Raw genomic sequence first — 53,978 nt, forward strand, 5'->3', positions numbered from 1 at the left:
GGCACAAGATCATCCGACACGTGGAGCACTCTGCCGCCCGAACACATCAACTGCCAAGCCCCTGAGCTGAACTCATTTTGAAACGATCAGTAAGGAGAGTCGACGCTCTATGAGAATCCGCCGAATGGCCACCGCAGCGGCCACCGTAGCTGTGCTGGCGCCCCTGCTGGTCCTGACCGCCGGGACCCAGGCGAACGCCGCGCCGACGGCCGTCGTCCACACGTCGCTCGAACCCGGGGTTGATCAGCCGTCGAAGACCGACCAGTGCCTGGCGGCCTACAACGTCAACTACTGGGCGGGGGGCGCCTCCTTCGCTCTCGGCCAGCTGCACGCCTGCCTGGGCGACTGACCACCCCCGCGGGGCGTCAGCCGTTCAGCTGCCGCAGCACCAGGTCGCGGTACGGGATCGCGACCGTCGGGTTCCCGATGATGCCGAGAGCCTTCTCGGTCTCCTCGATGAGCTCGGCGGCCCCGGCAGCCGTGGCCCGGTTCACTTCGGTCTCGATGAAGGTGCCGACCCCGGCCACCGTGTCGATGCTGACTGTCACACCGGCGGTATCCGGATGCCGGTAGCTGGTGCGTGTCTTCTCGACCCTGACCAGCTCCCGCATTCCGATGCAGTCGGGCAGCCGTTCCGCCGTGGAGGCCTGCCCGCCGTCGCGGAGAACGACGTTCGTCTCGACCTTGGACACCACGTCGTCACTCCCGTGCGTCGTCGGGTTGGACGCGGGCTTGTACGTGATTTCTGCGAAGTCGCCCCGGTGCCGCACCCGTAGGCACTCCACGGTCGCCAGGTAGTCCACATCGGGGCGGCTGTAGTACGTGTCGATCTCGGTCACCGGCGCGCTGCCCACACAACCGAGTTCGGCAAGCAGGGGCCGAACGCCCGCACCGCCGTCCGGAAGCTCCCGCTTCCGCTCCACCTCGATCGTGCCGTCTTCCATGTCACCCTCCCGTGTTGACCGCCGAGTACACGCGGGCCGGATTGCTGAATGGAAATGCACGGCCGACCCCAGGGCGGCCCGACGATCCTCCGTATGGGAGGGAGTTCGGGGCTCTTGGGTCAGTGCGGGCGACCGTGGACGTGCCCGAGGCCGGCCGTGGAGCAAGGCCCGGCCTCGGTGGGGTGGGCTGAGGTGGAGTCAGCAGTTGGGGGTGGGGAATTCGTTGGCGCGGATGGCGTCGACGAAGGACTGCCAGGAGTTGGGGGAGAAGGTGAGGACGGGGCCTTCGGGGTCCTTGGAGTCGCGGACCAGCTGGCCGGGGTGGCCGTCGGCCACCTCGACGCAGAGACCGCCGTTGTTGTCGCTGTAGCTCGACTTGCGCCATGGAGCCTTGGAGGCATTGGCCTTGATGGGTGCCATGTTGAGAAGTCCTTCCCTCACACTGCGGATCAGGGCGGCGCTTTCTCGGGGAGACAGCGCGTTCGCCTGGAGGAGATCATAAGTCCGCTGCGTGCGTTGGACCTCCCTTGGATCCTCGATGAAGTGTCCATAATCCAGGCTTTCGGAGTAGATCCGCGTCTTGCCGTCAGGCGACGTGATCAGCGACATGGGAGTGCCGAACGGGGCGCGTGCACCGAGAGTGAATGGCGCGATCTGGTGCACGATGTCGGGGAGTTCCCCCATCCGCAGCAAGTGTCCGAGTTGCTCGTACATGACCTCGGGGCCGCCTACCAGCGAGCGGATGGCTGCCTCGGAGTGCACAACCATGAAGAGAGGCCCGTCGTCAGGACTGGTCAGCCGGTGTTGACGAGCGAGCCGGGACGTCACCCGCTCCTCGATCAACTCGGGGTTGCCTGCTGCGCTTCCCGACTCGAACAGAGCTCGGGCATAGGCCTCTGTCTGGAGGAGACCTGAGATACGTGCGATCTGGAACTCGCAGATCGTCGAGGCCTTCTCCTCGAAGCCCGCGTAGCGCCGGAACCAGTCCGGGTGATCCACCCGCGCGTACCAGTCGATCTCCTTCCACAGCGCCATCAGCTGACCGCCTGTCTCCAGCAACTCGTCGGCGGTGATGACGAAGTCCTCCGGCGGGGTGCGCGTGCCGGCCTCGATCCGGGAGACGTGGGGGCGGCTGCACGGGACGAGCGCGGCCAGTTCGCCCTGGGAGACGCCCTTGGCCTCCCGGAGGCGGCGCAGGACGGCGCCGAACACGGCGCCCGCGCTCGATCGCAGGTTCGGGTTCGTGGACTTCTTGCGGGTCATGGTGCGAGCCCCCTGTGTCATGGCGTGCCTTGGAACTGGCTGATCCCTCGTCACCCGATCCGGAACAGCCGATGCTTAATCATGGAACTGCCGGACGTACTTGCACTAGTGAGTGCACGAAGCGCCGCGCCCGCGCGCGGAAACCCCCATGCATCCAGAAGGTGGCACATCCATGCCCGAAGCCCTTGACAGAACCCTCGGTGACCAGTTCTGCTCGCTGCCCCGCCACCCGACCTCGGCTGCGGCGGCGCGCATACTCCTCCGAGGGTTCCTGTCCGACTTCAAGGGCGGCGAACACTATATCGAGGACGCAGAGTTGATCATCACCGAGCTGATCACCGCCGCCGTGCTGCGGCCCTGGAGACCCGAACACCTGCCCATCGACGTGGTGTTCGACCACTCCGCCTTCACCGGGCTGCGGATCGAGGTGTGCGACACCGGCCTGCCGGTCCGTGAACGCCTCCCGGTCGGCGGCGGGGGATCCCCGGGCCTGCGGCTGGTCCGCGAGCTGTCCGCCGACTGGGGCCACGAGTTGGTCGAGTGCGGCACGGTGACCAGTCGCTTCTGGGCGCACCTCGCACCGCCGCCACCCCTCTGACGCGGACGGGCCCACACCCGAAGGGGCGGCGGCGCCATCCGCGCCGCCGCCGCTCTCAGATGCCCAGGGACTCCAGCACCCGGCGGACCGCCTCGATCACCGGGACGCCCGCCGTGACCATCGACGCGACGCCGTTGATGTTCCTGAGCGCCTGCCGCAGGGTGCCCGGCGGCACGTTCTCGCCGGTCCCGATGGCCTCCAGGGACTCGTCGATGACCTGCTGGTCCTCGGCCGGCACCTGGTTGCGCAGGAGCTGGACGGCGGTGATCATCTCCCGCATCGCGGCCCGGGGGTCGGCCGGGGCCTGGTTCTTGATGATGCCGACGTTGTGGTCGCCGTGCTGGGTGACCGAGTCGCCGATGTGGAAGCTTCCGCTCACCAGTTGACCTTCTTTCCGGTGTTGTTGTCGCCGAACTGGTTGATCTGGTCGCCGATGTGGACGTTCTCCACCTGGAGCTGGAACTCGGCCTGGGGGTTGTCGATCGCCTCCATGATCAGGCCGATGAGATGGTTCACCTCCTTGACGTCGGTGCTCACCACCGCCGTGTCCGACGAACTGGAGGTCTCGATGACCAGTTGGTGCAGTATCGGCCGGCGCAGCCGCCTGACCAGCTTGACGATGTTCAGCACGAACAGCGCCAGCACCACCAGCGCCGCGAACGTGGCCAGGCCGGACGGCGACGACGAGTCGCCGATGTTCTCCGTGATCGCCAGGGCGACCGCCCCGAGGACCACCACCAGGATCTCGGCCTTCAGGAAGGCCCGTACGGCGTACCCGCGTCTGGGCACGATCTCGAACCGCCGGGCCCGCGCGATGTTCTGCAGCGGGTAGGCGTCGGCGCCCACCCAGAGAACCCGCCTGCTCACTCTGACGTCGATGACGTCGCGTCTCCGTGCCATGGGACACGTTCCCCCGATCCGTCCCGCCACCCCGCCGGCGGCCCCGCAGACCTTGCGGAGGAGCAGCACCTTAGCAACAGCTTCCGCTGCGGGGACTGCTCTCTGCGGAAAGGTTATTGACGGAACGACAGAGCATGCGAAAGGGCTCCCGAACGGATGTCCGTCCGGTCCGGACGTTCCGGCTTCACGCGCTGCGGCCGGCGAGGACCTCGCGGATCACCGGGCGGGCGCGCCATGGGCCTCGGGGGTCAGGATGCGTCGAGACCGGCCAGCCGCTGGAGGGCGTGGCGCACCTGATCGACCGTCTGCGGGCGGGTGTCCAAGGTGAGGTGCGTGGACGCACCCTCGATGTACGTGTTGATCGCGCGGGCTGTCTCCTCGTCGAAGTAGGTCCGGAGTGCGGTGAATCCGGCGTCGATCATCTCGTGGACCAGCGGACGGAATTCGGAGCGGTGAGAGGCGATGGCGTAGAGCTCGTACGTGAGGTGGTAGATGTTCTGGTCCACGCCGAAGTCGTCGTAGATGAGCGCGATCACCGCATCGATGGCGTCGACGGGCTCCAGGATGCGCTCGAACCTCTTCTGGACGAGGTCGCGGATCCGCTGGGTGAAGCGGTGGAATGCCTCGTAGAGGAGTTCGTCGATGCCGGAGAAGTGATACGTCATCGAGCCGAGCGGGACTCCGCAGCGCTTGGCGACCACCCGGTGGGACGTTCCTGCCACGCCCTGTTCCGCGATGCAGTCGACGGCGGCGTCGATGATGCGGTCCCGACGTCCCGCGTCGACTTGATTGGCCATCGATTCCGCCTCCGGACTGCGTATGGGCTGCGCGTTGTACAGGGATGATCGTACGCGAGCCGACACAGCGGGTGGCGGCCCTGTCGGGCGGCCACCCGCTGGCCTATTCCGCCAGCCAGACGGCGCAGTCGGCGGGAAGGAGGTCCGTCACGCCGTCCGCGCTCGCCACGAGCACGCGCGCGCTCGCGGGAATCGGCCAGGGCGCGGAGCCGAGGTTGAGCACGATCCGGGTGGCTCCCCGGTCGTTGGTGACGTCCAGTGCCACGAGATCCGGTCCGAGGTCGACGAGCGCGAGCGACCCGTTCCCCAGCTGTCGCTGCCGTCGTACGGCGAGCAGGCTCCGGTAGAGCTCCAGGGTGGAGCCGTCTCGGCCGTGTTGCCGGTCCACGGCGTAGTCACCGAAGTCGGCGGGCTGCGGGAGCCATGAGGCGCCGGTGTCGTTGAAGCCGAACGCCGGGGCGTCCTTCTTCCAGGGGATCGGCACCCGGCATCCGTCGCGACCGAGGCGGTGCCCGCCCCCGCGAAGGAAGTCGGGGTCCGTGCGGGCGTCGGCGGGGAGCTCGATCACCTCGCGAAGGCCGAGTTCCTCGCCTTGGTACAGGTACGAGCTGCCGGGGAGGGCGAGCATGAGCGCCGTCGCCGCCCGCGCCCTTCGCAGCCCGAGTTCGGTGTCCGGCCGGGGCTCGGTGGCCTCGAGTATCCACGGTGCCATCGTCGGGTCGGCCCGCACGAGCCGGGTCGCGTGACGAATGACATCGTGGTTCGAGAGCACCCAGGTCGCCGGCGCGCCGACGGAATCCGCGTTCCGCAGCGTGGTCCTGATCTGTGCCCGCAGGGCTTCGGCATCCCAGGTCGCGCGCATGTAGTCGAAGTTGAACGCCTGCTGGAACTCGTCCGGTCGCACGTACAGGGCGAGCCGGTCGTGGGGCGTCACCCAGGCCTCCGCGACCATCGCCCGCTCCCCGGGGTAGCTGTCGAGGATCGCCCGCCACTCCCGGTAGATGTCGTGCACGCCGTCCTGATCGGCGAACGGCACGGCGTTGGTGGGGAGCGCGCCCCTGTTGTACGCGTCCCAGTCGGCATCGAAGTCGGAGAGGCCGGGCGCCTTGACCAGGTGGTGGGCGACGTCGATCCGGAAACCGTCGACGCCCCGGTCCAGCCAGAACCGCAGTGTCCCCGCGAACATCTCCCGGACTTCGGGATTCTCCCAGTTGAGATCGGGCTGCTTCCGGTCGAAGAGATGCAGGTACCACTGTCCGTCCGCCACCTGCGTCCACGCCGGTCCGCCGAACTCGCTGGGCCAGTTGTTCGGCACCCCTGGGGAATCGACGAACCAGTACCGGGCACGCTCGGGAGAACCCGGGCCGGCCGCGAGTGCCGCCTGGAACCAGGGATGCTCGTCACTCGTGTGGTTGGGCACGATGTCGATGATCACCCGGATACCGAGCGCGTGTGCGGTCGCGATCAGGTCGTCCGCATCGGCGAGCGTTCCGTACATCGGATCGACGTCGCGGTAGTCGGCGACATCGTATCCGCCGTCCGCTTGCGGAGAAGGATAGAAGGGAGAGATCCAGATCGCGTCGACACCGAGGTCCCGAAGGTAGGCGAGGCGGTGCTTGATGCCGCCGAGATCGCCGTTCCCGTCGCCGTCCGAGTCGGAGAACGAGCGCGGGTACACCTGGTAGATCACCGCGGTGCGCCACCATTCCGCGGTGTCGAGAGCATCGTGCACGTGCTCGACGGCGGAACCGGTCATCGCGTGGTGCTTTCGCAGGCTCATGCCTCGCCCTCCGGTGCGAGAGAAACGGACTCGGCACGACGCCTCCGCAGGTCAGCGAGGATCTGCGGATGCTCCTTGTCGAGGTGGTAGAAGGCCAGGACGGCGGCCATCGCGATGGCGAAGACCAGGGGCAGCCAGATGAAGACGAAGTCGATCGCGCTGATGGCGGATGCCGGCTGAGTCGCGCCACCGCCCTCTCGGAATCCGCCGAATCCAAGCATCCAGCCGATGGAGACACCGCCGAGGGCGCCGCCGATCTTCTGCCCGATGGTCGCACCCGCGAAGACGAGCCCCTCGGCGCGAAAACCGCTGCGCCACTCCTCGTACTCGATCGTGTCGGCGACCATGCCGAACAGAACCGCGAACATGCTTCCCACGCCGACGCCGCCGACCGAGAGACCGGTGAGGACGACCGGAAGCGACGAGGGAGCCACCGCGATGACCAACTGCCCCACGACCATCGCGACGCATCCCAGCAGCGAGATATTGCGCTTGCCGATCCGTCTCACCAGGGGGATCGCAAGGAACACACCGGCGAATTCGACGATCGTGCGGAACGTGAAGAGCATCGTCGCGAGGTTCTCGTCACCCAGCGTGTACTGGGCGTAGTACGGGTAGACCCCGACAAGGCCGTACGCCGACAGCAGCAGGATTCCGAGGAGCGTGAGCTGGAGCCAGTACTTGTTGCGCAGCAGCGACGCGAGACCCTCACGGGTCGTGAACGGGCGGCCCACCGCCACGACGGGGGTCACCGCGTCGGATGAACCGGCCTCGTCCGGCGCGCGGGACGAACCGACGCGCTCCTTGCAGAACACGAACACGATGAAGAAGAGGACAACGGCAAGTCCGCCGTACAGCGAGAACGTCAGCGTCCACGCACCGGCGCCTCCGCCGAACGCATCGACGAGCGGCATGGTGAGCGCGGCGACGATGAGTGTCCCCACATAAGCACCGACCATGCGGAACGTGCTCAACAGGCCACGATCCCCGGCGTCTTCGGTCATAAGAGCGCTGAGAGCCCCGTAGGGGATGTTCATCGCGGTATAGATGACGACACCCGAGATCATATAGGTCGCGAATGCGTAGACTATTTTACCGGTCTCACCGAGGTTCGGAGCCGAGAACAGAAGTGCCGCACTCGCGCCATAAGGAACGGCAAGGAAAAGCAGCCACGGCCGGGCCTTTCCGAACCTTGAGCTGAGCTTCTCCATCAGCACGCCGACAACGAGGTCCCATACTCCGTCGAGCAGACGGGCCACCAGGAACATCGTGCCGACGGTTGCTGCCGGAATTCCGACGACCTCAGTGTAGAAGAACATGAGGTACGTGCCCGTCGCGACATACACGAGGTTGAACGCGAGGTCGCCACTCGAGTAGGCGACTTTTTCCGGAAATGGGACGCGAGCTGTCACCGAGCCGCTGGTTCTTGGCATCACAAACGGTCCTTTCGAGGCTCCGGCAGAGCGCCTCGTCGCTGAGGTGAGGAAAGGCATGCGTTGCGTGCGCACACCGCTTCACGGGCGGCGCGCGGAGTCGCTGTCGTCGGCCGATCGCCGAGATGATGTACGACCGTACACCGCGACGTGTACGACCGTACACCCGGCGTTCGACTTGCTCCACCCTGGTGTTCCCCGAGCCGATGCGGCTTTCGTCCAACGCCTCGATCCGGCGTCGGGAAGCTGTCGATCGGTGCCGTGTCGCCCCGTCGTACGGAACTCGGCCCAGGGGATCTCCGCGCCGTAGGCGCGGGAGGGGGCAGTAACGCCCGCCCCCTTCGAGGGCAACAGTCGGCCCGGGGGCGATCTCGGTGGATCCCGCGTCCTGCACCACCGGCAGCTCGCTGGCGAGCAGCTCAGCCCAGGCCTCCGGCGAGGCGGTCCGCACCGCGAGCGCGAAGGGGGGCTTGTGGGCTACTCCGGCGGCTCTGCGACCACAACCGTCACGTGCACGGCGGTGAACTGCGCGAACCCCGCGTGACCTGCCTCCCGGGTGTGCTCGGCCATGTCGAGCGCGAGCAGGTCAGGGGGCGTCCAGTGCCGGGGCGATGACGGCGAAGGCCCGGGCGGTCAGTTCGGCGGGATCCTCGCTGCCGTCGCTGTCGCTCCACCGCTGCAGCACGGCGTCGAAGGCGGTCAGTGCCATTCCGGCGGCCAGTCGCGGATAAAGGTCGGTGTCGGGGTCGAGCCCCTGGCGGAGCGCCAGTTCTGCGGTCAGCTCGTCGCGCCATCGCGCCTGGCGCTCCAGGAAGCGGGCGAGCAGGGCGGGGGTCCGCAGGATCAGCTGCACCACCCGCAGGGCCCGGTCGGCGTGGTCGCCGCAGGCCCTGACGGGGACCGAGACGGCGTGCAGCAGTGCCACGGAGGGCCGCTCCCCGACGGGGCGGGCTGCCAGTCCGGCGCGCATGCCGGTGCCCAGGTCGGCCAGGAACTGGACGACCACGTCCTCCTTGGACGCGAAGTACCGGAAGAACGTGCGCTTGGACACGCCGGCGGCGGCCGCGATCTCGTCGATGGTGACCACGTCGAACCCCTTCACCGTGAGCAGCTCCAGCGCTGCCGCGGTGAGCTCGTCCGAGACGAGTCGGCGTTTGCGTTCGGCCATGGTGAATTCGGGGCGGGTGCTCACCGGCCCATGGTAACGCCATGCCTTCCGCGGCACTCGGGGGCATCTTGACACCGAGTGACACCAGCGACAGCATGTGCCGAATGACACAGAAACAGCGCTGGACGATCGATCAGATCCCGGACCAGACAGGGCGGGTGTTCGTCGTCACCGGAGCCAGCAGTGGCCTCGGCCTGGCGACCACCCGCGCACTCGTCCGCAGGGGCGGGCACGTGATCCTCGCGGTGCGGGACGTGGGGAAGGGGGACCGGACGGTCGCGGAGATCACCGATCAGCAGCCGGGCGCCGGTCTTGAGGTGCGCCACCTCGACCTGGCCGATCTCGACTCCGTCCGGTCCTTCGCCGACCAGGTGCGCGCCGATCATCCGCGGCTGGACGTGCTCGTGAACAACGCGGGCGTGATGGCGCCGCCGCGATCGCTGAGCGCGCAGGGCCACGAGCTGCAGTTCGCCGTCAACCATCTCGGTCACTTCGCGCTCACCGGGCTGCTCCTCGACCTGCTGGCCGTCGGGCGCGATCCCCGCGTGGTCACGGTGAGTTCGATCAGGCACCGGAACGGTCGCCTGCGCTTCGACGACCTCGCGGGCGGGCGCGGCTACTCGCCGATGGCCTTCTACGACCAGTCGAAGTTCGCCAACGCCGTCTTCGGCCGGGAGCTTCACCGACGGCTGGCCGAGGCCGGCAGCCCGGTGCGCAGCGTGCTTGCCCATCCCGGCTACACCGCCACCAGCCTGCAGACGAGTGGGCCGGTCGGCCTGTGGCGGGTGGTGTTCGGCAGCATCGGAAACCCTCTGCTCGCCCAGGCCCCGGACCGCGGCGCCCTGCCCCAGTTGTACGCGGCGACCGAGCCGACGGTGGAGGGGCCCGGACGGACCGGCCGAGCTGCGCGGCGGACCGACGCGGGTGCGGTTGTCGGCCGGGGCCGCCGATGAGGGGACCGGCCGCCGTCTGTGGGAGGTGTCGGAGCAGCTGACCGACGTGCGGTTCGCGTTTCCGACCCCGGCCTGACGACGGATCCGGCCGGACCGGTGGGGGCGGTTGAACAGGAAGTCGACGGGCCTGACTTCCTCTGCTCATCCGGTGCTCTTCCGGTGCTCTTCCGCCGTGCGTGGTGCCCGAGCCGGCCGCCGATGTCCTGGTGGCTCACCGGTGGCCTCCCCCGATCGGGGGAGCGTTTTCTCCCGCCTTCCCGCGATGCGCGCCCGATACCCCGGAGGCGAGGATCGTGTCCTGCTCAGTCGACGAGAGGACGGTTGTTGAACACGCAAGGCAGCGAGACGTGGGCCACGGGGACGGACCCGTACTCCCCCCGCTCCCAGGGTCCCGGTCATGGCATGCGGTCCCCGGTCGGCAGGAACGGCCTGGCCGTGGCAGCCATGGTGCTGGGTGTCATCGGTCTGATCACCTCGATCATCTCCGTCGGCGGCCTGTTCGGCGTCATCGGCCTGATCCTGGGCATCGTGGCCCTGACGAAGGCCAGGCGGAGCGGCGTCGGCCGGGGCATGGCCATCACCGGAGTGGTGGCGTCGTTCCTCGCGATCGTGGTGTCCGTCCTGGTCGCCGTCTTCATGGTCTGGTACGCCAACAACACGCAGGAGTGCTACCGGCCCGACAGCCTCCGGCAGTACCAGCAGTGCGTCCACCAGCAGCTCACCGGGCACTGACCGGGGCCGGCCCCGTCCCCGGGCGGACGCCTCTCCCGTCGGCTCCGTCGGCGTGAGGGCGTGAGGGCTCAGCTTCGCGCGCAGGTGTCCTGGTAGGGCAGCCCCTTGGCGTAGGTGAGCTCCCAGTCGCCGCGCGAGAGGCCGCCTCCCGCGATCCGGCAGGCCAGACCGACGGGGTCGGCGGTGATGGCGGGAAGGGCACCGAGATCCCAGAGCTGGCCGGAGCCGTCGTCGCGGACGACGAACAGGGATCTGCGGTTGGGGCTGAAACGGACGTCCGCCAGGTCGGTGGCGGAATCGGGCAGGTCGGCGGCCCAGCCCGGCACGGTCGGATCGGCCGTCTCGTAGAGCCGGACGACACCGTTCCGCTGGCCGAGGGCGATCAGCCCACCGTCCGGGTGGTAGGCGACCTGGACCAGCGCCGCGGTCACCGGGATGGTGGCCAGCGGGGCCGGTCCGATGCTCTGCCCCGACTGCCAGAGGCGGACGCCGTCGAGGCCGTCGTCCGCCAGGACTGTTCCGTCCGGTCCGAAGGCCGCGGCGGACGTGCCGGACAGCGGCCTGGTGATGCCGGCCAGCGGGTCGGCAGGTTTGGCGACGGGCACCAGAACCGGCGCGGCGGGATCCGAGACGTCCCAGAGCGATCCCGGAAGGATCAGCCGCCGCCCGTCGGGGCTGAACACCGTCGGCGTGTGCTGAATGGAGGGCAGGGGGTCCGGAAGCGTGACGAGGGGTCCGCCGCCGGAGCCCGTCGGGGCCGTCAAGGAGTTGACCAGCGGGCTGAGCCGCTCGATCAGTTTCAGCTGGACGGGGGCGGAGGGATCGTCCGTGTCCCAGAGGCCCACCCAGGAGTCGGCCCAGTCCTTGCCGCCCGTGACGGCGAGCACTCCGGACCGTGGGCTGAACGCCAGCGATCCCACCCCCGACGGCACCGCGAGAGTGGTCAGCCGCCGGGGGTGGCCCTGGTCGGACACGTCCCAGAGGGTGACCTCGCCGCCCTGCCCGGAGGACACTCCGTACCGCGTGCCGACCGCCACCACGGTGGAGTCCCGGTCGAACCCCACGGCCACGGCCTGCCACCCGGCGCGGCCGGGAAGCACCGCCAGCTCCTGCGGCCTGGCCGGGTCGGAGGTGTCCCAGAGGTGCGCGTCACCCGACCGCCCGCCGACGACCAGCCGGCGGCCGTTGGGGCTGAACGCGGCACTGCGCAGATCCGTGCCCGGAACCGGGGCGATCACGGCCGGGGCCGGGCGGCCGCCGACCAGCCACTGGGAGACCGTCCCGCCGCCGTCGACCTGGAGGACCCGTTGGCCGTCCCCGCTGAACGCGACGGACTCGATCCGCCGGAAACTCCCGGCCCGGGTCTGCTGGTCGAGCTCGTTCCGGGAGGCGGCCACGGCGCCGTGCGAGCCGACCAGGGGCGGCTGGGGCCGGGGGTGCGCCGGGTCCGTGAGGTCCCAGAGCACGGAGCCGCCGTCGGAGGAGGAGGTGATGAGGGACCGGCCGTCCGGCCCGAACGCGAACGCCGAAACGTCGTCGGAGTTGTTGAGGGCCGCCAGTTTCCTCGGCGAGCCCGGGTCGGTGAGGTCCCAGAGGAGGACCGTCCGCCTCCAGCCCGTGGCCAGGACCGGGGCGGTCGGGCTCAGGACGACCGGCCCGTTGATCAGCCGCTCTTCGGCTGTCGCCCTCGGGGCCGTCGGGTCCGTCACGTCCCAGACCTGCCAACCCGTCCCGTGGGTGACGGAACCCGGGGTGCCCGACTCGTCCTTGGCCTCGAACGTTCCCGAACCGGTGACCAGGAGGCGGCCGTCGGCGCTGAATGCCGCGTACTGGGCCTGCGTGGCCGCGACCGGGCCGCCGAGCCGGCGCGGGGCCGCGCCGTCGCCGACGTCCCACAGGGTCAGCGTGCCGGTCGAGCCGCCGGCGAGGAGGGCCAGCCTGCGACTGTCCGGGCTGAACACCGCGGCTTGTACCCGGTCGCCGACCTCGGCGTCGAAGGCCATCCGCTGCGGGTGGTGGCGGTCCGTCAGGTCCCACAGGATGACATCGCTGTCGGCCGGCTTCTCGCCCGCGGCCGCGCCATCGGGGGTGGGGGCCGCAACGGTGACCAGTCGGCGCAGGTCAGGGCTGAAGGCCACCGCCTGGGCCTCGTTGGCATGACCGGTCAGGGTGGCGAGCAGACTCGGGTACCCGGCATCGGTGGTGTCCCAGAGCCGGACCGTCCCCTTCTCCTGGCCCTTCGCCCGCCCGACGGCCAGCATGCCGCCGTCCCGGCTGAAGGCGGCGGTGTCCATGAGCGATCCGACGGCGCCCGGCTGTGAACCGCCGTCGAGACGGGTCTGCTGGAGGGTGGTGATCAGCCCGGTCCGGGCCTCCTGGGTCGGATGGAGGCGCAGCGCGGCCAGGCTCAGCTGGAGCGACAGCTGGGGATCGGTCCCGCGCAGATTCTCGGCCCGGGCCTGGAGCAGGCGTTCCATGGCGAGGTTGCCCTGTTCCACGGCCGTCCGGCGCTGTTGATCGGCCACTTTCTTCTGGTCCCGGGCCGACTCCGCGGCCGTCATGGCGATCAGCGAGAGCGCGATCAGCAGTGCGACGGCGGTGCGGCGGGTGAGGGTACTGCGTCGTCTCAGGCGGATCGAGGCGTCCAGGAAGGCCGAGGCCGTGGCGCCGAGACCGGCCCGCCCGGTGCGGGCTGCCCAGGCACGGGCGGCCTCCAGCCGGCTGCCCCGGTACAGCAGGGCGGGGTCGCGGCGGGGCGTTCGGGCCCAGGCGGCGGCCGCCTCCTCCAGCTGCTGGCGGAGGAGGTTGTCGGCGCGGTCGGTGTCCACCCAGGTGCGCAGGCGGGGCCAGGCGTGCAGCAGGGCCTCGTGGGTGATCTGTACGGTGTCACGGCTCCGGGTGAGCAGCCGGCGGCCCGTGAACCCGGCGAGCACGGCCTCGGCCGCAGCGGGGACGAGCCCTTCGGTGAGCCGCTCCTCCGTGACCGCGCGCCGGGTGTCCTCCGATCCCTCGCCGATTCTGACGAGACGCCGGAAGAGCACCTCGGCGGCCTCCCGCCCGGCTGTGTCGAGCCCCCGGTAGATGGTCTCGGCGGTGTCCGAGACGGCGCCGTGGATCCGGCCGGACGCCTTGTAGCCGTCGACGGTCAGGGTCGAACCGTGTCTCTGCTGCCAGGTGGTGCGGAGCGCGTGGGCCAGCAGGGGGAGGCGTCCGGCCTCGTAGCCGCGCCCGGGTGCCGAGGGCTCCGCGCTCCCGTCCTCCTCGGGCCGGTGGAGACCGCCGGCGGCGACGCCGAGGTCGCTCAGCAGCAGTTCGACCAGGCCCTCTTCGAACTCCAGCCGCTCCCGCTGCGCGGGGAAGAGGATCGCCTCCCGGAGCTCGGTCTCCGACATCGGGCCGATGAAGACCTGGCGGCGCTCCAACGCCTCGTGGACAGGGCGGTATTGGGCGAAGCGGGCGTAGAAGTCCGCGCGGACGCCGTAGACGACCAGAGCCGGCGGGCCGCCGGTGGACGGGCCGGGGGAGTCCGTGAGCCGGGCGAGCGCGGTGATGAACCGTCGTCTCTCGTCCTCCGAGGCGGTCTGGGTGAACAGTTCCTCGGCCTGGTCGACGATCACCATCAGCCGGTCGGCGCCCCGGCTGCGGAGCGCGCCGCCGAGCCGGTCGGCGAGGGCCCGTGGATCGCCGTCCAACTCGCCCTCGACGTCGTCGGGTTCGCTGTCGGTCAGCGCGGCCAGGTGCCTCGTGAGCGCGGCCACGGGGTGGGCGCCCGGCGTGAACAGCAGGCAGGGCCACCGGCGCGAGCCGGGCAGCGTCCCACGGGCGAGCGCGGGCACCAGACCGGCTTGCAGCAGCGAGGACTTGCCGGTGCCGGAGGCCGCCACCACCGCGACCGCCCCGCCGTCCCGCAGGCACTCGTCCAGTCGGCCGGTCAGCTTGGCGAGGGCTCTGTCCCGGCCGAAGAACCACTTCGACTGCTCCGCTCCGAAGGCGGTCATGCCGGGGTACGGGCAGTCGTCGCCGCTCTCCGGGTGGGACTCGATCCGGCGGACGCGGTGGACACCGTCCCCGTGGTGCACGTGCAGGTCACGTACGGTGATGTGCTGGTCCCCGGCGGCCAGGTAGATGGTGCCGTAGCCGGATGCGTAGGCCTCCAGCCGGAGCCCCGGTCCACTCACTGGCCGGTGATGTGCATGTCGTTGCCGGACATGAAGATCTTCGCCTGGTCGGAGGCGGTGGCCCGCATGGTCACCCGGTTTCCGCCGGCGCCGGACTCGGGGCTCGCGCGGTCGAGTTCGGTCAGCATCCCGCGCAGCTCCGTCGCGAGCGAAGGGTCGGCCCTGAGCGCGTCGCGCAAGCGGGTGCGCCACTCGACGGCCAGTTCCTGTTCCACCTGCCGGTCGCCGGAGAGCCGGGCGGCCAGCAGTTCCTCGCGCGTCTCGACCAGCCGGGCCTCGACGGCCTCCGTCTCCTCGGGCCGGTCCGGGTGCCGGCGCCGCCAGAGCGCCTCGAGCGCCTGCTTGGCCTGCTCCCAGCCGTCGGTGGCCAGCCGGCCGACCAGCGCGGCCGCGGCCGTCGAGGCCAGCGCTACCAGTTCGGGATCCATCTCCAGCCCGCCACCTTTTCTATGACGTCACATCAGATGCGTATGCCACCACATTTTGAGACCGGACCGGCGCCCCGGACAACCCGCCCGGCGGTGAGGCCGTGGCGTGGCACCCCGGGCGAGGGGGCCCGAACGGTCGTGTGCGAGGTCGGGCGCCCGGCTTCAGACGCTGCGGTCGGCGAGGACCTCGCGGATCACATGGCGGGCGTTGGCGGCCAGGGCGGGGTTGGTGTGGCGGTAGTAGGGGAGTTGGATCAGGGCGATCGACAGCGCCCAGGCTCGGCCGCGGGCCCAGGCGGCCTCGTCGGCGGCGAGGGCGGTCCGGAACGCGGACCGGGCGATGCCGGGCAGCAGGTTCCAGGCGACGATCAGGTCCACCGTCGGATCGCCGACACCGATCAGGCCGAAGTCGATGACGGCGCCCAGCCGCCGCCCGGCGAGCAGGACGTTCCCGGGGGAGAGGTCGCCGTGCACCCAGACGGTCGGGCCGGCGTGCTCGGGCAGGCGGAGCGCCTTGTCCCAGACCGCGGTCGCCGCCTCGGTGTTGATCGCGCCGTCCAGCCTGGCGATCGCGGCGCGGGTGGCGCCGTCCCGGGAGGCCAGTGGGACGCCCCGGGAGGACGGCGGGCCGTCGGCCGGGTCGACCGCGCGCAGAGCGGTGACGAACCCGGCCAGGTCGCGGGCGAGTTGGACCGGCTCGGCGATGCTGCCGACGATCGGGTTGCCGCCGCCCAGCCAGCGGATCACCGACCACTGCCAGGGGTAGCCGGAGCCGGGCCGGCCCTGCGCGAGCGGCGTGGGGATGGGCAGCGGCAGCTGCGGGGCGAGCCGGGGCAGCCAGTGCTGTTCGCGGTCGACGCTCTCGGCGGCCCAGCCCACCCGGGGCAGCCGCACGGCGAGTTCGGGCCCGAGCCGGAACATCGCGTTGTCCGTGCCGGAGGAGGCGACCCGTTCCAGCGGCAGGGACGCCCACTGCGGGAACTGGACGGCGAGCAGTCGCCTGACCAGGGCCGCGTCGATGTCCGGCTCGTCGGGATGCATCCGCGCGGCAGCACACATGGCGGGCAGCCTATAGCGGATCTCCCCGACCCTCAGCCGGATTTCGAACACCAGGGTGTGGGGATGAGAAGGGGATGAGAAACAGGCGGGAGCGTTGGGTCCTGTGGGGGGCGCTCGGCGGAGTGGCGGCGCTGGCGGTGGCGGCGGTGACCGGGCGGTTCAGCCGGCGGCCCGGTGGGCTGCTGGTGCTGCGGGAGTGGCTTGACGAGCCGTTGCTGTTCGGGACGCTGATCCTCGTGCTGCTCTTCGTCGCCCTGGTGTTCTCGACCGGCCAGGTCCACCTGATCGACCTGGCCGAGTCGGGGGAGCCCCGCTCGTCGGTCTCCCCGGCCTGAACGGGCCGGGGAGGTGCCGGGCGGGCCTGAGCAGGCCTGAACGGGCCTGGCTCGAACGGCCCGCCGGATCAGTCGAGTTCGAAGGCCGCCCGGTAGGCCTTGATGACCTCCGGGTCGCCGAACACCTCCAGCCGGTCCGCGTCGCGCCGGCCCCAGAGCATCAGCAGCAGGTCGGAGGCCGTGCCGCGGACCGCCGCCGCGGCCTTGCCGTGTTCCCGTCCGAGCTGCCAACTCCCGTCCACCGCGCGGAGGGTCCACTCTCCGGCGCCGCCTTCGGCATCCGTGGCGTGCAGGTGCAGGCCGGCCTCCGGGAGGCCGTCGGGGGCGGCCCGGGGAAGGAAGAGGGTGAGCAGTTCGTCGATGCCGTCCAGGGCCAGCGTCCGCTCGACGGGCTCGTCCCGGCCCACCGCGTTGACCGCGTCCCAGCAGTGCACGGCGATCTCCTGGGCCATCCGCCGCTGGATGAAGCCGGCGTTCGCCTGCGTCGACCAACTCCACCTCGGCTCCGCCGGGTCGAGCCGCTCCAGCACCGCCGCGCACTGCTCGGCGCCCTCCGCGAACCAGCCCGGCAGGGCGTCGTCGGCGGGCCGCTCGGGCTCGGTGTACTGGGTGTGCGGGTCGGTGATCTCCCCCTCGGCCACCCTGGTCCAGAACCGGTACACCTCGCCGACGTGCCAGAGCAGGTCGGCCACCCGCCACCCCGGACAACTCGGCACGGTCAGGCCGAGATCGCCGGTGACGGCGGTGAGGAACCGGGTGGTGTCACGCCGCATCGCGGCCGCGTAGTCGCTCTTCTCCATACCGGCGGACGCTACCCCGCGCCGGTACCGCCCGCCGAACCGATTTCGGCTGACGCGGGGGCGGGACGGAGACGGCGGCGGAGGAAGCGGCGCGGCCGGGAACGGAGCCGCGCCACGCCCGGCGCGCCCGGGGGCGTCCGGGACCGGTCGCCGGTACCTGCCAGAATGCAGGGCGTACGGGGAACAACGGGGACAGCAACTCTGGAGAAGGTGACCGGCTTCGTGAGCACGTCAGCCGAACAGGTGGTCAAGCAGGCCCAGCAGGCCATCGAGCGGCAGATCGCCGAGGAGCTGGGCGTCCGCGAGGGGCAGGTGAAGGCGGCCGTCGACCTGCTCGACGGCGGCTCGACCGTGCCCTTCGTGGCCCGCTACCGCAAGGAGGTCACCGGCTCCCTCGACGACACCCAGCTGCGCACGCTGGAGGAGCGGCTGCGCTACCTCCGCGAGTTGGAGGAGCGCCGCACCGCCGTCCTGGAGTCCATCGAGGCGCAGGGCAAGCTGGACGACGTGCTGCGCGCCCGCATCCTCGCCGCCGACTCCAAGGCCCGGCTGGAGGACATCTACCTGCCGTACAAGCCGAAGCGGCGCACCAAGGCGCAGATCGCCCGCGAGGCCGGCCTGGAGCCGCTCGCCGACACCCTGCTCGCCGACCCGGCGCAGGACCCGGCCGCGCTGGCCGCCGGCTACCTGAACGAGTCGGTGGCCGACGCCTCCGCCGCGCTGGAGGGCGCCCGCGCCATCCTGGTCGAGCGGTTCGGGGAAGACGCCGACCTGGTCGGCACGTTGCGTGAGCGGATGTGGACGCGGGGTCGCCTCGTCGCCACCGTCCGGGACGGCAAGGAGCAGGACGGCGCCAAGTTCGCCGACTACTTCGACTTCGCCGAGCCGTACACCAGGCTCCCCTCGCACCGCATCCTCGCGATGCTGCGCGGCGAGAAGGAGGAGGTGCTGGACCTGGAGCTGTCCCCGTTCGACGGCGAGGACGGCGACCTGCCCGGGGAGAGCGACTACGAGCAGCGGATCGCCGCCCGGTTCGGCATCGCCGACCACGGCCGCCCGGCCGACAAGTGGCTCGGCGACACCGTCCGCTGGGCCTGGCGCACCCGCATCCTGGTCCGGCTCGGCATCGACCTGCGCGGCCGGCTGCGGCAGGAGGCCGAGGACGAGGCCGTCCGCGTCTTCGCCGCCAACCTGCGCGACCTGCTGCTCGCCGCCCCGGCCGGCACCCGCGCCACCATGGGCCTCGACCCGGGCTTCCGTACCGGGGTGAAGGTCGCGATCGTGGACGACACCGGCAAGGTCGTCGCGTACGACACGATCTACCCGCACCAGCCCGCCAACAAGTGGGACGCCGCCCTGGCCACCCTGGCCGCGCTGGCGAAGAAGCACTCCGTCGACCTGATCGCGATCGGCAACGGCACCGCCTCCCGGGAGACCGACAAGCTCGCCGAGGACCTGCTCAAGCGCCACCCCGAGCTGAAGCTCACCAAGGCGATGGTCAGCGAGGCCGGCGCCTCGGTCTACTCGGCCTCCGCGTTCGCCTCGCAGGAGCTGCCCGAGCTGGACGTGTCCATCCGCGGCGCGGTCTCCATCGCCCGCCGCCTCCAGGACCCGCTGGCCGAGCTGGTCAAGATCGACCCCAAGTCGATCGGCGTCGGCCAGTACCAGCACGACCTCAGCGAGGTGAAGCTCTCCCGCTCGCTGGACGCCGTGGTCGAGGACTGCGTCAACGCGGTCGGCGTGGACGTCAACACCGCCTCCGCGCCGCTGCTCACCCGGGTCTCCGGGATCACCGGGACGCTCGCGGACAACATCGTCGCCCACCGTGACGCCAACGGCCCGTTCCGCACCCGCAAGTCGCTCAAGGACGTCGCCAGGCTCGGCCCGAAGGCCTTCGAGCAGTGCGCGGGCTTCCTGCGGATCCCGGACGGCGACGACCCGCTGGACGCCTCCAGCGTGCACCCGGAGGCGTACCCGGTGGTGCGGCGGATCCTCGCCGCCACCGGCGGGGAGCTGCGGCAGCTGATCGGCAACGGCACCGCGCTGCGGGCGCTGCGGCCGGGCGACTTCGCCGACGACACCTTCGGCATCCCGACCGTCACCGACATCCTCGGCGAGCTGGACAAGCCCGGCCGCGACCCGCGCCCGGCGTTCCGTACGGCCACCTTCAAGGAGGGCGTCGACAAGATCGGCGACCTGGAGGCCGGCATGGTGCTGGAGGGCGTGGTGACCAATGTCGCCGCCTTCGGCGCCTTCGTGGACGTGGGCGTCCACCAGGACGGGCTGGTGCACGTCTCGGCGCTGTCGAAGAACTTCGTCAAGGACCCGCGCGAGGTGGTCAAGCCCGGTGACATCGTCACGGTGCGGGTGACCTCGGTGGACGTGCCGCGCAAGCGGATCGGGCTGACGCTGCGGCTGGACGACGAGGTCGGCCGGGGCGGTGGCGGCGACCGCGGTGACCGGGGCGGTGACCGGGGCCGTGGTAGCGAGCGCGGTGGCGAGCGGGCGGCGCGTCCGCCGCGCCAGGACCGGCGCGGCTCCGGCTCGGGCTCCGGCGGGTCGGCGCCGCTGGGCAACAGCGCCATGGCGGACGCGCTGCGCCGGGCCGGTCTGACCGGTGGCGGCCAGGGCGGCGGCCAGAACAGCGGCCAGGGCGGGTCCGGCAACCGCCGCTCCGGGCGGCGCTGAGCAGACGACGGCGGGCCGGTGGACATCGTGTCCACCGGCCCGCCGCCGTCGCTTCCCTCGCTGCCCGGCCGGTGCTCAGGCCAACAGTCTTTCCTTGGCCCGCTGGTACTCCTCCTCGGTGAGCGAGCCGGTGGCCTTGAGCTCCGCCAGCTTGGCCAGATCGTCGACATGGCTGCGGGCGCCCGTGGCGGCCCCGGTGCCGCCTCCGCCCTCCGCCGGCGGGGCGGCGGCACTGCGGATGTATTCCTTGAAGGCGGCCTCGTTCCGCTGGGCCTGCTCCACGTCTCGCTGGCTCATCGACCTGCCGCGCGCGATGACGTAGACGAGCACGCCGATGAGTGGTAGCACGATCACGAGGAGTAGCCAGCCGGCCTTTGCCCAGCCGCCCAGATCATGGCTGCGGAAGATGTCCGTGATGATCTTGAACAGCAGGAAGAACCAGAGAATCCACAGGAAGAGCTCCAGCATCGTCCAGAAGATGTTGAGCAGCGGGTAGTTGTCCATGGCGCTCCCATCGGTGCGACCCCCTGGCTACAGGCGTCACCCGATTCATATCACCGCATATTGGACATTGCGCTGCGCTGCTCGGCCATTCAAGTGATCTCCGGCGCCGATGGGAATACCTCGCCGACCAGGCGTCTCGGCCGCGCGTCAGCCCCCGGCCCGCCCCCGCAGCTCCACGGCCAGGCCGATCAGCTCGGCCCACCAGGCGTCGCGCCCACCGGCCAGCAACTGCTGCGCCTCGCCCGCCTCCATCGCCCGCACCTCGACCACCTGTTCGCCATCGGCCGGATTGGTCGGCGCGGAGTCCACCGTCACCTCCGCCCAGCCCCAGAGCCAGGCCTTCTCGGGGTGCGGCTGCCACGGCCGGTACGGCTCCGGGGCGTCCGTCACGCACCGGTGCGCCCCCAGCCAGACCGGCGCCCCGAGCAACTGCGCGCCGGCCTCCTCCCGCAACTCCCGGACCAGGCAGGACTCGATGCTCTCCCCGCTCTCCCGCGTCCCGCCCGGCAGGAACCAGTGGTCGCGCTCGTCCCGGCAGAGCACCACCAATCCCTCGCTGAACCCGACCAGATGGATGTTGGTGACCAGTTCGTCCGGCGGCAGTTCCGTCGAGAACTGCGCGTCGTAAGGCCCCCACGCCCAGTGCTGCGGCGCGTGCAGCGTGGGGAAACGCGCCGCCAGTTCGGCGGCTCTGCCAGTGGTGTCCGTTCGGTCCGTGGTATCGGTCATTCCGAGATCGTAGTGCCGGCGGGGAGGCGGAGGGGGGTGGCGGTACGGGCCAGGGCGAGGCCGGCGGTGCCGAGGGCGCGGGAGCGGTGGGGGATGGTGGCCCCGACCGGGGTGGCGACCCAACTGCCCAGCGAGATCTCGGCGGTGATGCCTGGTCCGAAACCGGCGATCAGGCCCTGGGTGCCGTCGGGAAGGGCGCCCTCGTCGAAGAGGCGGGCGAGGGCGTCGAAGACGACGGCGCTGGCGATGTTGCCGCGCTCGGTGAGGGTGGCGCGGCTGAAACGGAAGGCGGCGGGTTCCAGATTGAGGTAGTGGCAGAGGTCGTCGAGGATGCGGGGGCCGCCGGCGTGCACGATGTAGAAGCCGAGGCCCGAGACGTCCCAGCTGTGCTCGGTGGCCAGCGCGCGCAGGGCGGGGGCCAGCATCTCCATGGTGCCGGGGACGCGCTTGTCGAGCTGGAAGTGGAAGCCGGTGTCCTTGACCCCGTAGGAGATCCAGTCCTCGGTGTGCGGGACGAGGTGCGAGCCGTTGCGCTCGATGTGCACGCCGGTGCCGCCGCGGCCGCGCATCACCACGGCGGCGACGGCGTCCCCGAACAGGCCGTTGGAGAGCAGCGAGCCGACGCCGAGGTCGGTCGGCTGGTAGCAGAGCGAGCAGAACTCGCAGGCCACGATGAGGACGTTGGAGCCCGGGTAGGCGCGGCAGAAGTCGTGCGCCCGGTTGACGGCGGCGCCGCCGGCCGCGCAGCCGAGCTGGGCGATCGGCACCTGGCGGGTGTCCGAGCGGAAGCCCATGGTGTTGATCAGCCAGGCCGTCAGCGAGGGCATCATGAAGCCGGTGCAGGAGACGTAGACGATCAGGTCGATGTCCCGGGCGGACAGCTCGGCGTGCCCGAGGGCGCGTTCGACCACCTCGGGGACGCGCAGCTTGGCCTCGCGTTCGTAGACGGCGTTGCGGGTGGTGAAGCCGGGGTGCTCCAGGGTCTGCTCGATGGGCTGGACGAGATGCCTGGTCCGCACCCCGGTGTTCTCGATCAGCCGTAGCGCCAGGGCGAGTTGCGGGTGGCCGGCGTGCAGGGTGCGGGCCAGGTCGAGGGTCTGGCCGAGCGTGATGACGTGCTCGGGTACCGCGATGGCGGGTCGGCAGAGTGTTGCCATGGATGAGGTCTCCCCTGGTGCCTACGGGTGCGTCGGACGTGCGCCTGGGTGGCGCGGGGGGAGGGTCACCAGGCGACCGGAAGGGTGCGCGGGTAGCGCCAGATCGAGCCCGTCCGCCAGTCCAGCCCGTCCGCCGGGACGGCGAGCCGCAGCCCGGGGAAGCGCCGCAGCAGGGTGCCGATGGCGACCTGGAGCTCCATCCGGGCCAGGTGCGCGCCGGGGCAGTGGTGGGTGCCGTAGCCGAAGGTCATGTGGTTGGCCGTGCCGCGGTCGAGGTCCAGCTCGTCGGGCCGGTCGAACATCCGCCCGTCGCGGTTGGCGGCCAGGTAGGAGACGTGCACGGGCTCGCCGGCCTTGATCAGCACACCGCCCAGCTCGACGTCCTCGGTGGCCACCCGGGCGATGCCGACGCCCTGGCGGAACGGGATGAAGCGGAGCAGCTCCTCCAGGGCGCGCGGCAGCAGGTCGGGCTGGGCGCGGAGCTTGGCGAGCTGCTCGGGGTGGGTGAGCAGGGTGTAGGTGATGTTGCTGAGCTGGTAGGTGCTGGTGTCGTGGCCGGTGACCAGCAGGACCATCGCCATCACGGCGAGCTCCTGGTCGTCCAGCAGTTCCTCGCCGTCCCGGGCGGTGGCGAGGGCGCTGATCAGGTCCTCGCCGGGGGCGCGGCGGCGGGCGGCGGTCAGCTCGGCGAAGTAGTCGCGCAGGGCGGTCTTGGCGCGGACCTGGCCGTCACCGCTGCCGGGGCCCATCGACATCATCGCGACGGCGTGGCCGCGGAGTTCGGCGCGGTCCCGCTCGGGGATGTCGAGCATCTCGCAGATGGTGGTGAGCGGCAGCCGGCTGGAGAGGTGGTGGACCAGGTCGGCGGGGGAGCCGTGTTCGGCCATCTCGTCCAGGAAGCCGTCGACGATCCGCTGGGTCTTCGCCCGCATCTGCTCGACCTGGCGGTTGGTGAAGCCCTTGGCGACCAGCCGCCGCAGCCGGTTGTGGGCGGGCGGGTCCATCAGGTTGATCGCCTCGACCTGGGCGATCGGGGCGGGCGTCATGCGGGGGAGGTCCCGCCCGATGCCGGCGGCGCGGCTGAACCGGCGGTCGGTGGTGACGACGCGGACGTCCTCGTAGCGGGTGGCCAGCCAGGCCTCGCCCTCGCCGTGCGGCAGCCGGATCCTGGCGATCGGGTCCTCGGTGAGCAGTTGCTTCAGGAGGGGGTCGAACTCCAGGCCTGCGGTGTGGTTGAACGGGCAGTCCCACACGGGGGCGGAGGTAGTCACGGGCTGATCCAAGTGGCCTGAGGTGGTGCCGCCCGGACATGGGCCGTTCGGGCGCGGACGTGCTGATGTTCCCCCATGAGGAGGCAAAAGTGTGGGCGTGACGGATAGTTCGCTCGATCGAGCGAGATAGATGATTGTCATCAGATATGCGGGAGTTGGGGATCACCTGCTGCCGGGGACGCACTCGGCAGGACGTGCGGGGCGCGCGGCAAATGGCATGCACGCTACTAGGCAACCGGCCAGTAACAGCCCTACCGTCGAACCCTCTTAGCTCTGACGGAGGAGCTGGTATGCACCGACGCCCCCATGCGCTCAGGCTCCCGGTCGCCGGCCTCTCGGCGGCCCTCCTCATCACCGCGGCCCTCACCACGACACCCGCCCCGGCCACCCCCGTGCCCGGCGCCCCCGCCGCGGCCGGCGACTACTGCGGCGGCCGCTGCCTCGACATCCTGCCGCCCGGCGAGAACGGCAACGCCACCCTCGCGGAGATCATCCTCAACCGGATGTTCGGCAGCCGCCCCGCCCACACCGACGACCAGCTCGGCCCGTACGCGGCGCTCGCGGCCGGCTACCCGGGCCTCACCGAGGCCCAGTTGCGCAGCTTCTTCAACGACGCCTCCTTCGGCGTCCCCGCCGACCAGGTGGCCAGCACCACCCGGCCCCGCGCCGACGTCGCCATCGTCCGGGACAAGGCCACCGGTGTCCCGCACATCACCGGAACCACCCGCTACGGCACCGAGTTCGGCGCGGGCTACGCCGCCGCGCAGGACCGGCTCTGGGTGATGGACCTCTTCCGGCACGTCGGCCGGGGCGAGCTCTCCGGCTTCGCCGGCGGCGCCGCGGCCAACCGCCAGCTGGAGCAGAGCTTCTGGCAGGCCGCCCCGTACACCGAGGACGAGCTCCAGCGGCAGATCGACGCCATCGCGGGGCAGGGCGACCGGGCGAAGCAGGCCCTCAACGATGCCACCGCCTACCTCGACGGCATCAACCAGTACGTCAAGGAGGCGTACGACGGCCGCTACTTCCCCGGCGAGTACGACCTCAGCGGGCACATCGACCCGATCACCAACCAGGGCTCGATCGCACCGTTCAAGCTGACCGACCTGGTGGCCCTCGCCTCCGTGGTCGGCGCCCTCTTCGGCTCCGGCGGCGGCGGTGAACTCGCCTCCGCCCAGGTCAAGTCGGCCGCCGAGGCCCGCTACGGCAAGGAGGCCGGCGACGCCGTCTGGAAGTCGCTGCGCGAGGCCGACGACCCGGAGGCCGTCCAGACCCTGCACGACGGGCAGAGCTTCCCCTACGCCCAGGCGCCCGACGACCCGCAGGGCGCCGCGCTGCCCGACCCGGGATCGGTGGTGCCCGAGCGGCTGGTCTACGACGCCACCGGCTCGGCCGGACAGCTCACCACCCCGGCAGGCGGCGTGCTGCCCGGCAACCTGCTCCGCGGCCGGCACGGGATGTCCAACGCCCTGCTGGTCTCCGGCAGCCACACCGACGACGGCCACCCCGTCGCCGTCTTCGGCCCGCAGACCGGCTACTTCGCCCCGCAGCTGCTGATGCTGGAGGAGATCCAGGGCCCCGGCATCAGCGCCCGCGGCGCCGCCTTCGCCGGCCTCAGCTTCTACGTCCAGCTCGGCCGCGGCCAGGACTACGCCTGGAGCGCCACCTCCGCGGGCCAGGACATCACCGACACCTACGCCGTCCCGCTCTGCACCACGGACGGCTCACCCGTCACCACCGCCGCCAACTCCTACCGCTGGCACGGCCAGTGCCTGCCGTTCGACCGGCTGGAGCGGAAGAACGCCTGGAGCCCGACCACCGCCGACTCCACCGCGGCCGGCTCCTACACCCTGGTGATGTACCGCTCCCGCTACGGCCTGGTGACCGCGCGCGGCACCGTCGGCGGCGCCCCCGTCGCCTTCACCTCGCTGCGCTCCTCCTACCGCCACGAGGCCGACTCCATCATCGGCTTCCAGGAGCTCAACGACCCCGGCGCGGTGCACGACGCCGCGAGCTTCCAGCGGGCCGCGCAGGACATCAACTACACCTTCAACTGGTTCTACGCGGACTCCAGGGACATCGCGTACTACAACTCCGGCGCCAACCCCGTCCGCGCCCCCGGGGTCGACCCCGGCCTGCCCGTCCGGGCCGAACCCGCCTACGAGTGGGCCGACTTCGACCCGGTGGCCAACACCGCGCGGTACACCCCGCCGGCCGAGCACCCGCAGTCGGTCAACCAGGACTACTACATCTCCTGGAACAACAAACAGGCCGCCGGGTACGCCCCGGCCGGCTACGGCAACGGCTCGGTGCACCGGGCCAACCTGCTCGACGACCGGGTCAAGGCCCTGCTGAAGAACGGCGGCAGGGCGAGCCGGGTCTCGCTCACCCAGGCCATGGAGAGCGCCGCGCTGGCCGACCTGCGGGCCGAGGACGTGCTGCCCGAGCTGCTACGGGTGATCCGCAGCGCCCCGGTGACCGACCCGGCCGCGGTCACCGCCGTGCAGCAGCTGGAGAGTTGGCTGGCGCACGGCGCGCAGCGCCGGGAGACCTCGGCCGGCAGCCAGACGTACGCGGACGCGGCGGCGATCCGGATCATGGACGCCTGGTGGCCGCTGGCCGCGGAGGGGGTGATGCGGCCCGGGCTGGGCGACCAGCTCTTCGCCGCGCTGACCGGGGCGTTGCAGATCAACGAGTCGCCGTCGGGCGGGCAGCCGGGCCCCGGTGGCGGTCCGGTCAGCGCCAACGAGTCGATCCCGCACAAGGGTTCCGCCTTCCAGTACGGCTGGTGGAGCTACCTGGACAAGGACCTGCGGGCCGTGCTCGGCCAGCCGGTGGCGGGCCCACTGGCCCGGCCGTTCTGCGGCGGGGGCGACCTCGCGGCCTGCCGGTCGGTGCTGCTCGACACCCTGAAGCGGGCCGCCGCACAGACCCCGGCCCAGGTCTACCCGGGGGACGCGGACTGCGCGGCGGGCAACCAGTGGTGCGCGGACACCGTCATCCAGCGGCCGCTGGGCGGGGTGACCGACGCCAAGACCACCTGGCAGAACCGGCCGACGTACCAGCAGGTGGTGCAGTTCTCCGCCCACCGCTGAGCACTCCGGCCCTGCGTCCCTGGCCGCGCCGGAAACCGGCGCGGCCAGAACCGGGCGGGCGTCCGGGGCGTCCGTTCAGGCGTGATCACAGGTCTCCTGAGCGGGGTGCCGCTGTTCTGGCCCGGGCTGCTCTGCTCGCTGGTACCGGCGGCGCTGCTGAACCGGCCGGTGGGGCGGCTGCTGCGGGCGCACTGGGCGGTGGCGTTCGTGCTGCTGCTGGCAGGTGGCGGGGTGGTGACGCTGACGCTGCTGCCCGACAGCCAGGGGGCGTTCTGGGAGCTCTCCCGGGACGCCGTCCGGCACTGCGCGTTCGCCGGGGCCGGGCTGCGGCCGCCCGATGAGTGGCTGACCTCGCGGCAGGCGGAGCTGAACATCGCGATGTTCGTCCCGGTCGGCCTCGCGGCGGCGCTGGCCGGGACCAGGCCCCGGGCGGCGGCCGCCCTGCTCGGTGCGGCGGCCCTGCCGTTCGCGGTGGAGGCCGTCCAGTACGCGCTGCCCGGACTCGGCCGGGCCTGCGACGCCCAGGACGTCTGGGACAGCCTGCTCGGCCTCGCCCTGGGCGCGGCCCCCGGCCTGCTCGCGGGCCAGGTGGTCCGGGCGGCGGCGCGCTCGCTGCGGGCGGGGAGGAGCGCCTGACGGACCCGTACGGGGGAGAGTCGGCGGCCGTACAGAACCGGGCTGTCCGCCATGGGACGGACAGCCCGGGTGTGTGGCGGGTAGTCAGAGGGAACGGGCGAACTCGACGAACGCCTGCCAGGCGGTCGGCGTGAAGTCGAGCCGCGGACCGCTCTTGTCCTTGGAGTCGCGTACGTGAACGGTGTCGATGCAGGAGGCGATCTCAACGCACTCGGCGCCCTCGTTGCCGCTGTGGCTGCTCTTGAACCAGACGAGTCCTGTGCTCATAGCTCCCCCAACTCAGGGACGAATCGGCGACTCGACGGTACGCCAACGGCCCGCCGCTGCCTAGCGACGGGCCGTTGGGGAGCTCAGATCTCGGTAGCGGCCGCGAACTCCACGAACGCCTTCCACGAGGCCGGCTCGAAGGCCAGCTGCGGTCCGCTCTTGTTTTTGGAGTCACGGACGAGGATGGCTTCGGTCGCGTCGGCAACCTCGATGCACTCGGCGCCCTCGTTGCTGCTGTAGCTGCTCTTGAACCATGCGAGCTCGGTGCTCATCGTTCTCCCAGCATCTTCTCGATCAGGGTCAGGGACTCCTGCGGAGTGAGCGCCTGGGCCCTGATGCTGCTGTACCGTGCGGCCATCCTACGGACTTCTTCCGAGTCCGTGATCAACCTGTTGACGTGCTGCACTTCCACGTACGCGATCTGCGGTCGTCCGGACGGAGTGAGCAGCGTGAACGGACCGCCCATTCCGGCTTGTTCCGTCCTGTCCAAGGGCATCACCTGGAGTTCCACGCCCCACATCCGCCCGATCGCGACCAGCCGCCTCAGCTGTTCGAGGTGCACATCCCAGCCACCCAGGGGCCTCTGCAGCACGCTCTCATCGAGCACCCAGCTCAACACCGGGAGCGGAGAGCGATTCAGGATCTCCTGCCTCTCCATGCGGGCGGCCACCCACTGTTCCACCTCCCCTTCGGTCAGCCACGGCCTACGCATTTGATACAGGGCCCGGGCATGAGCTTCGGTCTGGAGGAGGCCTGGGACAAGTAGTGTGCTGTACCCGTGGATCTCGACCGCCTGCGACTCCTCCTTCGTGAAGGCCTTCGAGAACGCGGGGTTCGTGAGGCGCATCTTCGCCTTCGCCTTCATGACGTCTTCCGCCACGATTTTCAACGCCCCACGAGCTCCGAGGAGTTCGTCGGCGGCCTCCAGCAGCTCGACTCTCGGGGTCCGCCGTCCCCGTTCGACCGATCCGATCATGTTCTCGCTGTACCCGGCGCGGCGCGCGAACTCCCGCTGCGTCAGTCCGGCCTGCTCCCGGAACAGCTTCAGCTGCTTGCCCACCGCGCTGAAGAACTCCGACACCTCGTCGGACAGCTCGTCGTCCTCGAACACCACGCGCTCGTCGTCCGCCACAGCAACCACCCCGTCCTGCTCACCGTGTGTGTGATCGGTTAATCCCGCACCCACCGGCAGGAAACCGTACGCATCCGCACAAGCACTCTCAGTACTCGCCGGATGCATGGTCAGGGTACGCCCCACCCGCCGCGCTATGTCTCATGAAGTCCGGAATTCCCCTCGACATCGCGACTCCACGCCACCCCCTCAGCGCGGATTGGGAAGTCGGGCCCTCCGACTTCCCAATCCGCTCAGGCCGCGTGCCCCGCCGCCTCCTCCGGGCGGATCACGGGCGGAGTCCGGAGATCGCTGCGGTGCCTTCCCGTGGGCAGCCCGGCGAGATCGCGAGCGGGGCCGCGCCGGTACGATCCGGCCCATGCTTCTGTCGATCGACGTCGAGTCACATGCCTACCAGTACGGGCAGTACGCCGGATACGCCATCGTGGGTGCGCTCGGACTGCTCTTCCTCTGGAAGGCGACCGGCGAATGGCGCGGCGTGGTCGACCAGCAGCCGCCCCGGACCCCCGAGGACGCCACCCGGATCGCCGGGCTGCGCCGGAGGCGTACGAACATCGTCCTGACCGTGATGGGCGCACTCGCCGCCGTCGGGACGACCGCGATAGGTGTGAAGGCCTCCGGGAACGACTTCCGTGACTCCGCCGCGTCCTCCGGCCCCACCGACCGCACGGTCGTCGCGCCGGCCTCCGTCGGGGACTACCACCTGCTCGTCGGGGAGAACGCCGCACAGCTGGAGGCGCGGATGGCGAATGACCCGTCGCATCGCAGCTGGTTCTACGCGAGCTCGCCGGACGACACCCACCCGCAGGTCGTGCTGACCGCCGCCACGAACGAGTGGAGCCCCGGACTCGCCCACGAGAAGGCCACGCATTCGTCCTCCTGGGCTCTCCAGAACTTCTTCGCCGGGGCCAGGGTCGACCGCCCGCAGACCGTCGACCCTGGCCCCCTCGGCGGGCAGATGCAGTGCGGCGGCAAGGGCGCGAACACCATCTGCGCCTGGGACGACGCCTCGACGTCCGGAGCCCTCGTTCTGCTGGGCATCACGGATATTCACGACGCCGCCGACCTCGCCGTGAAGTTCCGCAACGCGGCCGAACACTGAGTCAGCGGGACGCCGGACCGCAAGCCGGTCGGGTGAACCCGGGCCGGTGCGAGGGCCGTCAACCCAGGTGTCGGCCCTCCGGGCCGGCCGGTTCGGACGCCCGCGCGTACGGCGCGCTCCGGACAACGGCTCACCACGGTCAGTGCCCTGACCGCTCCCCAGGAGGTCCGCAATGGCGCCGAGGAAACCCACGAAGATCCTGCTCGGAAGCACGACACTGGTCTGCCTGAGCGCCGGCGTGATCGCGATCGGAGGCGTGGCATCCGGGCACGAGGGCACCGGGGCGACGTCGGCCGTGGCGGCGTCGGCGCGAAACGCCCGCCCGGTCCTGAAGTTCAGCAGCCTGGACGGCCCGGTCACCGCAGACGAGATCAAGTCGTACAAGTCCTACATTCAGACGCTCACGCCGGCCGCCGACAACATCGGCAACCAGTGGGCCCAGGGGCACAGCGGTGAGTCCACCAAGGCGATGGGCCTGGTGTACGAGGTCTCCGCGGACCGGGCGATCCTCGACCGGATGATCGGCTTCTGCGACACCGTCCTCTCCGAGCGCAACGACCTGGCGGCCCGCCCGGTCGGACAGCACGTGCTCTGGACCGGCAAGGTCGATCCCGCGTGGCCCAACGACGTCACGGCCAAGCCCATCGGCACCGGTGGCGAGCAGGGCGACCCGGTGGGGCACCTCGCCAACTGCGCCCGGCTCATCCTGCGGACGCCCGGCATCTGGCAGAAGCCCGTGACCAGCGGCGACCCCCACGGGTACGGCGCCACCTACCTCGACCGGGCCAAGCGGTTCGTCGCGGAGGCCGACACCGCCGTCGACCGGCACATCCTGGCCCGGCTGCTGGACGTCTCCAAGGGGAACCGCCAGTACTTCGCGGCGGACTCGCCCTACAAGGGCGGCCAGCCGGTGCCGTGGAACCAGCAGATGATGTTCGACTACGCCTTCCAGAACCTCGCGATCGCGCACCAGCTCCTGGGCGACGACCCGAAGCGGGTCAACCGGTACGACGACCTGGTGCAGGCCAGCATCGACTGGTTCTTCTCGCAGGCGCGCAAGTACACCGACGGCGCCGGCAAGACCGCCTACGACTGGGGATACGCCCCTTCGACCAACGGCAAGGAGGACAACAACCACGGCAGCCTGGACTGCGCGGGCCTCTACCGGGCCTACCTGTCCGGCCGGTACGGCATCACCCCGGCCATGCTCGCCCCGCTCGCGAACACCTTCGTGGACGTGATGAGCAAGGAGCCCGGCCACTACGCGGGGCGCATCGACGGCGCCGACGGCGCAGGGAACAGCGGGCCCACCACCTACGTCCGCAGCGGCTGGCTCCTCATGGCCGAGTTCCGGCCCGATGCCTACCAGAAGCTGATGAGCGCCAACTTCCCCCAGGGGACGACGACGGCCGACGACCAGTTCTCGCGCGCCCTGATGCTGAAGAACCGGCGGAACAAGCCCCAGGGCTGACCGGCCCGACCCACCCCGAGGCCGGCCGTCCACCACCGCGCCGGACGGGTCTCCGCACCGTGGCACCGGGCCCGTGCGACGACGTCCAACGGAGAAGTTCTAGGGTGAGCCCATGCCTGACACTGTGCCGCACGACGCCGACCGGACCGGCGGGGGCGCCGGTGGCGGGTGGTTGGAGGAGATGAGAGCGCGGGTGCGCGGAGCCCGGGCCCAGGGCGGACGGGGTGCGTGGGGTCCATCGGCCCCGGCGGGGGAGGCGCTCGACCGGGCCGACGCCACCGCCTCCCCGGTCGAGCGCCGCCTCCGGCTGGCCTTCGCCGCGCACACCGGTGAGGTGACGGCGGTGGCGGCGGCCACGGCGTACGGCCGCCGGTTCGCCGTCACCTGCGGCTGGCAGGAGGAGGCGGTCCGCGTGTGGGATCTGGACACGGGGCATCCGCTGGGCGGACCTCTCGTCGGCCACACCGACCGGGTGTCCACGGTGGCGACGACGGTGCTGGCCGGCCGGCCGGTCGCCGTCACCGGCGGCGAGGACGCGACCGTACGGGTCTGGGACCTGGTGACCGGCGCGCAGATCGGTGAACCGCTGATCAGCCCCGCCGGCCGGGTGACCTCGGTGGCGACCACCCGGCTCGACGGCCGCCCGGTGGTCGTGATCTGCGGCGAGGACGGAACGGCGCGCGTGCGGGACCTCGCCACCCGCCGACAGGTCGGGCAGTCGCTCGCCGGCCACACCGGCGAGGTGCTGTCCGTGGCGACGACGGCGCTGGACGGCCGCCGGGTGGCCGTCACCGGCGGCGAGGACGGCACGGTTCGGCTCTGGGACCTGACCACGCGCCGGCCCCTCGGCGAGCCCCTCACCGGTCACACCGGCCGGGTGACCTCGGTGGCGACCACCCGGCTCGACGGCCGCCCGATCGCCGTCACCGCCGGTCCTGAAGCCGTCCGGGTCTGGGACCTGACCACGCGCCGTCAGCTCGGCACGCCGCTCACCGGCCTCGCCACCACCGTGGTGACCGCGACCCTCGACGGCCGCCAGGTCGCCGTCACCGGCGGCTGGTACGAGGTACGGACCTGGGACCTGGCCACCCGCGAGCAGATCGGCGAGGCCCTGGACGTCCCGATGTCCGTGGGAGCGCTGGCCCTGGCACCGGACGGCCGGCTGCTGGTCGGCTTCGACTGGGACCTCACCGTGCTGGCCCACCTGCGCTGAGGGGCGATGACCGGGCCACCGCACCTCGGCTGCCCGGGTGTCGGTGCCGTGTGGCACATTGCCGCTCGTGACGACTGACACGAACGACCCGCTGGCCGGGCTGGACACCATCGACTGGGCGGCCCTGGGGCACGCCTACGGCGCTGCGGACGACGTACCGGGACAGTTGCGGGCCCTCTGCGGGGCCGACGAGGACGGGCGGGAGAAGGCGCTGATCGACCTGTACGGCAACATCTTCCACCAGGGGAGCCGCTACCAGGCGTCGGCCGTGGCGGTGCCGTTCCTGGCGCGGATGGCCGCCGACGCGTCGCTGCCCGGGCGGCCCGAGGTACTGGGGCTGCTCGCGTCGCTGGCCATCGGGTACGACGAGGCGCACCTGCCGGGCGGCGTCGACGTGGCGGGGTGTCGGCGGGAGACGGCGGAGTTCAGGGCGAAGGGGCCCGCGCGGATCCGCGCCGAGTACGACGCGTGGGTCGCGGAGGCGGCTGGGGAGGGCGAGCGCCGGGTCCGCGAGATCCGGCGTGAGGCGTTCGACTTCGACGATCAGCTTCGGTACCTGGAGACCGAGTTGGGCGTCTACGACGCGGTCCGGGCGGAGGTGCCGGGCCTTCGCGCACTGCTGGACGACGGCGATCCGGCGGTCCGGGCGGCGACGGCGTACCTCCTGGCCTGGTTCCCCGAAGAGGCCGCGCCCACGCTGCCGCGCTTGCTCCGGCTGCTCGACCGGGAGCCGGTCCCGGCCGTCCTGGCGACGGCCCTGGTCGCGGCGGGGCTGCTGGGCGATGCCGAACTCGTCGAGCGCCTGCGGCCGTTCCTCGCCACCGAGGACCGGGCGGTGCGGTGGGCGGCGGCAACCGCCCTGGCCCGCCTGGGCTCTGCCGAAGCCGGCGTGCTCGCCGAACTCGCCGCCGCCGAGACCGACCCGCCGGAGCCGGGCGCGCCGGACATCCCGTTCCACGACGGCGACCTGCGCGGCTACGCCGCGGCCGGCCTCACCCTGCTGGCCGACCACTACCCGGCCGAGGCCCTGGACGCCGTGACGACCGGCCTGGCCGCCACCTCGGGCCCCGCCGCCTTCGCGATCACCGCGGCCGCCCTGCGCCTGGCCTTCGGCCCGCAACGTCCGGCGGTGATCCCGGCGTTCGCGGAGCTGGGGGAGCGGCAGCAGCGCCTGCTCCGCGTCCTGGCCTCGCTCGACAGCGAGACGTGGCGGTGGGTGAACTTCCTGGAGATCCTGGGCGCCTGGGGGCTGCCACAGGACCGCCCGGCGCTGCGCGCCTACGCGGGGATGGCGGCGGAGTAGCCGGGGCGGCGGGGGCCGCATCCCGGGAGTGGGATGTCGGACCGGCCGACTTCCCACTCCGCGGCTCGCCGGAGCGCGGGGGCCCGGGGGATCAGCGTCGGCCGGTGGCGTGCTCGTTCAGGAAGGCGCCGGCGTGGGCGGCGGCCTCCTCCTTGGTGGCCCAGGAGGTGCCGCTGTCGGTCGTGCCGGCCGTCCCGTCGGCGCCGCGGGCGGTCCACCGCCAGTGGCCCGATGCCGGATCGCGGGACAACTCGGCCTTCCCGCCGAACAGTTCGACGGTAGCCCGGTCCGACTTCGCGGCCGGCCTCTCGACGGCGTCGGGCCACTTCTTGCGGGCGCCCTGCCGGGTGATGCCCCAGGCGGCCCCGAGCTGCTCGTAGTTCGCGCCGTAGGAGCCGGCGGTCCGCGCGGCGATCGCCGTCAGCCGTTCGACCTCCGTGTCCACCACCTTCCAGGCGGCGAGGACGGACAGGGTGACCTCGATCGGGTCCGCGTTCCACATGCGGTCCTCGGTGAGCCCGGTCGCCCGGGCGCGCAGGGCCGTGGCGAGCGGGGTGAGGGCGTCCTGGAGGGCCCGGTCGAGAGAGGCGAGTTCGGCGGAGGTGGCTTCGGTCGGCTTCATGGCGACAACTTTAGTTTCCAACCTCCTTGCGGTAACAAGAGTTTACGAATGGAATATGCCAACCACGGTGGCGCCGAGGGCGTCCAGACGGCGGCGGACGCTGGTGGTGATGCCCTTGCCGGGCACGTGCATCGGCGGCCCGGACGTGCGGGTGCCGACGGCTCCCCGAGCCGCCGGCGCCCGCGTCAGACCTGGTCAGCCGCCGTACTGGGCGAAGAGCTTCGCGAACTCGTAGGGCTGCTGCGGGATGTTGGTGCACTTGAACAGCGCGCCGGTGCAGGCGTTGGCGTCCCGGGTGGCGTCCCAGAAGGCGAGCACGCCGAGGTGGTGCTGCTGGGCGAAGGAGACCAGCTGCTGGGCGTCCGCCTGGTTGTAGATCTGGTGGTCGTCGTTCTCCCCGATCATCGGGGTGACGCCGACCATCGCCCAGAGCTGGGCATCGCTCTTCGCCGGGTAGAGGGTCTTGAGCTGGCCGTAGAGCGACTGGGCGGCCTGGACGGCCGCGTCGCCGTAGTCGGCGCCGGTGCGGTAGTAGTCCATGGCCATGACGTTCACCAGGTTGACGTCCACGCCCGCGTCCCGGGCGGACTTGACGATGGCGACGCCGTCGGCGGTGAGGCCCTCGGGCAGCACCGGCAGGGTGAAGGAGACCTTGAGACCGGGGTTGGCCTGCTGCAACCTGGCCAGCGCGGCGGACCGGCGGGTGTTGGAGGCGGTGTCGGCGATCGCCGCGCCCTCGATGTCGAAGTCGACGTAGCGCAGGTTGTAGGCCTTCACCACGGCGTCGTACTCGGCGAACAGCGAGTCCACCGTGGTGCAGGCGGCGGCGAGTTCGGTGCCGCTGGCGCCGCCGAAGGAGACCTTGACGTCGCCACCGGCCGCGCGCAGCGCGTCCACCTGGTCCTTGGCCCAACCGGTGCGCGGGTCATAGGCGTTGAACCAGCTGGCCTTGCAGCCGACGCCGGTGACGAAGCCCATCGTGAAGGACTTGAGGTTGCCGGACTTGGCCATCGCGGGCATCGACGGGGTCGGCCAGGCGCCCATGTCGATGTACGGGGCCACCGGGACGGCCACGTTCGGCGGCGGGGTGCCGGGGCCGGTGGGCGTGGCGGTGGTCGTCGGGGTGCCCGACGTGGGCGGCGGGGTGGACGGGTTGCCGCCGCCGGGCCCGGTCAGCGAGACGTCGTCGGCGAGGTAGGAGCCCTGCCCGTACCAGCCGTGCAGGTACACCGTGACGCTGGTGGTGGCCGGTCCGGTGGTGAACGTGGTGGACAGCTGCTGCCAGGCGGCCCCACCGGGCGTCCAGACGGCCGGGTCGGTGACCCCGCTGCCGGTCGCGCCGAGGTAGACGTACTGGCCCTGCACCCAGGCGCTGAGCGTGTACGTGGTGTTGGGCTGCACGGTGACGCTCTGGCCGCACTGCGCGGTGTCGCTGCTGCCCGCGGCGCCCTTGAGTGCGTACGAGCCGTTGTGCGCACCGGTGTTGACGATGCTGCCGGTGGTGGCGGAACAGCTCCACGGGCCGAGCGAGCCGCTCTCGAAGCCGGCGTTGGCGAGCAGGTTGCCGTCGGCCGCACCGGCGTTGCCGGCGAGGGCGGCGAGCCCGCCCGCGGCCAGGGCGACGGCGGCGGCGAGGCTGAGCAGCTTGGCGCGGCCGGCGGGGCGGCGGTGCTGGGCGGGCGCGTGCTGGACGGGGGCGTGCTGGGGCGCGCGTGGCATGGGGGTGCCTCTCGGGGACGGTGCCCCGCCGACCACGGGCGCAGAAAAGGACCGGGGTGCGCGGGCGGGCGGCGGCGGGCTGGGGGCGGGGTGTCCGGATGCGGGGGAGGTGCGCGGTACTGAGCATCAAACTGGACTAGACCAGCTGTGCACGTCAAGCATTTCCGGGACATCAAGGCGCGCCACAGCCCGGCTTGTGCATGGTTTAAGAGTGCTCTCATCCTGGCGGCCGCTCGGGTTCCACACCGTCGGCTCACCGGGCGGCCGCGGGTGTGGTCGAGGCGGGCGCCGGCCCGGGCGCCGCACCGTTCGGGTGTGCCGCACTTGACCTTGAGTGCGCTCGAAGGTGAAGGCTGGTTCCCGTTGGTCCCGGTGACACCGGATCCCGACGGATCCCGACGAATCCCGACACGAAGGAGAACCGCGATGCGTACCGCCACGCTCGGAACCGAGGGCCCCGAGGTCGGGGTGGTCGGCCTCGGCTGCATGGGGATGACCTGGGCCTACGACCTGCGCGACCGCGACGACGAGGTCTCGGTCCGGGTGATCAGGGAGGCGCTGGATCTCGGTGTCACCCTGATCGACACCGCCGACATCTACGGCCCGTACAACAACGAGGAGGTGGTCGGCACCGCCCTGGCCGGCCCCTACCGGGAGCGCGCGGTGCTCGCCACCAAGGTGGGCCTCGTCCCGGGCACCGACACGCGGGTGGCGAACGACGGGCGGCCGGAGCACGTGCGGCGGGCGATCGACGAGAGCCTGCGCCGGCTCGGCACCGACCACGTGGATCTGTACCAGCTGCACCGGGTGGATCCGCAGGTGCCGATCGAGGAGACCTGGGGCGCGCTCGCCGAGACGGTCGCGGCGGGCAAGGCGCGCCGGATCGGGCTCTCCGAGGTGAGCGTCGAGCAGATCAGGCGGGCGCAGGCGGTGCACCCGGTGGCGTCCGTGCAGTCGGAGCTGTCGCTGTGGACGCGCGACGCGCTGGCCGAGGTGCTGCCGTACACCGAGGAGCAGGGCATCGCCTTCCTGCCGTTCTCGCCGCTCGGCCGGGGCTTCCTGACCGGGCGGATCTCCTCGGTGGACGAACTGCCCGCCGACGACTTCCGCCGGACGCTGCCGCGCTTCCAGCAGGAGGCGCTGGCGGCCAACCTGGCGCTCGTCGGGAAGGTGAAGGAGGTCGCCGCGCGGGTCGGGGCGACGCCCGCGCAGGTGGCGCTGGCCTGGGTGCTGGCGCAGGGCCGGTACGTCTTCCCGATCCCGGGCACCAAGACGCCCCGCTACCTGGCGGACAACGCGGCGGCGGCCGAGGTGGTGCTCGGCGCGGCCGACCTGGCCGAGCTGGACGCCCTGCCCGCGCCGACCGGCGGGCGGTACTGAGCGGTTCCGAACGGCACCCGCCGGCCGCCGCCGGGCGCTCAGCGCTCCTTGATCCAGACCAGCTGCCGCCCGGTCTCGCCGGGTGCCCTGACCGCGGTGTCGGCCACCCGGTCCAGGCGGTAGCCGAGCTTGCGCGGGACGGCGGCGCTGGGGCCGTTCGCCTGGTCGCAGCGGATCTCCACCCGCTCGATGCCGGGCAGGGCGAGGGCGGTCTCGGTGAGCGCCCGGGCGGCGGCGGTGGCGATGCCGCGGCCCACGTGCTCGGCGCTCACCCAGTAGCCGATCTCCAGCGCGCCCGGCCCGATCCGGCCGTGCAGGCCGAACGCGCCGATGACGCTGCCGGGCCTGGCGTCCAGCCCGGCGAGGTAGATGAAGTCGGTGCCGGCGTCCCAGGCGGCGGCTCCGGCCGCGGTCAGCCGGCCGGTCTGCGCGCGGGTGGGCGCCTCGGCCGCCCACTCCATCCAGGGCCGCAGATGGTCGAGGTTGGCGCGGACGGCGGCGTTGAGCGCGGTGGCGTGCCAGGCACAGCGGCGGTGCAGGGAGACACCGCCGGCCAGCCGCAGCAGCTCCGGCGGCCGGCCGGCGGTGACCTCGCCCGGCGCCCCGGCACGCGGGGTCTCGCCCCGCACGGTGGCGCGCGGCCCCGGCTCGGGCGCTTCCTTGCAGGACCGTGGCATGACGTGACCCATGACAGCGATTATGTCGGCGGCCCAGACCGGGGACCACCGAGTTTCGGGGCGGGCGCCGGGAGCGTCGGAGCGCGCGACGGGCGCGTCAGAGGCGCACCAGCACCTCGTCGAGATCCTTGCGCCGCAGGTCGGGCACGCGCGCCCCGTCCGCCGGGTACCCGACCGGGATCACGTACGCGGCCCGCTCCTCGGCCGGCCGCTCGCACACCTCGTTCAGGAACTTCATCGGGCTCGGGGTGTGGGTGAGCGTGGCCAGCCCGGCCTGGTGCAGGCTCGCGAGCAGCAGTCCGACCGCGATGCCGACCGACTCCTTGGTGTAGTACGGCCGAGGCGAGTGCGGGCCCTTGTGCACCTCGAAGACGACGATCACGGCGGGCGCGTCCTCCAGGAACGGCTTCTCCCAGTCGGTGCCGATCGGCGCCAGCGCGGCCAGCCACTCCTCGGAGGCCCGGTGCGCGTAGAACTCGCGCTCCTCGGCCTCGGCGGCCGCGCGCAGCCGCCGTTTGCGCTCCGGGTCGGTGATCACCACGAAACGCCAGGGCTGGACGTGGGCGCCGCTGGGCGCGGTGTTCGCGGTGCGGACCGCCCACTCGACGACGCCGTCCGGGATCGGGCGGGTGGAGTAGTCGCGGACGGTCCTGCGCTGGTCCATCACGTCGTGGAAGGACTTGCTGCGCGCCTCGGCCTCGTGGGCGGGCACCGTCATCGGGCGGAGCGGGACGCTCGGGTACGAGGCGCCGGCCGCCGCCGTGCTGTCAACCATGGGGCTCTCAACCATGGTCGACAGCAGAGCACATGACGGACGGTCAGGGGAAGGGGTCAGGTCTGGACCACGGATGCGTCCGCCCGCCCCGACCGCCCGCCCCGACCGTCCGCCCCACTCGCCCCCCGACCGTCCGCAGGGGTTCAGCTCTCCCGGACGCGACCGCCGCTGACCTCGATCCGCCGGTTCACCACGACGGTGTCCAGCATCCGCCGGTCGTGCGTGACCAGCAGCAGCGTGCCGGTGTACGAGGCCAGCGCGGACTCCAGTTGCTCGATGGCGGGCAGGTCCAGGTGGTTGGTGGGCTCGTCCAGCACCAGCAGGTTCACCCCGCGCGCCTGCAGCAGCGCCAGCGCGGCGCGGGTGCGCTCGCCGGGGGAGAGGGTGCCGGCCGGGCGCAGCACGTGCGCCGCCTTGAGGCCGAACTTGGCCAGCAGGGTGCGCACCTCCTCCGGCGTCAACTCCGGTACGGCGGCCGCGAACGCCTCCGCCAGCGGCGCCCCGCCGAGGCTGTGCTCGTTCTTGAAGATGTGACCGCGCGCCTGGTCCACCTCGCCGACGACCACGCCGGAGCCCAGGACGGCGCTGCCGCCGTCGAGTTCGAGCCGGCCGAGCAGGGCGGCCAGCAGCGTGGACTTGCCCGCGCCGTTGGCGCCGGTGATGGCGACCCGGTCGGCCCAGTCGATCTGGAGGTCCACCGGGCCGAAGGCGAAGTCGCCGCGGCGGGTGGTGGCCCCGCGCAGGGTGGCGACCACCGAGCCGGAGCGCGGCGCGGTGGTGATCTCCATCCGCAGCTCCCACTCCTTGCGCGGCTCCTCGACCACGTCCAGCCGCTCGATCATCCGCTGGGTCTGCCGGGCCTTGGACGCTTGCTTCTCGGTGGACTCGGCGCGCACCGCGCGCCCGATCTTGTCGTTGTCGCTCGCCTTGCGGCGGGCGTTGCGCACGCCGTGCTCCATCCAGCCGCGCTGCATCCGCGCCCGGGCCTCCAGGCCGGCCTTGGTGTCGGCGTACTCCTCGAACTCCTCGCGGGCGTGCCGACGGGCCACCGCGCGCTCCTCCAGGTACGCCTCGTAGCCGCCGCCGTACACGTTGACCTGCTGCTGGGTGAGGTCCAGCTCCAGCACCCTGGTCACCGTGCGGGCCAGGAACTCGCGGTCGTGGCTGATCAGCACGGTGCCCGCGCGCAGGCCCTTGACGAAGGCCTCCAGCCGCTCCAGGCCGTCCAGGTCGAGGTCGTTGGTGGGCTCGTCGAGGAGGAAGACGTCGTAGCGGGAGAGCAGCAGCGAGGCCAGACCGGCCCGGGCGGCCTGGCCGCCGGAGAGCGCGGTCATCGGCAGGTCCAGCGAGACCTTCAGCCCGAGCGACTCGGCGACCTCCTCGGCCCGCTCCTCCAGGTCGGCGCCGCCGAGGTCCAGCCAGCGGTCCAGGCTCGTCGCGTACGCGTCGTCGGCGCCCGGGCGGCTCTCGACCAGGCCCTCGGTGGCCTCGTCCAGCGCCGCCTGCGCGGCCGCGACGCCGGTGCGGCGGGCCAGGAAGTCCCGGACGGACTCGCCCTCGCGGCGCTCCGGCTCCTGCGGCAGGTGGCCGATGCTGGCGCCGGCCGGGCTGAGTCGCAGCGTGCCGCCCTCGGGGGTGTCCAGCCCGGCGAGCAGCCGCAGCAGGGTCGACTTCCCGGCGCCGTTCACCCCGACCAGGCCGATCACGTCGCCGGGGGCGACGACCAGGTCCAGGCCGGAGAAGAGGGTGCGGTCGCCGTGGCCGGCGCTGAGGTCCTTGACTACGAGTGTGGCGCTCATGATGCTCCCGATTCTAGGAGCAGCGGGGCCGGGGGCGGAAAGCCGCCGGAGCGCCCCCGGGCCCGCGGCGGGATGCCGCGGGCCCGGGGTGCCATCGGGCCGGGTGTCCGGGCCGGGTGTTCGGGGGGACGGGCCGGGCCATGGGGGCAGGGCCGGAAAACCGGTTGCGGGGCCGTCCGGGCCTCCGTAGCGTGAGCTCCGCCACCCGCCAGAACAGGAGAAGGCCGTTGCTCTACTGAGGTCCCGAGACACCGCCCCCGCCGTGCCGCAGCCCTGCTGTGCGTGGTGCGCGAGTGTGCGACCTCAGTGGTGAGCAGGCCCCGCCGCCGTTCGTTTCCGGCGCTCCGACCCGGCCAGGCCCGATCCGGCCCCGCCAGGCCCGGCCCGGCGCTCCCGCTCCCGCCGCACCCGCGGTGTCTCCCGTGTTGCTCCCCCTCATCACGTCAGGCAACCATCCGGGAGGCCGTCCATGGCACCATCCACCACCTCCGTCCTCTGCACCGACCTCGCCTTCGAATGGCCCGACGGCAAGACCGTCCTCGACGGCTTCCACCTCGCCGTCGGCCCCGGCCGGACGGGGCTGATCGGGCTCAACGGCGCCGGCAAGTCCACGCTGCTGCGGCTCATCGCCGGCGAGCTCACCCCCACCGCCGGCACCGTCCGGGTCGGCGGCGAACTCGGCTACCTGCCCCAGGGGTTGACGCTCGACACGGCGCTGCGGGTCGATGAGGCGCTCGGCATCCGGGCCGTCCGCGAGGCCCTGCACGCGATCGAGTCCGGCGACACCGGCCAGCGGCACTTCGACGCCGTCGGCGACGACTGGGACGTCGAGGAGCGCGCCCGCGCCACCCTCGACCGGCTCGGCCTGCACCGCCTCGGCCTCGACCGCACCACCGGCGAGCTCTCCGGCGGCGAGGCCGTCCTGCTGCGGCTGGCCGCCCTGCTGCTGCGCCGCCCCGACGTCCTGCTGCTCGACGAACCCACCAACAACCTCGACCGCGCCGCCCGCGAGCGGCTCTACGAGACGGTGGCCGGCTGGAGCGGGGTCATGCTGATCGTCAGCCACGACCGCGAACTGCTCCAGCACGTCGACCAGATCGCCGACCTGCGGGACGGCGAAGTCACCTGGTACGGCGGAAACTTCGCCGAGTACGAGCGCACCGTCGCCGCCCAGCAGGAGACGGCCGAGCGGCTGCTGCGCAACGCCGAGGCCGACGTCCAGCGCCAGAAGAGGGACCTGGTCGAGGCCCGGAGCAGGCTGGAGCGCAGCGCCAGCTACGGCAAGAAGCGCTCGGTCACCCGCAACGACCCGCACATCTTCGCCGGCAAGCTGAAACGCCAGGGCCAGGAGACGGCGGGCCGGCTCCAGGGCATGCACACCGAGCGCCTGGAGGAGGCCAAGCAGCGCCTCACCACCGCCGAGGAGGCCGTCCGCGACGACGCCGAGATCCGGATCGACCTGCCCCGCACCGCCGTCCCGGCCGGCCGCACCGTGCTCACCCTGCAGAAGGTCCGGCTGCCCTACGGCACCACCGCCGACCTCGACCTGCGCGGCCCCGAACGGATCGCCCTGGTCGGCCGCAACGGCTCCGGCAAGACCACCCTGCTGCGCGCCATCGCCGGTGAACTCGCCCCGCTGGAGGGGGAGATCACCACCCCGGTGCCGCTGCGCCACCTGCCGCAGCGGCTCGACCTGCTGGACGACCGGCTCACCGTCGCGGGGAACGTCAAGCTGTTCGCCCCGTCGGCGGGGGACAACGCGATCCGGGCCCGGCTGGCCCGTTTCCTGTTCCGCGGCGGCCGGGCCGACCAGCCCGCCGCCACCCTCTCCGGCGGCGAGCGCTTCCGGGCCGCACTGGCCGCCCTGCTGCTGGCCGACCCGCCGCCGCAGCTGTTGCTGCTCGACGAGCCGACCAACAACCTGGACCTGGCCAGCGTCCGCCAGCTCACCCAGGCGCTCGCCGCCTACCAGGGCGCGCTGATCGTGGCCAGCCACGACCTGCCGTTCCTGCGTGGCCTCGGCCTCACCCGGTGGCTGGAGCTGGACGGCGAACTGCGGGCGGTGGAGCCGATGTGAGAGGCGGACGCCGAGGGGCCGATGCGAGGCCAGGCCCGCGGGCCCCCCGGCTCCTCAGCGGTCGCCACCGAGGAGCCGGCGGGCAGTGGTCAGCGCCGAGTCCTTGAGGGTGTCCAGCTCCTTCTCGGTGAACACCGGCGTGGGCACCTGCGGGGGGATGCCCGGCCCGTCGAAGGTGCGTCCGTCGCGGGTCAGGAACTCCTCGTTCGGCAGACCCACCGCCCAGTGCGCCGACAGCAGCCGGATCATGACGTCGGAGAAGACGCCCTGGGTGTTCTCGCCGATCCTGGTCACCCGCGGGCTGCGCTCCATCAGCGCCATGGTGAACGTCTCGCCCGCGCTGACCGTGGTGCCGGCGGTCAGCAGGGCGACCGGCCCGGTGAAGCGCGGAGCCGCCGCCGGGCGCACGGTGATCGGCTGCGGCCGGGTGAAGCGGCTCGGGTCGGCCGGGTCGTTCCGGGCCCGCTTGGTGTACGCCGGATACGGGCGGTCGGTGAGCCGGGCGGCGATCCGCAGCCCGAGTTCGTCCGAGCCACCGCCGTTCAGCCGGACGTCGATCACCAGTCCGCGCAGCCCGGCCGAGCCGGCCAGGAGAGCGTCCAGAGCCCGGTCCAGCTCGGCCGCCTGCTGCTGGTAGCTGCCGTCCTCGACATAGTCGTCGAAGCTGCCGACGCGCAGATAGCCGATACCGCCCGGGAGTTCGCCGACCCCGAGCTTGCCCCCGCCGAACATCCGCTCCGGCCCGACCAGTTGCGCCGCGACGGCCTTCCCGGCCCGCTTGGCAAGCTCCGGGGTCTCCTCCTGAGTGCCCGGCCGCAGGCCGAAGAAGACCCCGTGGAGATCGCGGGCGAGGCTGGTGTGCGCGTCGTGCAACGGCTCCATCATGGCGGTGAAGATTCGCTGGAGGTCGTCGTCGGTGGTCTGCGGGCCGATCTGGGGCCGGTACTGGTCCCGGACGGCGTGCCAGTCGATGCCCTTGGCGGCGAAGAACGGGTAGTTCTCCTCGAACGTCTCCCAGAACCGGTCGAAGACGGACAGCGGGTCCCCGGGCGCCGGTGTGGTGCACAGCGCGGGCAGCCCCGGCAGCCGCTCCAGGTGCGTGCTGCCGGCCGAGTCGTCGGCCTTCAACGCGGCCCGGTCGCGGCCCTGTGGCGTGACGGTTATGTCGGCCGTCGCCCCGCGTCCGTAACGGGTCGCCCCGTCGCGCCCGGGGCTACCGACCTGCCCCGCCGTGAAGAACCCCGGGACGCAGCTGCCCGAGGTCACGCTGTAGGTCGTCAGCCGTCCGTGGTCGATCGTCAGGACCATTCCGTACCCGTCCGACCGCCAGGCGCCCTCCAGCCGGTTCGCGGCCGGCTGCGCCCCGCTCGCCGGCGCGGCGAGCGCGGTGCCCGCCACCCCCGTCGTCACTCCGATCGTCACCGCGAGCGCCACCGCTGTGACCCCCGCCGCCCGTGCCGTACCCCTGAACCGCATGTCGGCCTCCGCCGTCTCTGTCGGTCCGGTCGGGTGGGATCCTGCCGGGCCCGCACACGGGTGAGCGGGCCCGCACGGTCCCCACGACCGTCCCCAGGCCTCCCCCGCGGAACCCCTCCGCCGCCTGCCGTCGACGCTACGGGCCGGGTGGCCGACCGGTCGTCCACCTCTGTGGTGGTCCCGCCGGTCGCCCGGGCCCGTCCCAGGACGGAGCGGGGTGCGGCCCGGGGCGGACCGGGGGAGGAGCGGAACGGGACCTGAGGAGGATCGACAACCGGCCCTTCGGCCTGCCACGGCGTGTCAGGCCCGGGCGGGCCTGAGCTTTCCCGAGACCAGGGTGCCCAGCCGGTCCAGCCCGACCACCGCCGCCGCGAGGACCACGAACTCCACGGTCAGCAGGGCGATCTGGCCCCAGACATAGCCGTAGCCCTCGGTCGTCGGGTCGAAGAAGAAGTACGGGTACGGCATCGGGTAGTTGGAGAACAGCGCGTTGCGGACCAGCACGATCGCCGCGTACCCGAGCGGGAAGGCCAGCCAGAGCGGTATGTCGCGCCAGGCGGAGGCGTTGCGGGGCTTCAGCGTCAGCCAGTCGGCGATCACCATCACCGGCGTGACGTAGTGCAGGAAGAACGACGACCAGTGCTGGAGCTTGTCCGGCCCGTCGAAGAGTCCGGGCAGCGGATTGGCACCGTGCTCCAGCAGGATGTGCGAGACCAGCCCGGTGATCAGGATGTACAGGGTGGCGGCCCCGCGCAGCCGGGGCGCGGGGGCGTCCACGGTGCCGCGCTTGACCATCCAGTACGCCGCGCCGGCGAAGTAGCCGAGCACGATCACGTTGCTCTGGATGGTGAAGTACACCAGCGGCGCGGTCTGGAGGATCAGGCCGAGGCCCGCCGAGAGCACGATGCCCAGGCGCCACCAGAGCGCCGGGCGGATCCAGACTGACATACGGTCACCAGTTCGTTCGAGGCGATACGGGAGGTATCGGACGGTCGGGGCGGGGGAACGCCGCACTCTACTCGCTGGTAGGGGCGGGACGGAAGAATCGTCACTGCGGACTCCCCCGGCCGCCCGGCTGCTCGGGCAGGACGATCATCGCCCCGCCCGACGGCGTCGACCGGTCCGCCCACGGCCGCGCCGAGACGGTGATCGCCGCTCTCGCCCTCGCGCTGCCGATGAGCGCACTCGTCCTCCTCTGGCCGTGGGCCGGGCCGGACGACTACTCCGAACCCGTCTTCTCGGCCGGCCTCCAGCGGCTGCTCGACGTGTCGTCGGCCTGGCCCGCCCTGGTGATGGCGACCGCCTTCTTCGTCCACTCCGCCGCCCGCCGCCCCGACCGGCTGCGCTCCGCCGGCGTGGCCCTGGCCGTCCTCCCCTGGACGGTCATGCCCGCCCCGCCCTACTACTGGCGGCCGCCGCGCGACCTCGCCGAACTCGTCCGCAACGCCGCGGTCGTCGCCGCCCTGCCGGCCATCGCCACCACCCTCGCCGTGCTCCGCCGCACCCTGACCGCCTCCCCGGAGCCGGCCGAGCCGGCCTGACCTCGGTGCGGGCCTGGCCACGGTGCCGCCCGCCCGGGCGCCGTGAGACGTCAGACGGTGGCCGGCCCGCGCCGGGCGGTGAAAGCGAAGGCCCGGCGTGAGTGGGGCGAGTTTCACCTCGACTCACTCACGCCGGGCCGATCACGCTCCGGGCGCCTTGCACCCGGTTCGCGCGTCAGGACCTACCGCGCGCTGCCCGCTTCCTGGCGAACACCAGGGCCGCACCACTGAGCAGCGCGAGGAGCGCGAGCCCGATGGCGACCGCGATGTTCGTACCGGTCGCGGCCAGGTTCCCGCCCGGCTTGGTCTCCGGCGCCACACCCGAGGTCGGGGGCGTTCCCGGCATCGGTTGCTGCGGAACCGGAGACGACGGATCCGGCGAGGACGACGGGTCGGGCGTCGGCCCGGGACCGGCCGACTCCGAGGACGACGGCTCCGGCGACGGAGACCCCGTGGCAGACGGGGAGGCCGTCGGCGAGGGCGAACCCGACGCGGACGGGGAGGCCGTCGGAGACGGGGAACCCGTGGCGGTGGGGGAGGCCGTCGGCGAGGGCGAACCCGTGGCGGTGGGGGAGGCCGTCGGAGACGGGGAACCCGTGGCGGTGGGGGAGGCCGTCGGAGACGGGGAACCCGTGGCGGTGGGGGAGGCCGTCGGCGAGGGCTCCACCGTCGGGGACGGCGAGACCGTCGGCGAAGGCGAACTCGTCGGCGTCGGCGTCGGCGTCGGCTCGGGCTCCTGCTCCAGCTCCGTCGTCACGACGCACGCCCTCCCCGCCTCCACGGACGAGTCCGTCGGGCAGGACTGCGGGTCGCCGCTGGGCGCGGAACCGACGACCGAGACACCGTTGCTGATCCGGGTGCCCTTCTCGGTGACCTCGCCGATCACCACCGAGTAGGTGAGCGTCGCCGTCCCACCCTTCTTGATCGGCGCGGTCCACACCAGACGCGAACCGTCGACCTCAGCCTTCCCCGCACTCGGGTCGGCGTCGTTCCGGTAGGTCGCGTGCTTGAGGACATCGGTCATGTCGTCCTCGATCGCGGCCGGGTCGCCCGCGAGGAAGTCCGCGCCACCGGTGTTCTTGGCCGTGATCGTGTAGGTCAGGACGTCACCGGCACGCACCGGCCCCGCCTTGTCCACCGACTTCGTGAACCGCACCTCGGGCAGGGCGATGTCCGCGCAGGCACTGTCCTTCCCGACCACCGCGTCCGTCGAGGTCAGGGCGACGAGGTTGCCGTAGCCCTGACCGCCGTCCGTCGAGCACTTCGCGTCCTGCGCGCTCAGCTCGGCGCGGTCGGCAGTCGCCGTGACGGTCACCCGGTACGCACGCGTACCCGGCCCCTCGTCGGTCGCCGCCGGTACCCGGTCGTTCCCGGTGAGCAGGACGGCATCAGGCGTGAGAGCCTCGCCGCCCATGTTGTCGAGGCCACCGTTGAACCTCGGGTTCACCGCGGCACCGTCACCCGTGGCGGTGGCGGTCACCTCCTTCACCTCCACGCCCTTGGGGAACGCGAACCTGTCCTGCAGCCCGTAGCTCAGCCCGCCGGCCGGAGTCCGGGCGTCGTTGCTGACGACGATCAGGTAGGCGATGTCCCAACTGCCGTCCTCGTTCTGCTTCGGCGCCCCGTCGACGGCCTTGGTGACCGTCGGCTTGACCGGTGCCGCACAGGCGTCGGCGGTCCGCTGCACATCACCCGCGAGGGCCAGCGTGGCCCGGTTCGCGAAGCCGCCGGCCGAACCGTCGACGCACTGCCCGGGCTGCGTCCCGGCAGTACCGTGCGCGTCCGCCGTGACGGTCACGACCCACTCGTGGGACTTGCCACCCGGAAGTTCGACCGCGGACGCGACAGCGCCCGAGCCGTGCCACGCATCGGCCGCAGCCACGCCCTCCGGCACGGTGGTCACCTTCGCGTCGACCACATCGATGCCCTCACCGAAGCGCAGGTCGTCGGCGAGGCCGTAGGTCACCGTGTGCCCGGGGCTCGGGTTGACCACGCCGATCGCGTACTCGACCGTCCAACGGCCGTCGTCGCCCTGGCTTGCCGAGCGAACCGACTTGGTCAGCTCCGCGGTGAAGCCGTCGCTGGTCACGGCGCACGGCACACCGCTGCCGTCCCGGCCGGTCGCGCTGTCGCACACCGCCCCGCCGAGCCCGCCGTAGACGGTGTTGACCAGCGCGTGGTCACCCCCGTCCTTGACGGTCACCTTGTAGGTGAGCGTCGCGGTGGAGCCCGCCTTCAGCGCGCCCTTCCACGTCAGCAGACCGGTCTGCGGGTCGTCGACCCTGGTCGCGGAACCGCCGTCGACCGTGACGGAGGCCGAGCCGTTGACGAAGCCGGCGTCGTCGAGCACGCCCGCCAGGTCGTCGGTCACGACTGCCGGGTCGGCGTCGGTGTAGTCGGCGGTGCCGGTGTTCTTCACCGTCACCGTGTACGTCACCGTGTCGCCCTCGCTCACACCGGCCGCCTTGGCGTCCGACGCCTTGGTGACGGCGAGCGAACGCAGCCCGTCGGTGTCACTCGCCTCCGCGCTCAGCTTCGCGCTCCCGTCGGCCGGGTCGGGGGCCGTCACCGCCGCGGTGTTGACCACATCGCCCTGGGCACCGGGCAGCACCCGCACGGTCACCTTCACACTCGCGGTGGTGTCCGTGCCGCCGTCGGTCCTGTCCCCCTCGGGGGACGCGACCGCCGCACCGCCGAGGTCGCCCAGCGCCCACGTCACCACGCCGCCGGGCCGGTTGCCGTAAGCGTCCTGGTCGCCCTGGCCGCTGATCTGGCCGCCGTCGGTCGCCGAGACGAACGCCACGCCCGCGGGCAGGGGGTCCGTCAGCATCGCACCCTTGATCTTCTCGGAGGGCAGCAGGTTCACCACGTCCAGGGTGTAGGTGTACTCCTGGCCCGGGGCGACCGAGGTCAGCCCGTCGGTCTTGGTGAGCGAAAGCCCGGCCGTCGCCTCCTCCACCGCCGTGCAGCCCGTCGCCTCGTTGTTGGACGGATCCGGGTCGTGCATCGGCCCGGTGATCGACGCCTTCACGCAGACCTTGCCCGCCATCGAGGGCACCACCGGGATGTCGAGCGCAACGTCGGCCCCCTTTTGCAGCTTGGCCGGAGCATCGCCGTCGACCGGCGTGCACGTCAGCGACAGCGGCCCCTCGTACGGCGCGTTCTCCGGCGGGGCGGTGCACGCCCAGCCCTGCGGCTTCAGGCTCGTCACCGTCAGACCGGCCGGCACCGAGACCGTCACCGTCGCCGGGGACGCCTGTGAGCCACCGCCGTTCTTCACCGTGAACGGCACGACACCGGGACGGCCCGCCTGCAGCGGCAGGCGGTCCGGCACGGCCACGCTCAGGTCGGCCTCCTGCGTGGTGGCACACACCGGACGCGGCTCGGCCGCCAGCGTCTGCCCGCTCCTCATGGCCACCGAGTTGCAGGCCCGCGCGTCCGCCTCCGACCCCGGGTTGACGGAAGCCGCGTACGTGAAGCCCGCCGACTGGCCGGGCGCGAGCGAGCCCTGAACGGCTGCGCGGATCGCCTTCCTGCCCGACACATCCGGACCCCAGTCGTCCACCGCACCCGGCGCGGACGGATACACCTCGTCACGCTTCGGGTTCGTCGACGCCGAGTAGGACAGCGCCAGATTCCCGGACACATCGGAAACACTGGCCAGCGCCTCCTCGAAGGTGCTCCCACGCGGCACGTTCGCCGTGCCCGCACTGGTGCCCTTGTCACCGACGTACGGCAGCACGTCGTACGCGACCACGTTGCCCAGCGTCGTGTTGCCGGTGTTCTTCAGCGTGATCCGGTACTTGATGTCCGTCGCCGTCGGCGAGACACCGACCAACTCGTCCGGGTCGGACAGCCAGGTGCAGCCGTCAGCGGCGCCCGGCGTCGGTCGGCAGATCTCCTTGACCGCGCTCAGGGCGTCGGCCGCCGAGACGAGCACGTTCTGGTTCACGCTGGAGAACCACTGCGCGGGCTGCCCGTCCTGCACAGCGCCCGTGTACGTGGCCTGGGTGTTGTCCCAGGTGTTCCGGGAGTCGCCCGCCCACGCCGTCGCCACGCTCGTCGTGCCGGCCGTGACCGCGAAGGTCGGCTTGGCGACCACCGTCATCGTCGGCCAGGTCCCGTTCGCACCGAAGGAGACCGTGTTCGGCCACGTCGCCACCACGGCCTCGCGGGCGACACCGCCGATCGTCTTCGTCGTGTACTCGAACGTCACACCCGCCGGGACACTGTTCGGCGGAAACGCCGCCGAACCCTTGTTGATCGTCCAGCCCACGGGCGCGATGAACACGTACTGCGGCGTGATCTGCGCATCGGCCGGAACGTTCGACGTCGTCCCGTTCACACTGAAGGTCGTGTTCTTGCCCGGCACGGCGTTGCCACCGCCCTCGACCGCGGCGGGCGCGGCGAAGGCCGCGGTGAAAGCGGGCTTCACCGTCGTCTTCGGGGTCTCGCGGAACTGGATCGTGCGGGAGACCGGGCCCAGGCCCATCGGCGACAGCCCGCTGTCCGGCCAGGACATCGTCGCCTTCGCCGTGTTGGTGCGCTGCTCACCGATCGGGGCGGTCTTCGTCACCGTGTAGGAGAAGTTGACGTTGAACGCGACGGAACCGTTGTCACTGGGCCGGACGTTCGGCGGCGCGATGGAGCCGCTCGTGACCTTCGCCTTGGTGAACCAGGTGCCGGCGGGGGCGGTGGCAGACCCGCTCGACGTCCCCGTCTGACCGTCGCTGAGCGTCCACTCGACCGTGGCCGCCGGCGTCGTGGCCGTCGTCGTGATCCTGTTGACCCGCGCGTCCGCCTGGTCGAGAGTGTCGTCCTCGATCACCGCGACACCGGCGACGTTCGACTGGTTGCGCGCCGTCACGACCCAGTTGAAGGAGTTGTCCGCGAAGGGGGCGAGGGCCGCGCCCGGGGTGCAGGTGCGGTTCCAGTCGTCACGGCCGCCGGCCGGGCAGGTCAGCCCGGTCACGTCCGGCGGAACGTTCACCAGCCGGGTGTTCCCGTTGCCGGCGTTGTTGGTGCTGTCCTTCGTCATGTCGGCCCGGGCGAACGGGTCGTAGCACGAAACGGTGTGCGTCATCTGGTGCGAGGCGTTCTTGGTGGTGCGGGCCGCGTCCAGGTAGGTGAGCGATACGCTGGAGTCGTGCGTGACGGTTTCCTCGAAGTTGCAACCGCCCGGATCGGAAGTGAACTTGGCCGCCGGGTAGTTCACCGTGACCGCACGCGGGTAGTACGGGCCGCGCGTGACCCAGCCGCTGGTGCTGGTGGTACCCCAACCGCCCGAAGCGTTCGCGTCCGGGGCATCCTTCGTGCCGAGCGACCACGTCACGCTGTGCGTCGCCGCGTCGTACACGCCGCCGCCCGTACTCGACACGTACGTCGCCCGCGGATCCAGCTTCTCCGTCACGGTGTAACTGCCCGCCGCGACCCACTCCGACGTCCCCGCGATGCGGCTGCCAGAGGTGCGCGGGAACGAACCGGACCCCATGTACACCGACCACGTGACGTTCACACCGGGCTTCACCGATCCCGGACTCGTCTGGACGATGCCCGGCTCCGGCACCCTGCTCGTCCAGGTCACCGGCTGCGCGTCGGCCTTGGCCTGCCCGGTGGCACTGGTCGCGGCCATGGTGGCCGACATCGGGATCTGGAACCCGGACGGGTAGTACTGGGCCGGCCGGGGCGTGGTGTAGGTCTCGTCCGCGAGGATGCTGAAGACGACCAGGAACGTGCCCGACGTACCGGCGGACAGGTCACCGAGCTTGACCGTGATGCCCGTGGTGGCCGTGCCGCTGATCGTCGCGCCCGACACCCCGGCCGGGGCCGTCCAGTTCGCGTACCTCAGGATCGGTTCGGTCGCCAGCCCGTAGGGATTCGGTGGCGCCGGAGACAACTGCACGGTGGTGCCCGCACAGTCGGCGGCCGCACAGGAGTACGCCACCCTGTAGGCGAGCTGGTCGTTGTGCGCCCCGTAGGAGGCGTCCGTCTGCGGCTGCCCGGTGAGGGAGTCGACGGGCTGGATCGAGATGCTGAGGACCGCGTTACCGGCCGCACCCGCGACCACCGCCGGCCCGATCAGTCCCGCCAGCATGGCGAACGCGGCCACTAGGGCCAGCACGCCACTACGACGTGCCCCCGCCCACGCGGCGGCTATCCGGTGTGACACCGTTTCCCCCTCAGAGGGTTGTCTTTGCAAGAACGAGTCTTCAGTTGACTGAGCTACGAGCCGGTCCAGCCCCGAGTCGGCGCGGTCAATGGTGGTTCACACGCCGTCGCGCACGACGAACAGCGGCACACGAGGTGGCCTGTACCGCGACATAAGGAGCATTCCGGTGGTGCCCGGCGCTTGGGAACGTAACAGGACAAACATCGCAACTTCAAGCATCCACCACATACTTGAGTCCCCTTCGCAACCTTGCTTCGGAGGTGGGGGTATTTGTCACGAAGGGACCGGCGCGCCTTCGCGCTGCCCCCCTTCGGAAGGTGATATCGACCCCAGTCGCCGAACGGGCCGCGGAGTGGCTCAGCGGAGGGCGGTTGCATCGAGTGCGAAACGTGCTTCGCGGGATACCGCGACAGAAGCCGGAAGGTGCTGAATGACCACCGGAGTTCGCCGCACAGGGCGACACGGGGGCGGCCTCGCCGCTCGTTCATGGAGGACTGGGCCGACGACAACGCGACGGGCCCGCCCGGGCGTGCTGCCCGGGCGGGCCCGTGGATCCGTTTCTGCTTACGGGATGATCGGTTCGCAGCCGATCGCCTTGCCGCCGGCGGTGAGGAACTGCTTCCAGAGGTCCTTGCCGTCCGCGAAGAGCCCGCTGCCGCTCACGCTCGGGTCGTAGCTCCGCTCGAGGTGGAAGTACGTCGCCTCTCCCTGGCAGGTGGCGACGACGTTCTCACCCGGCGCCGTGATGAACCGCGAGCGCCCGTAGGCCTCGGAGCGGGCCTCTTCCGGGTCGAGGCCGGTGACCCGTGCATCGGTGGTGATCGTGAAGGACGCGAGCGTGTTCTGGTCGCTCGGGTCGCTGATGCTGCAGGACCAGACCGGGCCGAAGGCGGTGGTCGCCTGTTGGCGGTACCTGTCCTTGATACCGGGGTTCATGGCCGGGGCCATGCCGGGCAGGCCGCAGATACCGCCGGGGTCGACGGGCTGGGGCGAGCCCGTGGCGGACAGGTTCTCCGGCGCCGGCATCTTCCCGTCCCCGCAGTTCTTGTCCTTGGCGACCAGGTTCGCGTATGCCACGGCCATCCGGGCGGCCCCTTCGGCACGGTCGCCGTCCAGGCTGCCCTTGCCGACGTTGATGTCCGTGAACAGGCCCTTCGTGCAGCCCTCCGGTAGCAGCGCCCACGCCCTGTCCGGTGTCACGCCTCCGGCCGAGGCCCCGGAGAACAGGCGGGTGTCAGGGTCCGGCCGGTAGGCGACGCTGTTCTGGTTGAACCCGATGCTGAACGACGCCGACCGCTCGGACTTGCCGAACAGCCCGGAGCTGACCGTCGCCACGCAGCTGTTCGTCCGGTCGTAGGCGGTCGGCGAATAACCGGAGCTCTTCTCCTCGCTGATCCGCCCCGGCCCCAGAGCGGCGTGCAGGTCGTCGGCCGTTGCCGCGCCACCGCACACCGTGTCCGGCCCGAGCACGTTGGTCAGGTTGTAGAGCAGAACCCCCGAGACCCCGGCCGTGATCGCCACGATCACGGCCGCCGCCCGCAGGCGCAGCCGCCGGGTGGTGAAACCGCGCCGGGTGAGAGCAGAGTCGAGCTGCCGCAGCGGGCCGCCGGACGGCTCGTCCGTCTGCGTGGTCAATGTCTTCTCCTCTTGTTCTCTTGATCGGCCCAGTGGGGTAGCGCGCGGACCACTGGGCTGTGACGTGTGGGGGCCCGCCCGGGCGGTAGCGCCGGTGGACGCCAGACCCGCCGCCAGGCGCGTGAAGAATCCGCCTTCTTCGCGGGTGACACCGGCACCGTGCGCGAGCACGGCC

Annotated in this window: 42 protein-coding genes and 2 pseudogenes; 15 read left to right on the forward strand and 29 right to left on the reverse strand. The window is 71.7% G+C overall.

What is annotated here, in order from left to right:
* Window positions 1-124 precede the first annotated feature (124 nt).
* Window positions 125-349 carry a hypothetical protein gene (locus AB0P06_RS28740; RefSeq protein ID WP_363612339.1) on the forward strand — a complete coding sequence of 75 codons (225 nt, stop codon included), beginning with the start codon at window positions 125-127 and terminating at the stop codon, window positions 347-349.
* Between the two features lie 16 nt (window positions 350-365).
* On the opposite strand, the gene AB0P06_RS28745 is transcribed toward AB0P06_RS28740, so the two are convergent.
* Both AB0P06_RS28745 and AB0P06_RS28750 read right to left on the reverse strand, forming a co-directional pair.
* Entirely contained in the window at window positions 366-944 is a 579-nt protein-coding gene (locus tag AB0P06_RS28745) for a class IV adenylate cyclase (protein WP_363612341.1), read from the reverse strand.
* A gap of 198 nt (window positions 945-1,142) precedes the next feature.
* On the reverse strand, window positions 1,143-2,207 hold the full coding sequence (locus tag AB0P06_RS28750; RefSeq protein ID WP_363612343.1) for a Scr1 family TA system antitoxin-like transcriptional regulator: 1,065 nt from the start codon (window positions 2,205-2,207) through the stop codon (window positions 1,143-1,145).
* Window positions 2,208-2,379: 172 nt separating this feature from the next.
* Here AB0P06_RS28750 and AB0P06_RS28755 point away from each other — a divergent pair, with 172 nt between their 5' ends.
* On the forward strand, window positions 2,380-2,805 hold the full coding sequence (locus tag AB0P06_RS28755) for a hypothetical protein (protein WP_363612345.1): 426 nt from the start codon (window positions 2,380-2,382) through the stop codon (window positions 2,803-2,805).
* A gap of 55 nt (window positions 2,806-2,860) precedes the next feature.
* On the opposite strand, the gene AB0P06_RS28760 is transcribed toward AB0P06_RS28755, so the two are convergent.
* The 7 genes and pseudogenes from AB0P06_RS28760 to AB0P06_RS28790 all read right to left on the reverse strand — a co-directional run bounded on the left by AB0P06_RS28760 (window position 2,861) and on the right by AB0P06_RS28790 (window position 8,883).
* A complete protein-coding gene (locus AB0P06_RS28760; protein ID WP_363612347.1) occupies window positions 2,861-3,184 on the reverse strand; it encodes a hypothetical protein in 324 nt (107 codons plus the stop codon).
* Window positions 3,181-3,672 (reverse strand): DUF6232 family protein, encoded by a 492-nt coding sequence (locus AB0P06_RS28765; protein ID WP_363612349.1) that lies wholly within the window; start codon window positions 3,670-3,672, stop codon window positions 3,181-3,183. The genes AB0P06_RS28760 and AB0P06_RS28765 overlap by 4 nt, the downstream gene beginning before the upstream one ends.
* A 281-nt stretch (window positions 3,673-3,953) precedes the next feature.
* Window positions 3,954-4,502, reverse strand: a complete 549-nt coding sequence (locus AB0P06_RS28770) for a TetR family transcriptional regulator (protein WP_363612351.1) — start codon at window positions 4,500-4,502, stop codon at window positions 3,954-3,956.
* Between the two features lie 103 nt (window positions 4,503-4,605).
* On the reverse strand, window positions 4,606-6,258 hold the full coding sequence (locus tag AB0P06_RS28775) for a glycoside hydrolase family 13 protein (protein WP_363612419.1): 1,653 nt from the start codon (window positions 6,256-6,258) through the stop codon (window positions 4,606-4,608).
* Window positions 6,259-6,278: 20 nt separating this feature from the next.
* The gene (locus AB0P06_RS28780) at window positions 6,279-7,715 is read right to left on the reverse strand and encodes a glycoside-pentoside-hexuronide (GPH):cation symporter (protein WP_363612353.1); all 1,437 of its coding nucleotides are present in this window, start codon (window positions 7,713-7,715) and stop codon (window positions 6,279-6,281) included.
* Between the two features lie 304 nt (window positions 7,716-8,019).
* Window positions 8,020-8,178: pseudogene (locus AB0P06_RS28785) on the reverse strand (peptidyl-tRNA hydrolase); the annotation flags it as partial.
* A gap of 123 nt (window positions 8,179-8,301) precedes the next feature.
* Entirely contained in the window at window positions 8,302-8,883 is a 582-nt protein-coding gene (locus AB0P06_RS28790) for a TetR family transcriptional regulator (protein WP_363612420.1), read from the reverse strand.
* Window positions 8,884-8,987: 104 nt separating this feature from the next.
* On the opposite strand from AB0P06_RS28790, the pseudogene AB0P06_RS28795 reads away from it, so the two are divergent.
* Window positions 8,988-9,912: pseudogene (locus AB0P06_RS28795) on the forward strand (oxidoreductase).
* 359 nt (window positions 9,913-10,271) lie between these two features.
* Window positions 10,272-10,568, forward strand: a complete 297-nt coding sequence (locus AB0P06_RS28800) for a DUF4190 domain-containing protein (protein WP_363612355.1) — start codon at window positions 10,272-10,274, stop codon at window positions 10,566-10,568.
* Window positions 10,569-10,636: 68 nt separating this feature from the next.
* Here the strand turns inward: AB0P06_RS28800 and AB0P06_RS28805 are convergent, their stop codons facing one another.
* The 3 genes from AB0P06_RS28805 to AB0P06_RS28815 all read right to left on the reverse strand — a co-directional run bounded on the left by AB0P06_RS28805 (window position 10,637) and on the right by AB0P06_RS28815 (window position 16,233).
* Window positions 10,637-14,746 (reverse strand): hypothetical protein, encoded by a 4,110-nt coding sequence (locus AB0P06_RS28805; protein ID WP_363612357.1) that lies wholly within the window; start codon window positions 14,744-14,746, stop codon window positions 10,637-10,639.
* On the reverse strand, window positions 14,743-15,174 hold the full coding sequence (locus AB0P06_RS28810) for a hypothetical protein (RefSeq protein WP_363612359.1): 432 nt from the start codon (window positions 15,172-15,174) through the stop codon (window positions 14,743-14,745). The genes AB0P06_RS28805 and AB0P06_RS28810 overlap by 4 nt, the downstream gene beginning before the upstream one ends.
* A 162-nt stretch (window positions 15,175-15,336) precedes the next feature.
* Window positions 15,337-16,233, reverse strand: coding sequence for an aminoglycoside phosphotransferase family protein (locus tag AB0P06_RS28815; protein ID WP_363612361.1), 897 nt, complete (start codon window positions 16,231-16,233; stop codon window positions 15,337-15,339).
* Window positions 16,234-16,307: 74 nt separating this feature from the next.
* Here AB0P06_RS28815 and AB0P06_RS28820 point away from each other — a divergent pair, with 74 nt between their 5' ends.
* Complete coding sequence (locus AB0P06_RS28820; RefSeq protein ID WP_363612363.1) at window positions 16,308-16,568, forward strand: hypothetical protein; 261 nt, start codon at window positions 16,308-16,310, stop codon at window positions 16,566-16,568.
* Window positions 16,569-16,636: 68 nt separating this feature from the next.
* Here the strand turns inward: AB0P06_RS28820 and AB0P06_RS28825 are convergent, their stop codons facing one another.
* Window positions 16,637-17,368, reverse strand: a complete 732-nt coding sequence (locus tag AB0P06_RS28825; protein WP_363612365.1) for a maleylpyruvate isomerase family mycothiol-dependent enzyme — start codon at window positions 17,366-17,368, stop codon at window positions 16,637-16,639.
* A gap of 222 nt (window positions 17,369-17,590) precedes the next feature.
* Between AB0P06_RS28825 and AB0P06_RS28830 the strand changes: the two genes are divergently transcribed.
* Complete coding sequence (locus AB0P06_RS28830; protein ID WP_363612367.1) at window positions 17,591-20,056, forward strand: Tex family protein; 2,466 nt, start codon at window positions 17,591-17,593, stop codon at window positions 20,054-20,056.
* Between the two features lie 75 nt (window positions 20,057-20,131).
* Here the strand turns inward: AB0P06_RS28830 and AB0P06_RS28835 are convergent, their stop codons facing one another.
* The 4 genes from AB0P06_RS28835 to AB0P06_RS28850 form a co-directional block, all read right to left on the reverse strand.
* Entirely contained in the window at window positions 20,132-20,560 is a 429-nt protein-coding gene (locus AB0P06_RS28835; protein ID WP_363612369.1) for an SHOCT domain-containing protein, read from the reverse strand.
* Window positions 20,561-20,707: 147 nt separating this feature from the next.
* Complete coding sequence (locus tag AB0P06_RS28840; protein WP_363612371.1) at window positions 20,708-21,289, reverse strand: NUDIX hydrolase; 582 nt, start codon at window positions 21,287-21,289, stop codon at window positions 20,708-20,710.
* Complete coding sequence (locus tag AB0P06_RS28845; RefSeq protein ID WP_363612373.1) at window positions 21,286-22,446, reverse strand: type III polyketide synthase; 1,161 nt, start codon at window positions 22,444-22,446, stop codon at window positions 21,286-21,288. Before AB0P06_RS28845 ends, AB0P06_RS28840 begins: the two co-directional genes overlap by 4 nt.
* Window positions 22,447-22,511: 65 nt before the next feature.
* Window positions 22,512-23,717: a cytochrome P450 gene (locus tag AB0P06_RS28850; protein WP_363612375.1), complete on the reverse strand. Its 1,206-nt coding sequence runs from the start codon at window positions 23,715-23,717 to the stop codon at window positions 22,512-22,514.
* Window positions 23,718-24,007: 290 nt separating this feature from the next.
* Between AB0P06_RS28850 and AB0P06_RS28855 the strand changes: the two genes are divergently transcribed.
* Together AB0P06_RS28855 and AB0P06_RS28860 are read left to right on the forward strand one after the other, a co-directional pair.
* Window positions 24,008-26,809, forward strand: coding sequence for a penicillin acylase family protein (locus tag AB0P06_RS28855; RefSeq protein WP_363612377.1), 2,802 nt, complete (start codon window positions 24,008-24,010; stop codon window positions 26,807-26,809).
* An 81-nt stretch (window positions 26,810-26,890) separates the two neighbouring features.
* Window positions 26,891-27,445 (forward strand): VanZ family protein, encoded by a 555-nt coding sequence (locus AB0P06_RS28860; protein ID WP_363612379.1) that lies wholly within the window; start codon window positions 26,891-26,893, stop codon window positions 27,443-27,445.
* A gap of 84 nt (window positions 27,446-27,529) precedes the next feature.
* On the opposite strand, the gene AB0P06_RS28865 is transcribed toward AB0P06_RS28860, so the two are convergent.
* From AB0P06_RS28865 to AB0P06_RS28875, 3 genes are all read right to left on the reverse strand, one after another.
* A complete protein-coding gene (locus tag AB0P06_RS28865) occupies window positions 27,530-27,712 on the reverse strand; it encodes a DUF397 domain-containing protein (RefSeq protein WP_363612381.1) in 183 nt (60 codons plus the stop codon).
* A gap of 83 nt (window positions 27,713-27,795) precedes the next feature.
* The gene (locus AB0P06_RS28870) at window positions 27,796-27,984 is read right to left on the reverse strand and encodes a DUF397 domain-containing protein (RefSeq protein ID WP_363612383.1); all 189 of its coding nucleotides are present in this window, start codon (window positions 27,982-27,984) and stop codon (window positions 27,796-27,798) included.
* Window positions 27,981-28,844: a helix-turn-helix transcriptional regulator gene (locus AB0P06_RS28875; RefSeq protein ID WP_363612385.1), complete on the reverse strand. Its 864-nt coding sequence runs from the start codon at window positions 28,842-28,844 to the stop codon at window positions 27,981-27,983. The genes AB0P06_RS28870 and AB0P06_RS28875 overlap by 4 nt, the downstream gene beginning before the upstream one ends.
* Window positions 28,845-29,202: 358 nt before the next feature.
* On the opposite strand from AB0P06_RS28875, the gene AB0P06_RS28880 reads away from it, so the two are divergent.
* The 4 genes from AB0P06_RS28880 to AB0P06_RS28895 all read left to right on the forward strand — a co-directional run bounded on the left by AB0P06_RS28880 (window position 29,203) and on the right by AB0P06_RS28895 (window position 33,933).
* Window positions 29,203-29,946, forward strand: coding sequence for a hypothetical protein (locus tag AB0P06_RS28880; protein WP_363612387.1), 744 nt, complete (start codon window positions 29,203-29,205; stop codon window positions 29,944-29,946).
* Window positions 29,947-30,118: 172 nt separating this feature from the next.
* Entirely contained in the window at window positions 30,119-31,417 is a 1,299-nt protein-coding gene (locus AB0P06_RS28885) for a hypothetical protein (protein WP_363612389.1), read from the forward strand.
* 112 nt (window positions 31,418-31,529) lie between these two features.
* Window positions 31,530-32,630, forward strand: a complete 1,101-nt coding sequence (locus tag AB0P06_RS28890) for a hypothetical protein (protein WP_363612391.1) — start codon at window positions 31,530-31,532, stop codon at window positions 32,628-32,630.
* Window positions 32,631-32,697: 67 nt separating this feature from the next.
* On the forward strand, window positions 32,698-33,933 hold the full coding sequence (locus AB0P06_RS28895) for a HEAT repeat domain-containing protein (RefSeq protein ID WP_363612393.1): 1,236 nt from the start codon (window positions 32,698-32,700) through the stop codon (window positions 33,931-33,933).
* Between the two features lie 91 nt (window positions 33,934-34,024).
* On the opposite strand, the gene AB0P06_RS28900 is transcribed toward AB0P06_RS28895, so the two are convergent.
* Entirely contained in the window at window positions 34,025-34,555 is a 531-nt protein-coding gene (locus AB0P06_RS28900) for a hypothetical protein (RefSeq protein WP_363612395.1), read from the reverse strand.
* 195 nt (window positions 34,556-34,750) lie between these two features.
* The gene (locus tag AB0P06_RS28905) at window positions 34,751-36,274 is read right to left on the reverse strand and encodes a carbohydrate binding domain-containing protein (RefSeq protein ID WP_363612397.1); all 1,524 of its coding nucleotides are present in this window, start codon (window positions 36,272-36,274) and stop codon (window positions 34,751-34,753) included.
* A 426-nt stretch (window positions 36,275-36,700) separates the two neighbouring features.
* Between AB0P06_RS28905 and AB0P06_RS28910 the strand changes: the two genes are divergently transcribed.
* Window positions 36,701-37,654: an aldo/keto reductase gene (locus tag AB0P06_RS28910; protein WP_363612399.1), complete on the forward strand. Its 954-nt coding sequence runs from the start codon at window positions 36,701-36,703 to the stop codon at window positions 37,652-37,654.
* A 38-nt stretch (window positions 37,655-37,692) separates the two neighbouring features.
* On the opposite strand, the gene AB0P06_RS28915 is transcribed toward AB0P06_RS28910, so the two are convergent.
* The 3 genes from AB0P06_RS28915 to AB0P06_RS28925 form a co-directional block, all read right to left on the reverse strand.
* Window positions 37,693-38,343, reverse strand: coding sequence for a GNAT family N-acetyltransferase (locus AB0P06_RS28915; RefSeq protein WP_363612401.1), 651 nt, complete (start codon window positions 38,341-38,343; stop codon window positions 37,693-37,695).
* Between the two features lie 85 nt (window positions 38,344-38,428).
* A complete protein-coding gene (locus AB0P06_RS28920; protein ID WP_363612403.1) occupies window positions 38,429-39,106 on the reverse strand; it encodes a nitroreductase family protein in 678 nt (225 codons plus the stop codon).
* 143 nt (window positions 39,107-39,249) lie between these two features.
* Window positions 39,250-40,905: an ABC-F family ATP-binding cassette domain-containing protein gene (locus AB0P06_RS28925; protein WP_363612405.1), complete on the reverse strand. Its 1,656-nt coding sequence runs from the start codon at window positions 40,903-40,905 to the stop codon at window positions 39,250-39,252.
* A gap of 469 nt (window positions 40,906-41,374) precedes the next feature.
* Here AB0P06_RS28925 and AB0P06_RS28930 point away from each other — a divergent pair, with 469 nt between their 5' ends.
* Window positions 41,375-42,982: an ABC-F family ATP-binding cassette domain-containing protein gene (locus AB0P06_RS28930; RefSeq protein WP_363612407.1), complete on the forward strand. Its 1,608-nt coding sequence runs from the start codon at window positions 41,375-41,377 to the stop codon at window positions 42,980-42,982.
* A 54-nt stretch (window positions 42,983-43,036) separates the two neighbouring features.
* Here the strand turns inward: AB0P06_RS28930 and AB0P06_RS28935 are convergent, their stop codons facing one another.
* Both AB0P06_RS28935 and AB0P06_RS28940 read right to left on the reverse strand, forming a co-directional pair.
* Window positions 43,037-44,458 carry a S41 family peptidase gene (locus tag AB0P06_RS28935; protein WP_363612410.1) on the reverse strand — a complete coding sequence of 474 codons (1,422 nt, stop codon included), beginning with the start codon at window positions 44,456-44,458 and terminating at the stop codon, window positions 43,037-43,039.
* Window positions 44,459-44,758: 300 nt separating this feature from the next.
* Window positions 44,759-45,406, reverse strand: a complete 648-nt coding sequence (locus AB0P06_RS28940) for a Pr6Pr family membrane protein (protein WP_363612412.1) — start codon at window positions 45,404-45,406, stop codon at window positions 44,759-44,761.
* 197 nt (window positions 45,407-45,603) lie between these two features.
* Between AB0P06_RS28940 and AB0P06_RS28945 the strand changes: the two genes are divergently transcribed.
* A complete protein-coding gene (locus AB0P06_RS28945; protein WP_363612414.1) occupies window positions 45,604-45,999 on the forward strand; it encodes a hypothetical protein in 396 nt (131 codons plus the stop codon).
* 175 nt (window positions 46,000-46,174) lie between these two features.
* Here the strand turns inward: AB0P06_RS28945 and AB0P06_RS28950 are convergent, their stop codons facing one another.
* The gene (locus AB0P06_RS28950; protein WP_363612416.1) at window positions 46,175-52,168 is read right to left on the reverse strand and encodes a hypothetical protein; all 5,994 of its coding nucleotides are present in this window, start codon (window positions 52,166-52,168) and stop codon (window positions 46,175-46,177) included.
* Window positions 52,169-52,732: 564 nt separating this feature from the next.
* Complete coding sequence (locus AB0P06_RS28955) at window positions 52,733-53,803, reverse strand: hypothetical protein (protein ID WP_363612418.1); 1,071 nt, start codon at window positions 53,801-53,803, stop codon at window positions 52,733-52,735.
* Window positions 53,804-53,978 lie beyond the last annotated feature (175 nt).

The sequence above is a fragment of the Kitasatospora sp. NPDC088351 genome (genome assembly GCF_040685575.1).
In the GTDB taxonomy this organism is placed as follows: domain Bacteria; phylum Actinomycetota; class Actinomycetes; order Streptomycetales; family Streptomycetaceae; genus Kitasatospora.

Coding starts and splice junctions, on each gene's coding strand:
- AB0P06_RS28770 (WP_363612351.1), bottom strand. CDS start 4,502: ATGGCCAATCAAGTCGACGCGGGACGTCGGGACCGCATCATCGACGCC.
- AB0P06_RS28925 (WP_363612405.1), bottom strand. CDS start 40,905: ATGAGCGCCACACTCGTAGTCAAGGACCTCAGCGCCGGCCACGGCGAC.
- AB0P06_RS28840 (WP_363612371.1), bottom strand. CDS start 21,289: ATGACCGATACCACGGACCGAACGGACACCACTGGCAGAGCCGCCGAA.
- AB0P06_RS28755 (WP_363612345.1), top strand. CDS start 2,380: ATGCCCGAAGCCCTTGACAGAACCCTCGGTGACCAGTTCTGCTCGCTG.
- AB0P06_RS28825 (WP_363612365.1), bottom strand. CDS start 17,368: ATGGAGAAGAGCGACTACGCGGCCGCGATGCGGCGTGACACCACCCGG.
- AB0P06_RS28775 (WP_363612419.1), bottom strand. CDS start 6,258: ATGACCGGTTCCGCCGTCGAGCACGTGCACGATGCTCTCGACACCGCG.
- AB0P06_RS28870 (WP_363612383.1), bottom strand. CDS start 27,984: ATGAGCACCGAGCTCGCATGGTTCAAGAGCAGCTACAGCAGCAACGAG.
- AB0P06_RS28865 (WP_363612381.1), bottom strand. CDS start 27,712: ATGAGCACAGGACTCGTCTGGTTCAAGAGCAGCCACAGCGGCAACGAG.
- AB0P06_RS28920 (WP_363612403.1), bottom strand. CDS start 39,106: ATGGTTGACAGCACGGCGGCGGCCGGCGCCTCGTACCCGAGCGTCCCG.
- AB0P06_RS28885 (WP_363612389.1), top strand. CDS start 30,119: ATGGCGCCGAGGAAACCCACGAAGATCCTGCTCGGAAGCACGACACTG.
- AB0P06_RS28890 (WP_363612391.1), top strand. CDS start 31,530: ATGCCTGACACTGTGCCGCACGACGCCGACCGGACCGGCGGGGGCGCC.
- AB0P06_RS28740 (WP_363612339.1), top strand. CDS start 125: ATGGCCACCGCAGCGGCCACCGTAGCTGTGCTGGCGCCCCTGCTGGTC.
- AB0P06_RS28845 (WP_363612373.1), bottom strand. CDS start 22,446: ATGGCAACACTCTGCCGACCCGCCATCGCGGTACCCGAGCACGTCATC.
- AB0P06_RS28855 (WP_363612377.1), top strand. CDS start 24,008: ATGCACCGACGCCCCCATGCGCTCAGGCTCCCGGTCGCCGGCCTCTCG.
- AB0P06_RS28900 (WP_363612395.1), bottom strand. CDS start 34,555: ATGAAGCCGACCGAAGCCACCTCCGCCGAACTCGCCTCTCTCGACCGG.
- AB0P06_RS28745 (WP_363612341.1), bottom strand. CDS start 944: ATGGAAGACGGCACGATCGAGGTGGAGCGGAAGCGGGAGCTTCCGGAC.
- AB0P06_RS28790 (WP_363612420.1), bottom strand. CDS start 8,883: ATGGCCGAACGCAAACGCCGACTCGTCTCGGACGAGCTCACCGCGGCA.
- AB0P06_RS28940 (WP_363612412.1), bottom strand. CDS start 45,406: ATGTCAGTCTGGATCCGCCCGGCGCTCTGGTGGCGCCTGGGCATCGTG.
- AB0P06_RS28880 (WP_363612387.1), top strand. CDS start 29,203: ATGCTTCTGTCGATCGACGTCGAGTCACATGCCTACCAGTACGGGCAG.
- AB0P06_RS28835 (WP_363612369.1), bottom strand. CDS start 20,560: ATGGACAACTACCCGCTGCTCAACATCTTCTGGACGATGCTGGAGCTC.
- AB0P06_RS28820 (WP_363612363.1), top strand. CDS start 16,308: ATGAGAAACAGGCGGGAGCGTTGGGTCCTGTGGGGGGCGCTCGGCGGA.
- AB0P06_RS28750 (WP_363612343.1), bottom strand. CDS start 2,207: ATGACCCGCAAGAAGTCCACGAACCCGAACCTGCGATCGAGCGCGGGC.
- AB0P06_RS28915 (WP_363612401.1), bottom strand. CDS start 38,343: ATGGGTCACGTCATGCCACGGTCCTGCAAGGAAGCGCCCGAGCCGGGG.
- AB0P06_RS28910 (WP_363612399.1), top strand. CDS start 36,701: ATGCGTACCGCCACGCTCGGAACCGAGGGCCCCGAGGTCGGGGTGGTC.
- AB0P06_RS28905 (WP_363612397.1), bottom strand. CDS start 36,274: ATGCCACGCGCGCCCCAGCACGCCCCCGTCCAGCACGCGCCCGCCCAG.
- AB0P06_RS28935 (WP_363612410.1), bottom strand. CDS start 44,458: ATGCGGTTCAGGGGTACGGCACGGGCGGCGGGGGTCACAGCGGTGGCG.
- AB0P06_RS28815 (WP_363612361.1), bottom strand. CDS start 16,233: ATGTGTGCTGCCGCGCGGATGCATCCCGACGAGCCGGACATCGACGCG.
- AB0P06_RS28810 (WP_363612359.1), bottom strand. CDS start 15,174: ATGGATCCCGAACTGGTAGCGCTGGCCTCGACGGCCGCGGCCGCGCTG.
- AB0P06_RS28780 (WP_363612353.1), bottom strand. CDS start 7,715: ATGCCAAGAACCAGCGGCTCGGTGACAGCTCGCGTCCCATTTCCGGAA.
- AB0P06_RS28930 (WP_363612407.1), top strand. CDS start 41,375: ATGGCACCATCCACCACCTCCGTCCTCTGCACCGACCTCGCCTTCGAA.